This window comes from Leucobacter chromiireducens subsp. solipictus (assembly GCF_016758195.1).
Taxonomy (GTDB): domain Bacteria; phylum Actinomycetota; class Actinomycetes; order Actinomycetales; family Microbacteriaceae; genus Leucobacter; species Leucobacter solipictus.
In genome coordinates this window covers 173,015-230,685 of the sequence record NZ_QYAC01000005.1, presented here as the reverse complement: position 1 = coordinate 230,685, position 57,671 = coordinate 173,015, and the positions used below count along the sequence as shown (strand labels likewise).

At 69.1% G+C, this 57,671-nt stretch carries 45 protein-coding genes and 1 tRNA gene (2 of these 46 running past the window's edge); 15 read left to right on the top strand and 31 right to left on the bottom strand.

Annotation, left to right across the window (positions count from 1 at the left end):
• The 10 genes from D3230_RS16430 to D3230_RS10720 form a co-directional block, all read right to left on the bottom strand.
• Positions 1-624, bottom strand: partial view of a DUF58 domain-containing protein gene (locus tag D3230_RS16430; RefSeq protein ID WP_202345034.1) — the 5' portion only. 714 nt of this gene lie to the left of the window's left edge; the window shows 624 of its 1,338 coding nt (coding positions 1-624); its start codon is at positions 622-624; its stop codon lies beyond the left edge, outside the window.
• Positions 621-1,709 (bottom strand): AAA family ATPase, encoded by a 1,089-nt coding sequence (locus D3230_RS10760; RefSeq protein ID WP_202345033.1) that lies wholly within the window; start codon positions 1,707-1,709, stop codon positions 621-623. Before D3230_RS10760 ends, D3230_RS16430 begins: the two co-directional genes overlap by 4 nt.
• A gap of 46 nt (positions 1,710-1,755) precedes the next feature.
• The gene (locus tag D3230_RS10755) at positions 1,756-7,986 is read right to left on the bottom strand and encodes an Ig-like domain-containing protein (protein WP_202345032.1); all 6,231 of its coding nucleotides are present in this window, start codon (positions 7,984-7,986) and stop codon (positions 1,756-1,758) included.
• Between the two features lie 28 nt (positions 7,987-8,014).
• Complete coding sequence (locus D3230_RS10750) at positions 8,015-9,247, bottom strand: serine/threonine-protein kinase (RefSeq protein WP_337249157.1); 1,233 nt, start codon at positions 9,245-9,247, stop codon at positions 8,015-8,017.
• Positions 9,248-9,467: 220 nt separating this feature from the next.
• Complete coding sequence (rplA, locus tag D3230_RS10745) at positions 9,468-10,157, bottom strand: 50S ribosomal protein L1 (RefSeq protein ID WP_202345031.1); 690 nt, start codon at positions 10,155-10,157, stop codon at positions 9,468-9,470.
• Between the two features lie 10 nt (positions 10,158-10,167).
• The gene (gene rplK / locus D3230_RS10740) at positions 10,168-10,596 is read right to left on the bottom strand and encodes a 50S ribosomal protein L11 (RefSeq protein WP_087012629.1); all 429 of its coding nucleotides are present in this window, start codon (positions 10,594-10,596) and stop codon (positions 10,168-10,170) included.
• A 667-nt stretch (positions 10,597-11,263) separates the two neighbouring features.
• Positions 11,264-12,085: a transcription termination/antitermination protein NusG gene (gene nusG / locus D3230_RS10735; RefSeq protein ID WP_202345030.1), complete on the bottom strand. Its 822-nt coding sequence runs from the start codon at positions 12,083-12,085 to the stop codon at positions 11,264-11,266.
• A 54-nt stretch (positions 12,086-12,139) separates the two neighbouring features.
• Positions 12,140-12,412 carry a preprotein translocase subunit SecE gene (gene secE / locus D3230_RS10730; protein ID WP_202345029.1) on the bottom strand — a complete coding sequence of 91 codons (273 nt, stop codon included), beginning with the start codon at positions 12,410-12,412 and terminating at the stop codon, positions 12,140-12,142.
• A gap of 51 nt (positions 12,413-12,463) precedes the next feature.
• Positions 12,464-12,539: transfer RNA gene (locus tag D3230_RS10725), tRNA-Trp, on the bottom strand.
• A 172-nt stretch (positions 12,540-12,711) separates the two neighbouring features.
• A complete protein-coding gene (locus D3230_RS10720; protein ID WP_202345028.1) occupies positions 12,712-15,138 on the bottom strand; it encodes a chitobiase/beta-hexosaminidase C-terminal domain-containing protein in 2,427 nt (808 codons plus the stop codon).
• A 210-nt stretch (positions 15,139-15,348) separates the two neighbouring features.
• Between D3230_RS10720 and D3230_RS10715 the strand changes: the two genes are divergently transcribed.
• Positions 15,349-16,551 (top strand): aminotransferase class I/II-fold pyridoxal phosphate-dependent enzyme, encoded by a 1,203-nt coding sequence (locus tag D3230_RS10715; RefSeq protein ID WP_202345027.1) that lies wholly within the window; start codon positions 15,349-15,351, stop codon positions 16,549-16,551.
• Between the two features lie 70 nt (positions 16,552-16,621).
• Here D3230_RS10715 and D3230_RS10710 read toward each other — a convergent pair whose 3' ends face one another.
• Entirely contained in the window at positions 16,622-17,686 is a 1,065-nt protein-coding gene (locus D3230_RS10710) for an AsnC family transcriptional regulator (RefSeq protein WP_202345026.1), read from the bottom strand.
• 111 nt (positions 17,687-17,797) lie between these two features.
• Between D3230_RS10710 and D3230_RS10705 the strand changes: the two genes are divergently transcribed.
• The 5 genes from D3230_RS10705 (at position 17,798) to D3230_RS10685 (ending at position 23,191) form a co-directional block, all read left to right on the top strand.
• Positions 17,798-19,003, top strand: coding sequence for a M20 metallopeptidase family protein (locus D3230_RS10705; RefSeq protein ID WP_202345025.1), 1,206 nt, complete (start codon positions 17,798-17,800; stop codon positions 19,001-19,003).
• 61 nt (positions 19,004-19,064) lie between these two features.
• On the top strand, positions 19,065-20,357 hold the full coding sequence (locus D3230_RS10700; protein ID WP_202345024.1) for an MFS transporter: 1,293 nt from the start codon (positions 19,065-19,067) through the stop codon (positions 20,355-20,357).
• 312 nt (positions 20,358-20,669) lie between these two features.
• Positions 20,670-21,854, top strand: a complete 1,185-nt coding sequence (locus D3230_RS10695; protein WP_202345023.1) for a CE1758 family FMN-dependent luciferase-like monooxygenase — start codon at positions 20,670-20,672, stop codon at positions 21,852-21,854.
• Between the two features lie 76 nt (positions 21,855-21,930).
• Positions 21,931-22,464: a MarR family winged helix-turn-helix transcriptional regulator gene (locus D3230_RS10690; RefSeq protein ID WP_202345022.1), complete on the top strand. Its 534-nt coding sequence runs from the start codon at positions 21,931-21,933 to the stop codon at positions 22,462-22,464.
• 10 nt (positions 22,465-22,474) lie between these two features.
• Complete coding sequence (locus D3230_RS10685) at positions 22,475-23,191, top strand: CE1759 family FMN reductase (protein ID WP_202345021.1); 717 nt, start codon at positions 22,475-22,477, stop codon at positions 23,189-23,191.
• A gap of 124 nt (positions 23,192-23,315) precedes the next feature.
• Here D3230_RS10685 and D3230_RS10680 read toward each other — a convergent pair whose 3' ends face one another.
• From D3230_RS10680 to D3230_RS10665, 4 genes are all read right to left on the bottom strand, one after another.
• The gene (locus D3230_RS10680; protein ID WP_202345020.1) at positions 23,316-24,596 is read right to left on the bottom strand and encodes an MFS transporter; all 1,281 of its coding nucleotides are present in this window, start codon (positions 24,594-24,596) and stop codon (positions 23,316-23,318) included.
• Positions 24,597-24,640: 44 nt separating this feature from the next.
• Positions 24,641-25,099 carry a MarR family winged helix-turn-helix transcriptional regulator gene (locus D3230_RS10675; RefSeq protein WP_337249156.1) on the bottom strand — a complete coding sequence of 153 codons (459 nt, stop codon included), beginning with the start codon at positions 25,097-25,099 and terminating at the stop codon, positions 24,641-24,643.
• Between the two features lie 124 nt (positions 25,100-25,223).
• On the bottom strand, positions 25,224-26,612 hold the full coding sequence (locus D3230_RS10670; protein ID WP_202345019.1) for an aspartate aminotransferase family protein: 1,389 nt from the start codon (positions 26,610-26,612) through the stop codon (positions 25,224-25,226).
• A gap of 14 nt (positions 26,613-26,626) precedes the next feature.
• Positions 26,627-28,111, bottom strand: a complete 1,485-nt coding sequence (locus D3230_RS10665; RefSeq protein ID WP_202345018.1) for a CoA-acylating methylmalonate-semialdehyde dehydrogenase — start codon at positions 28,109-28,111, stop codon at positions 26,627-26,629.
• Positions 28,112-28,271: 160 nt separating this feature from the next.
• On the opposite strand from D3230_RS10665, the gene D3230_RS10660 reads away from it, so the two are divergent.
• Positions 28,272-29,933, top strand: coding sequence for a PucR family transcriptional regulator (locus D3230_RS10660; RefSeq protein ID WP_202345017.1), 1,662 nt, complete (start codon positions 28,272-28,274; stop codon positions 29,931-29,933).
• A 208-nt stretch (positions 29,934-30,141) separates the two neighbouring features.
• Here D3230_RS10660 and D3230_RS10655 read toward each other — a convergent pair whose 3' ends face one another.
• The 3 genes from D3230_RS10655 to D3230_RS10645 all read right to left on the bottom strand — a co-directional run bounded on the left by D3230_RS10655 (position 30,142) and on the right by D3230_RS10645 (position 32,505).
• Positions 30,142-30,789, bottom strand: coding sequence for a Maf family protein (locus D3230_RS10655; protein ID WP_202345016.1), 648 nt, complete (start codon positions 30,787-30,789; stop codon positions 30,142-30,144).
• A 245-nt stretch (positions 30,790-31,034) separates the two neighbouring features.
• Complete coding sequence (locus tag D3230_RS10650) at positions 31,035-31,769, bottom strand: ABC transporter permease (protein WP_202345015.1); 735 nt, start codon at positions 31,767-31,769, stop codon at positions 31,035-31,037.
• A 4-nt stretch (positions 31,770-31,773) separates the two neighbouring features.
• Positions 31,774-32,505: an ABC transporter ATP-binding protein gene (locus tag D3230_RS10645; RefSeq protein WP_202345014.1), complete on the bottom strand. Its 732-nt coding sequence runs from the start codon at positions 32,503-32,505 to the stop codon at positions 31,774-31,776.
• A gap of 46 nt (positions 32,506-32,551) precedes the next feature.
• On the opposite strand from D3230_RS10645, the gene D3230_RS10640 reads away from it, so the two are divergent.
• Complete coding sequence (locus D3230_RS10640; protein ID WP_202345013.1) at positions 32,552-33,880, top strand: class I SAM-dependent RNA methyltransferase; 1,329 nt, start codon at positions 32,552-32,554, stop codon at positions 33,878-33,880.
• Between the two features lie 85 nt (positions 33,881-33,965).
• Here D3230_RS10640 and D3230_RS10635 read toward each other — a convergent pair whose 3' ends face one another.
• The 3 genes from D3230_RS10635 to D3230_RS10625 are packed head-to-tail and all read right to left on the bottom strand — an operon-like array spanning position 33,966 to position 36,362.
• Positions 33,966-34,376 carry a cupredoxin domain-containing protein gene (locus D3230_RS10635; RefSeq protein ID WP_237467354.1) on the bottom strand — a complete coding sequence of 137 codons (411 nt, stop codon included), beginning with the start codon at positions 34,374-34,376 and terminating at the stop codon, positions 33,966-33,968.
• A gap of 30 nt (positions 34,377-34,406) precedes the next feature.
• Positions 34,407-35,846 (bottom strand): NAD(P)H-quinone dehydrogenase, encoded by a 1,440-nt coding sequence (locus D3230_RS10630; RefSeq protein ID WP_202345011.1) that lies wholly within the window; start codon positions 35,844-35,846, stop codon positions 34,407-34,409.
• 42 nt (positions 35,847-35,888) lie between these two features.
• Positions 35,889-36,362 carry an SIP domain-containing protein gene (locus tag D3230_RS10625; protein ID WP_202345010.1) on the bottom strand — a complete coding sequence of 158 codons (474 nt, stop codon included), beginning with the start codon at positions 36,360-36,362 and terminating at the stop codon, positions 35,889-35,891.
• 202 nt (positions 36,363-36,564) lie between these two features.
• Between D3230_RS10625 and D3230_RS10620 the strand changes: the two genes are divergently transcribed.
• Together D3230_RS10620 and D3230_RS10615 are read left to right on the top strand one after the other, a co-directional pair.
• Positions 36,565-39,402, top strand: coding sequence for an aminotransferase class I/II-fold pyridoxal phosphate-dependent enzyme (locus D3230_RS10620; RefSeq protein ID WP_420029032.1), 2,838 nt, complete (start codon positions 36,565-36,567; stop codon positions 39,400-39,402).
• Between the two features lie 167 nt (positions 39,403-39,569).
• The gene (locus D3230_RS10615) at positions 39,570-41,048 is read left to right on the top strand and encodes an amino acid permease (RefSeq protein ID WP_202345009.1); all 1,479 of its coding nucleotides are present in this window, start codon (positions 39,570-39,572) and stop codon (positions 41,046-41,048) included.
• Here the strand turns inward: D3230_RS10615 and D3230_RS10610 are convergent.
• A complete protein-coding gene (locus D3230_RS10610; RefSeq protein WP_202345008.1) occupies positions 40,968-41,834 on the bottom strand; it encodes a tryptophan 2,3-dioxygenase in 867 nt (288 codons plus the stop codon). The two genes, D3230_RS10615 and D3230_RS10610, sit on opposite strands and share 81 nt — an antisense overlap.
• A gap of 108 nt (positions 41,835-41,942) precedes the next feature.
• Here D3230_RS10610 and D3230_RS10605 point away from each other — a divergent pair, with 108 nt between their 5' ends.
• From D3230_RS10605 to D3230_RS10595, 3 genes are read left to right on the top strand one after another with little or no spacing between them, the layout of a single operon-like run.
• Positions 41,943-42,764, top strand: coding sequence for a purine-nucleoside phosphorylase (locus tag D3230_RS10605; protein WP_202345007.1), 822 nt, complete (start codon positions 41,943-41,945; stop codon positions 42,762-42,764).
• A gap of 1 nt (position 42,765) precedes the next feature.
• Positions 42,766-43,980, top strand: a complete 1,215-nt coding sequence (locus D3230_RS10600; RefSeq protein ID WP_202345006.1) for a hypothetical protein — start codon at positions 42,766-42,768, stop codon at positions 43,978-43,980.
• A gap of 41 nt (positions 43,981-44,021) precedes the next feature.
• Positions 44,022-45,323: a flavin monoamine oxidase family protein gene (locus tag D3230_RS10595; RefSeq protein ID WP_202345005.1), complete on the top strand. Its 1,302-nt coding sequence runs from the start codon at positions 44,022-44,024 to the stop codon at positions 45,321-45,323.
• Between the two features lie 80 nt (positions 45,324-45,403).
• Here the strand turns inward: D3230_RS10595 and D3230_RS10590 are convergent, their stop codons facing one another.
• From D3230_RS10590 to D3230_RS10555, 8 genes are read right to left on the bottom strand one after another with little or no spacing between them, the layout of a single operon-like run.
• On the bottom strand, positions 45,404-47,014 hold the full coding sequence (locus tag D3230_RS10590) for an amidohydrolase (RefSeq protein WP_202345004.1): 1,611 nt from the start codon (positions 47,012-47,014) through the stop codon (positions 45,404-45,406).
• Positions 47,015-47,024: 10 nt separating this feature from the next.
• Complete coding sequence (locus D3230_RS10585) at positions 47,025-47,387, bottom strand: cupin domain-containing protein (protein WP_202345003.1); 363 nt, start codon at positions 47,385-47,387, stop codon at positions 47,025-47,027.
• A gap of 46 nt (positions 47,388-47,433) precedes the next feature.
• Positions 47,434-48,804, bottom strand: a complete 1,371-nt coding sequence (locus D3230_RS10580; protein ID WP_202345002.1) for an NAD(P)/FAD-dependent oxidoreductase — start codon at positions 48,802-48,804, stop codon at positions 47,434-47,436.
• Between the two features lie 56 nt (positions 48,805-48,860).
• Positions 48,861-49,889, bottom strand: coding sequence for an ATP-binding cassette domain-containing protein (locus D3230_RS10575; RefSeq protein WP_202345001.1), 1,029 nt, complete (start codon positions 49,887-49,889; stop codon positions 48,861-48,863).
• Complete coding sequence (locus D3230_RS10570) at positions 49,873-50,679, bottom strand: ABC transporter permease (protein ID WP_202345000.1); 807 nt, start codon at positions 50,677-50,679, stop codon at positions 49,873-49,875. The genes D3230_RS10575 and D3230_RS10570 overlap by 17 nt, the downstream gene beginning before the upstream one ends.
• Entirely contained in the window at positions 50,679-51,560 is an 882-nt protein-coding gene (locus D3230_RS10565) for an ABC transporter permease (protein ID WP_202344999.1), read from the bottom strand. The genes D3230_RS10570 and D3230_RS10565 overlap by 1 nt, the downstream gene beginning before the upstream one ends.
• Positions 51,561-51,562: 2 nt before the next feature.
• Entirely contained in the window at positions 51,563-52,678 is a 1,116-nt protein-coding gene (locus D3230_RS10560; protein ID WP_202344998.1) for an ABC transporter substrate-binding protein, read from the bottom strand.
• A gap of 48 nt (positions 52,679-52,726) precedes the next feature.
• Complete coding sequence (locus tag D3230_RS10555) at positions 52,727-53,320, bottom strand: cupin domain-containing protein (RefSeq protein ID WP_202344997.1); 594 nt, start codon at positions 53,318-53,320, stop codon at positions 52,727-52,729.
• 299 nt (positions 53,321-53,619) lie between these two features.
• Here D3230_RS10555 and D3230_RS10550 point away from each other — a divergent pair, with 299 nt between their 5' ends.
• Positions 53,620-54,927: a leucine-rich repeat domain-containing protein gene (locus D3230_RS10550; protein ID WP_202344996.1), complete on the top strand. Its 1,308-nt coding sequence runs from the start codon at positions 53,620-53,622 to the stop codon at positions 54,925-54,927.
• 98 nt (positions 54,928-55,025) lie between these two features.
• Complete coding sequence (locus D3230_RS10545) at positions 55,026-56,432, top strand: MFS transporter (protein ID WP_202344995.1); 1,407 nt, start codon at positions 55,026-55,028, stop codon at positions 56,430-56,432.
• A 71-nt stretch (positions 56,433-56,503) separates the two neighbouring features.
• Here the strand turns inward: D3230_RS10545 and D3230_RS10540 are convergent, their stop codons facing one another.
• Positions 56,504-57,671: the 3' portion of an ABC transporter ATP-binding protein gene (locus D3230_RS10540; RefSeq protein ID WP_202344994.1), read on the bottom strand. It continues 14 nt past the right edge of the window; 1,168 of the gene's 1,182 nt are visible here — the last part of the coding sequence; its start codon lies beyond the right edge, outside the window; its stop codon occupies positions 56,504-56,506.

The following is a 57,671-nucleotide window of genomic DNA, read 5'->3' as shown; positions in this document are numbered from 1 at the left end:
GTGGACGTGCACGAGGTGGCGGTCGGGCCAGGTGAGTTCTCTGCGGAGCAGCCCCACGGGGTCGCGCCGGGCGACGGTGAGCGGCCCCACGGTGATCACCCCGCGGTGCGGTGCGGGCACCGCGAGCGGCAACTCCGTGCGGCCGCCCGCGCCCAGCGCGGGGATCGCAAGCTCGCGCAGCGCGGGCCCCACCGGCAGTTCTGCGCGCGCGGGGAGGCTGGGCCGTGCCGCGGTCTGGGTGATCTCCACCGCGAGTCGCACCTCGTCGCCGGCGACGACGCGCAGGCGGTCCGCGGCGATCCGGATCGCGTAGTTTCGGCCGCCCACCAGGAATGGCAGCGCCACGAGCAGCAGGAGCGCCGCCGCGACCGCGACCGCCCAGGCCTCGATCCAGCCGAGGCTCGCCCCGAGCACGGCCGCGAGCACCGCGGCGCTCGCGACGAAGCCCCCGGCCGGAGTGACGACGTGGGTGAGGCGGCCCCACGCCCGCCGCAGCCGCAGGGCGGTCCGCCGCCAGACGTGCCGCAGCCGGACCTTTCGCGGCACGCTGGGTGCACGCGTCTCGGTGCGGGCGACCGTCCGAGTCGTCTCGCTACCGCGTGTGGGAGGGGGGACCGCGGTCACGCCGTGCCGTTCTCCTGGGGAATGGGGGTGTCGAGGATCACCTGGCCCACGACCTGCTCGGCGGTCACCCCGTCGAATTCGGCCTCGGGCTCCAACACGAGCCGGTGGGCGAGCGCGGGCAGCGCGAGATCACGGACATCGTCCGGTGTGACGTAGTGCCGCCCCTGGCTCGCCGCCCACGCGGACGCGATGCGCACGAGCGCGAGCGCGCCTCGCACGCTCGCCCCGAGGCGCACCTCGCTCGCGCGCCGGGTTCCCTCGACGAGTTGCACCGCGTAGTCGGCGACCAACGGGCTCACATAGACCCGGTTCACGAAGGCCTGTGCCTGCGCCACCATCGCGGTCGACACCACGGCGGGCACCGGTTCCTGGGTGCCCCGATGCTGCTGCAGAATCTGCAGCATGGCGCTCGCGTCGGGGTAGCCGATCGCCGTCTTGATCATGAAACGGTCGAGCTGCGCTTCGGGGAGGCGATAGGTGCCCGCCTGCTCGACGGGGTTCTGGGTGGCGATCACGAGGAAGGGGCTGCCGACGTCGTGTGAGACCCCGTCAACGGTGACCCGGCCCTCCTCCATCACCTCGAGCAGCGCGGACTGCGTTTTGGGGCTGGCCCGGTTGATCTCGTCGGCGAGCACCACGTTCGCGAAGACCGGCCCGGCATGGAACTCGAACACCCCCGCACGCTGGTCGTACACGGAGATGCCGGTCACGTCGCCCGGGAGCAGATCGGGCGTGAACTGGATGCGAGCGGAGGTGCCCTGGATCACTGCGGCGAGCGCGCGCGCCAGCGCCGTCTTGCCCGTGCCGGGCACGTCTTCGAGGAGCACGTGGCCGCCGGCCAGGGCGCTCGCGAACACTAGATCGATGACCCTACGCTTGCCCTGGATCACCTCGGCGACCGCGTCACCGCAGGCCTGCACCAGCTGCTGCACCCAGCGCGCCTGCTCCGGGGTAATCACGTCCGGCGAGTTCGGCTCCGGGCGACGCGCCTCAGGCGTGCCCGCGTCGGGCGACGGCGCGTCCGGGGCGGCGGCGGCACGGCGTTCCTCGCTCGGAACGGGGAGGTCCTGGGGCGAAGTCGTCATGTGTCCTCGAATTCGTGTCGCGGTGGGCGGTGGGCGGTGGGCCGGATCAGGGCCCCGGCTCGGGCGGCGGCGTCGCGCACACCGTGACCGTGGCGGCCTGGAGCGCACTGTACTCCCCGCCCCAGCGTACGGTGATCTCGGCGGTCTCTCCGGTGACCGCGCCGAGGGAGAACTGTGCGGAGGATTGCGCCGCGCCCGAGATCTGCACCGCGGCGGCGAGCTCCGCGGGGTTCCCGCCGGCCGTCGCCGGGTCCACGCAGGTGCCATTGTTCGGTGCCACGATCACCGGGCGCGGGGCCCCGATCCAGCGCACCGGTGCGGTCTCTGAGCACTGCTCGGCGAAGCACTGCTGCACGGTGATGGGGCCGGGCACCTCGGGGTCGAGGAACAGCGTGTCGCCGCCCGAGCTATAGCGCAGCTGAGCCCCGGTGAGGTGTCCCGAGACCTGTGGCGCACCCGCCACGTACTCGACCCCGTCGCCCTGCGGTTTCGGAGCTGTCGCGACCGTGTAGCTCACGCTGGGTGCGGGGATTGCGCCGCCGATCTGCACGGCCGTGGTGGGTGCCGAGCTCACCCCGAAGGGGCTGCTCGCGCACGCGATCCCGCGGTACCACTTCCCCCGCTGGAGCCCCGACATCTCGGAGGAGGGGCCCGCGGCCGCGCAGCTCGGCTCGACTCCGTCGGTGGCGACGGCGTAACTCCAGGTCACGGCCTCGCCGTGGTGGGCTCCCGCCCCCGCGGCCGTGATCTTCCCGCTGCGGTCCCCCGTGCTCACGAGTGTCGCCCCCGTGAGGAGAGGGGCACCGATCACACGGCCCTCCGCCTGCGCGGCCGTCCCCGTGGCGGAGCCGCCGCTGACGGGCGGGAGGTCCAGCGCGGTCACCGGCGTCACCACGACGGCGACCGGCCCGGCGGGAAGCCCCGCGAAATCGCCGCGCCCCTCCGGTCCCGCGATCGTGCCCCGCTCGGCCCCCGCGATCGACACCCGGAACTCCCGGGTGTCCCGGGATCCGGAGGCGGTCACGCGGAGCGCGCCACGCCCCTGCTCGGTGTTCCCCGCGTCGGGGAACGCCGTCGCCGTAATCGTGGGGCGCTCCGGGGCGCGGTACGCCCAACCGGTCACCGGCGCGCTCGGGGCGGATTCCCCGACACCATTCACGGCCCGCGCGGTGAAGCTGTGCCGCTCCCCGCTGCGCAGTCCGCTCACGGTGCAGTCGAAGGCGTCGGGGCCGGCCGCGGCGCACTGCGCGCTTCCGGCACCGCTCAGCCGAACCTCCGTGACCGCGGGGTGTGCGAGCCGGCCGCCGAGGGCCACCCGGAACGACGCGGTGCTCTCGGTAAACCCGGTCTGCACGACGCTCGTCGGCGCGTCGGGAAGCCCCTGCGCGTCGAACTCGATCGCGCCGGTGCCGACGCGGCCCTGCGCGTCGCGCACGGTGAACCCGACGGTGCAGGTGCCGCCGGATTCCGCCGCGCCTGGCCAGCTCACCGCCACCCGACGGTTCTCCACCGCCGCGAACTGGGCGATCGGGCAGGCACTGCCGTCCACCGCAACGAGTTCGAGGCCGCCGCCCCGCTTCCCGGCAAACGGGTCGTACTCCCCGGGAATACCGACGAGATCGGTGCCGCAGCTCGCCCCGACCGTGCACTGCAGCGCCGCCGTGCCGCCGCGCGGCAGATCCCGCGGGCTTTCCCCGACGCGGAGCGTCAGCGGGGCGTGCGCGCGGCCCGCGCCGGTCATCGTGACCGTGAGGGCGTGCTGCCCGCCGGGGCGCGCGGTGGCAAGCGCCGTGGCGCGCAGCGTGCCCCCCTCGCTCACCACCTCGAAGTCCGCGGCCGTGCCGCTCACGCTGAACGACAGCTCGGCGGGGTCGCCGGCGCGGTCCCCCTGCCACTCCACCATGTCCGAGAGCTGGATCGTCTCGGTCGTGCCCGGCGCGATGGCGCGCGTGAGCGACCGCAGTTCGGCGACCGGCGCATCGGGAATCACCCGCACGGGCACCGGGAGCGCCGTCCAGTGATCCTGGCCACGCAGTCGCACCTCCATGCGGCACACGTCGCTCCAGGGCCCGCCGCTCCCCGCCGCGTAGCGGATCGCGACGTCGCCGGCCGCCTCGCAGCGCGCCGCCGCCCGAGCGGTGGGAAACACGCCGCTACGCAGCTCGATGCGATCATCGGGTCCCGCGTCCACGAGATCCGCCACCGCGGCCGTGACCGCATCGCCCTCCGCCACCTCGAGCGGTTCCAGATCCCGCTGCAGCGTGAGCTGCAGATCCTCGAGCGGGGGAATCACGAGGAAACCGTAGCTGGTGACGTCGGTCCCCGACGCGTCGGTACCGTCCACCTGGAATACGACCACGTCGCCCGCAGGATCGTAGCTCCCCACGATCCGGTTGCCGGACACCCGGTAGTCCCCGCCCTGCTCGCCCCAGAGCGTGAGCCGGAGCGCCGCCGGATCGCCCGCCGGCCACCGCACTTTGCCCTGGAGCACGTCGATCCCCCGGCCGGCAAGGTCCGCGCGGTCGCGCACGCTCACGAGTGTGTCACGCACCGCGGGTGCTTGGGCCCCCACACGCTCCGAGGTCTGGACCACGATCAGGCCGTCAGCCGTGCTCGACGTCACGCTCGAACGCACCGTGTAGCGGTACGAGGCCGTCCCCAGCTCCTCACCCGCGGTCACCACGATCCGGCCGCGGCGCAGCTCACGCGTGTCGAGCGCCTCGGCGAGGCGGCGATACTCGGCGCTGTCGCGGTCCCCCGGCACGTTGGGGGTCACCTCCACCAGTTCCAGCTCGCCCCCGGCCGGGTCGCTGTCGTTGTCGAGTGGCTGCACCACGGTTTCGCCGCCCGGCACCAGGCGCACCTGGTCGGTGAGGGTGACCGGCGGCGCCGCGGAGTCACCGGTGACGATCACGTGCAGCGTCCCCGTTCCGGTGCCGCCGTGATCGTCGGTGACCGTGTAGGGGATCGCCACCGTCCCCGGCTCGGCGGTGGCCGCGGCGGTGACGTCGATGCCCGTCCCTGAGCGGGCCAGGCTCGCCGTGACCCGCGCATCCGGCGACGCGTCCACGCTGCGGAGCCGCACGCGGTCCCCGTCGGGATCCACCCCAGAGGTGGGGACGCGCGCGGTCGTCGTTCCCCCCGGGGTGACGCGGGCGGTCAACGCTGCCGGCTGCGGGTCGCGGTTCGTGCTCTCCGGGAGCACAGTGACGACCACCTCGCCGGTGTCGCTCAGCTCCGGGGAGCTCGCCGCGAAGACCGTGTATCCGATGCGATAGGTGCCCGGCTCGCTCGGGGCGAGGTAGCGCAGGGTGCTCCCCGCGGCGAAGGCAAGCTCGCCCGGAGCGCCGGATCCGGCCACCTCGGGGTGCAGCAGGAGCCGCTCCCCTGGGGCCGCGACATCATTGTCGAGCACGCGAATATCGACGGTCGATCCGACACTGACGGTGGCCGAGTCCGCGACCGCGATGACCCCGGTACCCCCAGCATCCGGCACCTGGAACACCGTGAGCCGGCCATGCGCTGTGGTGTCCCCCTCCGACACCGTGATATCGGCCGCACCGATCCGGCCGGGCCCGCCGTCCGCGGTCCCGCCCGCAACGCGGACTTGCGCGTGGTCGATCACGTCCGCGTGCAGTTCCCCGTCCGTGACCGCCGCACCGACCACCGCGAGCGCGCGCGATTCGGAGCCCGGGATCGCGTCAAGCACCTCGACTGTGGCGTCCGTGAGCGGGCGAACATACGCCCGCAACGGAGGCAGCGCGAGCGCCGCACCCTCCTCCGTCGCGGTGACGCGGAGCTGGCCACTGGCCTCCGCCCCCGTGACGGCGTCGCGCACCGTCACCGCGAACGTTGAGATCCCCGCCTCGAGCGCCGTCACCTCGACGGTGCCGCCGACCGGGTGAGTCACCGCCGTCGCTTCCCCCGACTGCGGAGCAACGTCAACGAGCGCGAAGGATCCAGAGCCGCCGGCAACCCGGTCGAGCGGCGCGAACGTGGCGGGCACGCCCACCGTCATCGTGGCCGCTGTTCCCGTGACCTGCGGCATGGCTTCGGGCCGCACCGACAGCGTCAGTTCCCGGTCGCGTTCCTCGCCGCGGCTGTCACGCACCGTGACGCGCAACGCAACATCCTCGCCCGCGGCGCTCGGATCCGTGTGCCGCACGGCAAGCCGACCGTCGGCGGTGACCAGCGCGCGAATCGGGTCCGCGTCGCGCACGGGCACCGCGGCCGCAAGCGTCATCACATCCCCCTCAGGATCCACCCACCCCTCGAGCACCGGAGTCACCAGGGTCCCTCCGGGCGTGATCGCGGGCACCGCCCACTCGCGCTGGCAGCCCGACACGGCACACCACTCGGGGGCGGAGTTCTCCGTCTCCGCCGCGACACGGAGCGTGACCGTCGCCGTGCCGGACTCGAGCGCCCCGTCCGAGATGCGGTAGCTGAAACTCGCGGTCCCCGAGGCACCGGGGGCGGTGTGGACCACGAGCGATTGCCGATCCGCCAGCAGCTCCACCCGGCCAAACTCCTCGGGCAGCGGCGATTCGCTCAGGGATTCCGGCACAATCGTGAGCACGTCGCGGACGTTCGCATCGAAGTCGTTGAGCAACACCGGGAGCGGTGACGGCGCACCCGGACGCACGCCGAAGGCATCGTCCACCGCGGTCGGCGGGACCTGCTCCGGCACGTCCTCGACGACGACGGTGCCCTGAACCTCCTGCGGAGGATCCGCGAGACTCCATTGCGACAGGGGGATGAGCGTGCCGTCCGGAACCGTCCAGAGCATTCCCGTGCGTTCGTCGCTGAGCACCGCACGCGTCCCGTTGCTGCGGATCACGGGGGCCAGATCCGAATCGTCTTGCACGGCGTCATCGAACTGCAGCGGGATCGGCTCCCCGCCACCCCGCCACAGCGCCCCGGATCCTGCGCCGAGCCACGCCGCGACCCGGGTGCCGTCGACCTCCGTCGGTCGTGCGGGGGTTCCCGTGGCCTCCGTCCGAGTCACGGTTCCGTCCCGCGTCACCGCGATCAGGCCGTCCGAGTCGGCGATGAGCGCGGTGCTGGCCGCGGGCTGATCCGCCGACATCGGCTCGGCCGCCGCGGCGCGCGTGGGCGTCGCCGACCCGGGAGCCCCGGCGCGACTTGCCCCGCTGCTGGACTGCAGCAACGCCCCCGCGGCAAGATCGAGTTGCTGGGGTTCCGCTCCCGCCCGACTGAGCACCCCGGCGTCCGCGTCGAGCAGCACCCAGTCGGCCCCGAGCACCGCGAGCTGTGGCGCGTCGATCGGATCCCCTGGCACGGTGTCCGGCTGCCCGAGCTGCGGCACCGCGGCAGCCGCCGCCTCGGGCGTGCGCGCGAGGCCGCGGCCCAGGTCGTAGCGCGAGACGCTGTGCTCGCCGGCGGCATACACGGCGAGCACCCCGTCAGCCGAGAGCGCGATCGCTGAGGCGGCCGGGAGCGTCGCGGCCGGGGCGTCGCCGGTATCAACGGCCGCGTCTCCGGCGTCTTCGGTGTCTTCGGTGTCCCCCGCGTCCCCGGACGTGTCGGTCCCGGGCTCGGCTGCGTCGAGCGTGCGGAGCGCAGCGAGGCGGGGGCCCCACGCTGCCGGATCGGATTCGTCTCCGGAGGTGTCGGGGGTGTCCCCCGAGCCGGCACGCTGCCCGCCTGTGGGGTCCGCCGCGTGCGATCCGCTCTGGGGCGCGCGCAGCGTCCCCACGTGGACCTGTCCGGACTCGGTCCGCACCGCCAGGTATCGTCCGGCTACGAGCACATCCCGGCTTCCCTCCGGCATGGCAACACCGTGTGCTGTCACGTCGCCTGAGCTGTCACCCGATCCTGCGCCTCCGGCTCCGGTGCCCACCGCGTCGGTCCCGTCGTCGGCTCCATCGTCGGCTCCGCGGTCGCTCTGGGCGTCCGTGGCGCTCCCGCCGATGTCGAGCGGCTGCGCCGCCGCGATGGGCCACGCGCGTCCGTTCCCGTGAGTGAGCAGCACGCCCTGCGCACCCGTTTGGAGCACGCTGCTCGGCTCCGCGACGCGGCGCACCGTGTCCAGCTCCCCCGTGTCAGTGTTCACCCGGGCGTACTGGCCGGCATCGCGCGCCACCCACACCCCCGGTTCCACGCGCGGCGTATCCCGAGAATCGTAGCCGCCGGCAAACACCGCGATCGTCACGACCAGTGCGGCGGTCAGGCCACCGGCGATCCACCCGGCGGCCCGGCGCCGCGGTGCCGGGTTCGCGGGCCGCGCCGCGTTACTCCCCCAGCGCGTCGCGTTCACGACCGGGTCCTCAGCGGTGACCGTGGCATCAGTTGACGCCCCCCGTCACGGCCCAGACAACCCCCAGCGCAGCCGCGACGGTCGCGAGCGCAATCCCGGCACCGATCAATCCCGCGCGCAGCGGCGACATCGGGCGATCCCGCACCACTCCATCGGCGTCCGTGTCGATCCCGCGCGATGTTCGGCTGGGGTGCCGAGTCGACGCGGTGCGCGCAGCGTCGCGCTCGGCGCGTTCCTGCGCGCGCGTGCGCCGCCCGGGCACTTCCGAGACAACGGGGCCGCGCCGCGGCGGGGCCGCAGAATCGTCCGCGTCGCCCGCACCGTCGAGCTCGCCGGGCACCTCCCCGGCAGCCGCCTCGGGGCTCGTCCCCGGGCCGGGGACAGGCACCCACGCATCGGCCACGATCTCAAGCGGGGTGACGTCGAAGCCGTAGCCGCGCTGCAGTTCCTGGAGCGCCCGCCCAAACTCGGCCATCGTTGCGTAGCGCTCGGCCGGGGTACGGCGCATGGCACGCGCAAGCACCGCGTCGAACGGGCCGTACCCGCTCGCGCCGGGGATCGGGAGGATCGTCGCCTTTCCGATCCGGGCGATCAGTTTCGCCCGGGTATTCCGCTCGCGCGACGCCTCTTCGAACGGCGAGCGGCCCGCCGCGAAGGTGTACAGCGTTGCCGCGAGCGACCACACTTCGCTCGCGACCGTACCCGGGGTGACCAAGCGCACGACCTCGGGGGCGGACCACGGCACCGACATCGCGACCTCTTCCGCGGGGACCTCCGCGGCGTGGAGGGCGCGCGCGATCCCAAAGTCCGACAGCGCGGGTCGGCCCAGCGTCGTCAGGAGCACGTTGGAAGGCTTAATGTCACGGTGCAGCACGCCTGCGCGATGCGCGGTCTCCAACGCCCCAGCGAGTCGAACCCCGGCGTCCAGCACGTCGACGAGCCGTGCGGGCCGCCCCTTCGTGAGCGCGCCCATCGACGCCGGGCAATACTCCATCACGAGATACGGCCGCCCGGACAGGGCGATGCCGGCCTGATAGATCGACACGATCGAGGGGTGACCGCTCAGCGCCGCCATGGCGTCGGCCTCGCGCTCAAACGCTTCGCGGCCCTGCGGTGCCGTGTCGATCACCTTCACCGCCACCGAACGGCGCGGCAGATCCTGCTCGTACAGGTGCACCTGCGCGAACCCACCCGATCCCAGAGGCCGTACATAGCTCAGCCCGGGAATGCTCGGCTGATCCACGGCCCGCTGCGCAGCCACGATTACTCCGCGACCTCGCGTGCGGGTGAAGGCGGGAGTTCCGGGCGCATATCCCCATGATAGGAGGTCTCCCCCGAAAGTCGGCTCAGCGCGCACACGGTCGGTGCGCGGCACCGGCTCCGAGCGGTGTCCCCCGGAACGCACTGATCCCCCGGTTCCACGTGGAACCGGGGGATCAGTGACGGTCGGACCGCGAGCGGTCCTCCGACATTTCGGGTGCTTAGAGGCCCGAGACGTCGAGCGGGATGCCCGGGCCGAAGGTCGTCGAAACGGCGCCCTTCTGCACGTACTTGCCCTTGGCCGAGGACGGCTTCAGACGCGAGATCTCGTCGAGCACCGAGGTGATGTTGTCGGTGAGCTGGTCAGCCGTGAAGGAGGCCTTGCCGACGATGAAGTGCACGTTCGCGTGCTTGTCGACGCGGAACTCGATCTTGCCGCCCTTGATGTCGGTCACGGCCTTGGCCGGGTCCGGGGTGACGGTGCCGGTCTTCGGGTTCGGCATCAGACCGCGCGGGCCCAGCACCTTACCGAGACGGCCAACCTTGCCCATGAGCTCGGGGGTGGAGACGGCCGAATCGAAGTCGGTGTAGCCTGCGGCCACCTTCTCGATCAGCTCGTCGCCGCCGACCTCGTCAGCGCCAGCAGCGATCGCTGCCTCGGCTGCGGGGCCCACCGCGAACACGATGACGCGGGCGGTCTTGCCCGTGCCGTGGGGCAGGCTGACGGTGCCGCGCACCATCTGGTCAGCCTTGCGGGGGTCCACGCCCAGCTTGACGGCGACCTCAACGGTCGAGTCAGTCTTGGTGGAACCGGTCTCCTTCGCCAGGGCGACTGCCTCAGCGGGAGTGTAGAACTTGTCTGCCTGAATCTTCTCGGCAGCGGCGCGGTACGCCTTCGACTTCTGTGCCATGTTCGTACCCTTACTCGACCGTGATGCCCATGGAGCGAGCGGTGCCCGCGATGATCTTCGACGCAGCGTCGATGTCGTTCGCGTTCAGGTCGGCCTGCTTCTGCTCGGCGATCTGGCGAACCTGCTCTGCCGTCACCTTTGCCACCTTGACGGTGTGCGGGGTGCCGGAGCCCTTCTGGACGCCAGCAGCCTTCTTCAGGAGCTCGGCGGCCGGCGGGGTCTTCAGCACGAAGGTGAACGAGCGATCCTCGTACACGGTGATCTCAACGGGGACCACGTTGCCGCGCTGGGATTCCGTCGCAGCGTTGTACGCCTTGCAGAACTCCATGATGTTGACGCCGTGCTGACCCAGAGCGGGACCCACGGGGGGTGCCGGGTTGGCGGCGCCGGCAGCGATCTGAAGCTTGATCAGACCGGTAACCTTCTTGGCTTTAGCCATGATTGTTTCCTTTCCTTCGAGCGAGTCTCCCCGCTCTCCCGCAGTTCCGGCCGATCCGGACGCGGTCACGTTGCGCGCGAACGCACAACCACAGCAGCTTACCGCAGATCCGGCGATCCTGCACGCGCGCGGCACCCGAGGCCCCGGGCGCCGGGCCCCGGGCACGGGGTACGGGTCACGGGGTAGCGGTCACCGGGACCCGGTCACCGGCCCTCCCGGCACCACCCAACCCGAGGCAATTTATCTAGCGCGACCCATTTTCCCGCGAAAATGGCGGGGTTTAGATAAAAACCCTCGTGTTCGACGAGCGCGACACGACCCGGATCGCGTCCCGTCGCGCGGGCCCCACACCTGAGCCCCGCTCCCTACCGCAGCCCGTCGGCCCCCCACCTACTCACACACCAGACCGAGGCAATTTATCTGGCACGACCCGTTTTCCAGGAAGAATGGGTCGTGCCAGATAAATTGCCTCGTGTTCGACGGGCCGGGAAGCCGGGGGCGGAGGCTCGGGCCTGAGGCGGGAGCGGGGCCGGGCCGGGAAGCGGGGGCGGAGGCGCGGGCCTCGGACGCGGGAGCGGGGCCGGGGGGGGGGAAGCACGCGCCCGCACACAGCATGAGGGCCCCGCGCAGTGCGCGGGGCCCTCATGCGGTACTGCCGGATCGGCAGTTAGACCATCTTGGTGACCTGGTCGAAGCCCAGCTCGACCGGGGTCTCGCGCTCGAAGAGCGACACCAGCACGGTGAGCTTGCCGGCCGCCGGGTTGATCTCGCTGATCGTACCCGGGAGCCCCTCGAAGGAACCGGACTTGATCGTGATCGTCTCGCCGACCTCGAAGTCGATCTCGACGTTGCCCTGCGCGGCAGCCGTTGCGGCGGCCTTGCCCTTGGCGGTCGCGGCCGGCTCAAGCTCGACGGTGCTCTTCAGCATCTCGAATGCCTCGTTGATCCGCAGCGGCACCGGGTTGTGGGCGTTGCCGACGAAGCCGGTCACCCCGGGGGTGTGGCGCACGACGGACCACGTGGTCTCGGTCAGGTTCATGCGGACGAGCACGTAGCCGGGGATACGGACGCGCGTGACCATCTTGCGCTGACCGTTCTTGACCTCCATGACCTCTTCCATGGGGACCTGGATCTCGTAGATATCGTCAACTGCGCCCATCGTCTCGCGACGGTTCCACAGGTTCGACTTCACCTTGCGCTCGTACCCCGCGTAGGTGTGGATCACAAACCACTTGCCCGGGCGGCGGCGCAGGTCCTTCTTGAAGGCCTTGTAGGGGTCCTCGGTGGACTCACCCTCGACCGCCTCAGCGGCCTCTTCCTCGGTCTCCTCGTCAACGATGGCGGAAGCTGCTGCCTCGGCCTCGTCCGCGGAGTCGATGTCAAGCGCGTCTTCGACGGCGGCATCAGCGTCGGGGTCAACCGTGTGCGCCAGCGCGTCGAGTGCCGCGTCGAGGTCAGCCTCGGGGGTGTTGCTCGTCTCGCTCGTCATCTGCTCATGCTTTCTGTACTGGGGAATGCGGGGCCGGGGCAGTCGCGGCGGCGACTAGCTCAGCGGCGTCCCGAAGATAAAGACGGTAATGAACCCAAACACCTGATCGAGCGCCCACACGAGCGCCATCATGATCACGACGAAGGCGATGACCACGAGGGTGTAGTTGATGAGTTCCTTACGGGTCGGCGTGACGACCTTCTTCAGTTCGGCGATCACCTGCTGAATGAACAGGAAGATCCGGCTGAACCAGTTGCGCTTCGCAGCGCGATCCGCTTTGGCGCGATCGACGAGGTCGCCGCTCTCCTCAACTTCGCTGCTGCTCACTACGCCGTTCCTTTCAATAGACCTGTCCGGCGCCGAAGCGCCGGACAGGTGTGGCAGGGCGGACAGGACTCGAACCTGCAACCTGCGGTTTTGGAGACCGCTGCTCTACCAATTGAGCCACCGCCCTATGGAAATTCACTCTGCGTGTTCCTGCCTGAGAGGCGAACCTTCAGGCATAGGAAATTTTGGCAGAAGTCAACTACCTCACGCTACTGTACGGGATCCCGGGCGGGTTTGTCGAACTGAGCGCGAGGAGGACCGGGGTGTCGCGCGCCCCCGCGCGCGACACCCCGGGGGTACTACTGACGTCGCGGCGCCCGGCGCACGCTGAGCATCACGGCACCGGCGGCGGCCAGCACGACCGCACCCGCGAGCGCGAGGCCGGCGGTCTCCGGACCGCCCGTCTCGGCGAGCTGATCCGCGTGAGCACCGGGTGAACGATCCGAGTCCGTCCCGTTCCCGGGCGTCGTCCCCGGCTGCTCGGTCCCCGGCTGCTCCGTACCCGGCTGCTCGGTTCCCGGCTGCTCCGTACCCGGCTGTTCGGTCCCCGGCTGCTCGCCGGTCGCCTGCTGCCAGGCGGCCAGCGCGCCGGTGAGCGCGGTGGTCGCCGCGTCGAGCTCAGGCTGAGCCACGTTCAGCGTCTTCTGCAGCTCGATCCCGGCCGCGAGCTGCGTGCGGAGTTCGCGCTCCGCCGCTGCGGCGCCGCCCGCCGCACCACCGGCACGCTGCGTGTCGGCCGCGCCCAGCGCGTCTTCGGCCGCGGCCACCGCTGTTGCGAGCGGTGCCCGATCCACCGCCACGAGCAGCTCCTGCAACGCGACGGTCGCGTCGGTCACCTCGAAGGTCAGCGCATCCGCCGCGTCCTGCGTTGCGGGCGCGTCATCCCACACTGCGGTGAGCGCGGCGACCGCGTTCTCGGCCGCGGGAACATCCGCAATCACCCAGCCGTAATCCGCGTCCTGTGCCGGGGCGACCGTGCCCAGGATCCGCGACACCTGCCCGACCAGTTCCTCGGCCTGCGCGATCGCCGCATCGAGCGGCGTGCGATCGATCTCGCCCGCGACGAAGCGGAACACCCGCGGTTCGCTCTGGTTCTGATACGAGTCATACGCCACGAGGGTCGCCTCGTACTCGCGCCCGAGCGTCAGGGTCCGATCCACCGGCTGCCCCACCTTGTTGCCGGCGCGCACCGCCAGCGGAATGTCGAGCACCGCGGGCTTCGGCGCGACGACGTAGTCCGAGTAGATGCGGCCGTTGGCGGGCACCAGGTCGGTGACCTCACCCGTCGCGACGTCCGTGACGCTCAGCGTGTATTCGGAGGCGAACTGGTCGTCGGCGGCCTGCGGCAGCCGCAACACCGGTCCGGTTGCCGTCTGCCGCACCGTGGGCTGATCCTCGCCCCACGCCGGTGCCGACGCGTTCCGGTTGGCACTCGTGTAGGTGAACTTCGCCTGCACGTCCTCCGGGGTCGCGCCGCGCGCAACCACCCAACTGGGCCCGGCGAGCGAGCCCGTCGACGCGAACGGCGGATCGTTCTGGAACGTCCACGTGCCCGCGTCGTCGTAGGTGCGTCCGGGCTGCGCGGCGTAGTTGATCCGGTCGATCTCGACGCGATCCGCGTAGACGTCAACCACCACCGACTGTGCGGTGGGGATGGTGGCGTCACGCGCCAGCCCCTCGCCGAAGATCTGGAACTTGCCGTCGTTCTCGCCGTACGACATCGATCCCTCGTTGACCGAGGTGAAGTCCTCCTGGTGGATCGAGCGCTCATCCGTGATGTTGAGGTGCGAGTGCCCGGAGAAGTACACCACCTGCGGGAAGTCCGAGAGGTTCGACCGGAGGCCGCCGTTGGAGGCTTGCGCGCCGTCCCACACGGTCGCGGGGATCGGCCGGTGGCCGAACACGAAGATCGGGAGGTGCTGCGTCGCGGGATCCTCAGAGATCTCCGTGAGACGGCCGTACAGCCACGCGGCCTGGGTCGAGGTCCACGACTCCGTGTTCACGACAAACGCCGGGAACTCACCGATGGCGCTCTCGTAGTAGCCGGTCGTCCCGGGGAACCAGTCTTCGGGGTACTGCTCCGCCATTCGGGTGACGTAGTCATCGTGATTGCCGAACGTCATCATCACCTGCGTGTCGGTCATCCCGGTGCGCGCCAGGTTTCGTTCCAGCATCGCGCGCGGGTACTGATGATCCGCCGCGCTGTTGAAGTGGTTGTCGTTGATCTGGTCGCCGTTGGAGATCAGGGCGTCCGGGTTCGGCGCGATCCGCTGCAGCGTATCGAAGTATCCCTCCCACTTCCGTTGCTGCACCTCGTCCCCGGTCGACAGGTGAATGTCGCTCATCACCGCGAATTGCGCAAGCGGCTCTTCCGCCGTTTTGATCAGGATCCCGCTGATCGCGGGGACGCTCGCCGCCCGATCCGTGAACGCCACCGCGCTCAGGTTCGCGCTCGCGTCGAGCGTGATCGGGCCGGCGTAGCGCGGGCTCTGCCGGGTCGGGTGGGTCCCGTCCACCGTGTAGTGGATCTCGGTGCCGGCGGCGGCGGTCAGCGTCACCGTCTGCGGTCCCACGTAGCGCCCGCTGAGCAGGCTGATCACGGGAGCCTCGGGAGCTGCGGCCGCCGCCTCCACGGCGGCGGCCGGGGCCGCACTGGGGAATACAGCTTGCGCCCCAAAGAGCGCGACGCCGCTGAGCGCGATCGCGGCGATCCTTCGTTGTGACATGGTCTTTCCTCCTCGGCAACGGCCCGGGAATCTGGGCACCCGAACCAAGTTGTCAAGACAGCGTGACGGCGCGATAACGCGCACGTGACGGTCCCGTGAATCTTGCTTCACTCGGGCGTTACCTCCCGGGTTCTCGAGCGAGAATTCGTCGTCGCAATCGCCCCAACACGTATTCGCCGCGCGGCACGCTCACCGCCTAGACTTAGCTGCGTGACCAACATCTCTCGTCTGTCAAAAAAGATTGCCGCTATCGCGGAGTCCGCCACGCTCAAGGTTGATGCCAAGGCGAAGGCGCTCCAGGCGGAGGGCCGCCCCGTGATCAGTTTCGCCGCGGGCGAGCCTGACTTCGCGACCCCCGCGCACATCGTGGAGGCGGCACGCGTCGCGCTCGACGATCCCAAGAACTTCCGCTACACCGCGGCAGCCGGGCTTCCCGAGCTGAAGCGCGCGATCGCGGACAAGACCGCGCGCGATTCCGGCTGGGCAATCGACCCCTCGCAGGTCATCGTGACGAACGGCGGTAAGCAGGCCGTCTACCAGTCCTTCCAGGCGCTGCTGGATCCGGGCGACGAGGTCCTGCTCCCCGCGCCGTTCTGGACCACCTACCCGGAGGCCGTGCAGCTCGCCGGCGGTGTCCCCGTCGAGGTGTTTGCGGGATCCGACCAGGGCTACAAGGTCACCGTCGAGCAGCTTGAGGCGGCCCGCACCGAGCGCACCAAGGTGCTGCTCTTCGTGTCCCCCTCGAACCCCACCGGCGCGGTGTACACCCCGGAGGAGACGAAGGCGATCGGCGATTGGGCCGAGGCCAACGGCCTGTGGATCATCGCCGACGAGATCTACCAGAACCTCACCTACGACGGCGTCCGCGCGGTGTCGATCGTTGAGGCTACGCCGGCACTGCAGGATCGTGCGATCCTCGTCAACGGTGTCGCCAAGACCTACGCGATGACGGGCTGGCGTCTCGGCTGGATGATCGGCCCCGCCGACATCATCAAGGGTGCCTCGAACCTGCAGTCGCACCTCACCTCGAACATCAACAACATCGCGCAGCGCGCGGCGATCGCGGCGCTGACCGGCCCGCAGGAGCCGATCGAGGAGATGCGGCTCGCGTTCGACCGCCGGCGCAAGCTGATCGTCGAGGAACTCAACAAGGTTCCCGGCTTCACCTGCCCCACGCCTGAGGGCGCGTTCTACGCCTACGTCGACGTCTCCGAGGCGATCGGCAAGCCGGTGCGCGGGGTCACTCCGACGACGTCGCTCGAGCTTGCTGATCTGATCCTCGAGCACGCCGAGGTCGCTGCGGTGCCCGGGGAGGCCTTCGGCCCCTCCGGGTACCTCCGCTTCAGCTACGCGCTGGGCGACGAGGCGATCCTCGAGGGCGTGCGCCGCATCCAGGCGCTGCTCTCCGAGTAGTCACGGTCAGTCGCGTGTGGCGGCGGGCGCCCGGGTGGGGCCCGCCGCCACACGCGTGTGTGCAGGGTCCCTACGCGCCGTAGCGGGGCACCGTGTCACCCCACGGCGGCGGGACGATCTCGCCCGTCGCACGTCCGCCATTGCCGAGCTGCCAGCCGACGCGCTTCACGATGCGCAGCGCGATCGCGCTTTCGCGGAACACGACCGCGGGGACGGCTTCGGCGAGGAGCGCCTCGATCCGGGGCACCTCGGAGATCGACCGCAGCCAGAACGTCAACAGGATGTTCGTGCGGCCGGTCGTGGAAGCGCACAGCCGCACGCCGGGGATCGTGGCCACGCGCCGCGCGAGCGCCTCGTGCTCGCTCGCGGGGACCGTCGCGAACCACTGCGCGGTGATGGGGGTGCCGCTGACGTCTTGGGCGAGCTCGCACCGCAGATTCACCAGGCCGTGGTCGATCGCGGCGCGAATCTGACGCCGCACCGTCGGCTCGCTCAGCCCGAGCACCCGGGCGATGTCGGAGGCGGATCGGCGCCCGTCGGCGGCGAGGGCGTCGAGGACCGCGACGTGCACGCGGGGCGGCGGGCCATCCTGCCGGGCCCGTACGCGCGGCGCGAGCTGGGACACGAGACGCGCCTGTGCGGGCCCCAGCGACTGCGCCGACCAGTGGTCTCCGCCGACGTGCATGCGGGTGCAGATCGAGGTCTCGATGTGTTCCACTCCGGGCACCGCCGCGATGAGCCGCAGGGTGTGTTCGGAGAGATGCGCGATGGTGGGCACGGAGATCACGAGCAGCAGATCGCGGTGCCGCGCCGAGATGTCGAGGGAGACGACGTCCGGGATCGCGGTGAGCGCGCGGATGACCTCGTCCCGCCGGGTCAGTTCGCACATCACTTCAATAAACGCGGTGACCGGGCAGAGCCGGGTGTTGACGGAGTGGGCGGCGACCCATGCGATCCCCGCGTCCGAGAGCCGCTTCCAGCGGGCCGCGAGCGTCGTGCTGTGCACGCCGAGGATGGGGGCGAGGCTGGTCCATGAGGCCCGGGGGGCGAGCTGCAGCGCGTGTACGAGTTGCAGGTCTTCGTCGTCAAGAATCGAGGGCTCGTAGAGATGATCACTTTCAGCAATTGCGCGCACCCCATGATTGAATCCTGGATTCTGGAGGATTGCAAGACTCGTTATCGCAGACTGAGGGGCACGCAATTGCGTACCCGACCGTCGAATCGACGTGAAAGCAACGGAGCACACATGGCACTCGATGACGCCGCGCACGCCGCGCTGGTTCGCCTGCGGCGAGAACTGCACGCCGCACCGGAGGTCGGCCTCGACCTCCCCGACACCCAACGGAAACTCCTCGACGAACTTGACGGGTTGCCGCTCGAACTCACCCTGGGACGCGGATGCAGCTCGATCACCGCGGTGCTGCGCGGCACGCACCCCGACCGGCAAGCCGATGCCCCGGCGGTGCTCCTCCGGAGCGACATGGACGGCCTCCCGGTCACCGAAGCGGTGGACTCCGCGTACCGCTCGGAGCGCACGGGGGCCATGCACGCCTGCGGTCACGACCTCCACATGGCGATGCTCGTCGGCGCGGCCCGGGCACTCAGCGCGCGTCGCGCCGAGCTGCTCGGGGACGTGGTGTTCATGTTCCAGCCCGGCGAAGAGGGCTGGGGCGGGGCGATGATCATGATCGACGAGGGGGTGCTCGACGCGGCGGGGCCGCGCGTCAGCTCCGCGTTCGGCCTGCACGTGTTCACGGGCGATCGACGACCGGCGCGGATCGGGGTCCGATCCGGCACCGCAATGGCCTTCGCGGCCACCCTCAACGTCGAAATTCAGGGCCAGGGCGGCCACGGATCCGCGCCGCATTTGGCGAGCGATCCCGTCCCCACGGCGGCCGAAACGATCCTGGCCCTGCACGCGGCTACGACGCGGCGATTCAGCGCGCTCGATCCGGTCGTAGTGACCGTCGGCCAGATGTCCGCGGGCACCGCCAGCAATATCATCCCCGACAGCGCGCAGCTGTCGGCGACGGTGCGCGGCTTCTCGCACGCCAGCCACGCACTCGCCTCCGAGGCGCTCCCCGAGCTCGCCCGGGGCATCGCCGCAGCGCACGGGCAGCGTGCCGAGGTCGAGTTCCGCTCGGAGTTCCCGCCCGTGGTCAACGCCGCCGCCGAGGCCGCCATCGTGCTCGAGCTCGCGCAGTCCCTGTTTGGCGCGGACGCGGTGGAGGAGATGCAGGATCCCAAGACCGCGTCCGAAGACTTCGCGGAGATTCTCGAACGCGTGCCCGGGGTCTTCGCGTTCATCGACGCGACCCCCGCCGAGGGGAGCGAGTACAACCATTCCCCGAACGCCGCCTACGACGACGCCGTGCTGAGCGACGGCGCCCGGCTGCACACGGAGTTCGCCCTGACGCGGCTCGCACTCCTGCACGCCGCCCCCACACCGTAACGCGCCGTTCCACACCCCGGTCGTTCCACACCCACCACGCACCACTCCAATGAAGGAATGCATGAGCGCCACCACCGCCCCACCCACCCGACCAGCCCCGCCGAAGTCCCAGGCGCGCACCGTCTTCGCCACGAGCTTCGGCAACGCACTCGAGTGGTTTGACTGGCAGATCTACGCGACGTTCGCCCCGTTCATCGCGATGCAGCTGTTCAATGCGGACAATCCCGTGTCGTCGCTGTTGCAGACCTTCGCCATCTTCGCCGTCGGGTTCCTCGCCCGCCCGCTCGGCGGGCTCCTCTTCGGCCTGATCGCCGACCGGCGCGGACGCAAGGCCTCGCTGATTCTCGCTGTGACGGCGGCGTCAGCCGGAAGCCTCCTCATCGGCCTGACTCCCACGCACGCGGCAATCGGTGCCTGGGCCGCGGTGCTCTTGCTCATCGCGCGCCTCGTCCAGGGCCTCGCGCACGGCGGCGAGATGCCCGCCGCGCAGACCTATCTCTCGGAGATCGCAGCCCCCTCCAAGCGCGGGCTGTGGTCCTCGCTCATTTACGTCTCCGGCACGACCGGAATTCTCTGCGCCACCCTGTTTGGCGCGGTGCTCACAGGCGCGATGAGCGTGGAGGCGATGCAGGAATGGGGGTGGCGGATCCCGTTCTTCGTCGCCGCGGCGTTCGGCCTGTTTGTGCTGGTGATGCGCATCGGGATGCACGAGACCGAGGCGTTCGAGACCGGCAAACTCCAGACCATCTCCGATACGCGACCCACCCCGCTCATGTCGGCACCCCGCGCGGCCCTGCTGGTGATCCTGCTCACGCTCGGTGCCACGGTCTCCTTCTATGTCTGGGGCGTCACGGCTCCCGCGGTCGCGACCGCGACGCACGGCATGGACCCCGGTGGGGCGCTGTGGGCCGGCGCCGGCGGGATCATTGTGTTCATCGCGGTGCTGCCCCTGTGGGGGCGTTTGTCCGATCGGATCGGCCGGAAGCCGGTGCTCTCGATCAGCCTGATCGGGACCGCCGCGCTCTACTTCCCGATGCAGCGGCTCATGTCGGATCAGCCGTGGACCCTGTTCGTCGCGACGGCCAGCGTGCTCCTATTCCTCGCGGGCACCATGGCGATCCTGCCCGCCGTGTTCGCGGAGCTGTTCCCCACGCATATCCGCACCGTCGGGACGGCGGTGCCCTACAGCATCGCCGTGGCCCTGTTCGGCGGCACGGCACCGTACCTGCAGACCTGGTTCGGGGCGCAGCTCGAGCTGCCGTGGCTGTTCTCGCTGTACAGCGTGATCCTGCTGCTGATCTCCGCCGCGACCGCGATCTTCCTGCTGCCTGAGACGAAGGGCCGCGAGCTCTAGTCGCGCCACGCTCGATCCGCTGAACCCGTCGGGGTGAGGCGAACCTCCCCGGTTCGCCTCACCCCGACGTTCGTCCCGGCCCGGCCTCCACCTCCCCCCGGTTCACCTCACCCCGACGTTCGTCCGGGCCCGGCGTTCACCAACGCCAAGGAGATCCACGAAAAACACGGAGATCTTCGCGCCAGATCGCGAGATCCCGCAGGATCTCCGTGCCGTTGATCGGGCCCCACAACCGGCGGACAGCTGCCGGGAATAGATTCCGTCGGACCGTGTTACATTTATATGCAAGCGCATATATTTGGAGGCAGCACCATGGAATTCGGGATCTTCTCAGTCAGCGATGTCACCCGCGACCCCGTCGCGGACTACACCCCGAGCGAAGCAGAGCGTATCGACGGCCTCGCGAAGATCGCGGTGCACGCCGAGGAGGTCGGCTTCGACGTCTTCGCGATCGGCGAGCACCACAACCCGCCCTTCTTCTCCTCGAGCCCCACGACATTCCTCGCCTACATCGCGGCGCAGACCTCGAAACTGAAGCTCAGTACGTCGACCACGCTCATCACCACGAACGACCCGGTGCGCATCGCCGAGGAATACGCGATGCTGCAGCACCTGGCGAAGGGGCGCATGGACCTCATGCTCGGCCGCGGCAACACCGCGCCCGTGTACCCGTGGTTCGGCAAGGACATTCGCTCCGCGCTGCCCCTCGCGCTGGAGAACTACAACCTGCTGCACCGGCTGTGGCGGGAGGACGTTGTGGACTACGAGGGCAACTTCCGCACGCCGCTGCAGGGCTTCACGTCCACGCCCCGCCCGCTCGACGACGTGCCGCCCTTCGTGTGGCACGGCTCGATCCGGACCCCGGAGATCGCCGAGCAGGCCGCGTACTACGGCGACGGCTTCTTCGCGAACCACCTCTTTGCTCCGTCCGAGCACTTCCTGCGCCTCGTCCGCTTCTACCGCGAACGCTTCGAGCACCACGGACACGGCACGCAGAAGCAGGCGATCGTCGGCCTCGGCGGTCAGGCGTTCGTCGCGAAGAAGTCGCAGGACGCGATCGACCAGTTCCGACCCTACTTCGCCGAGGCGCCCGTCTACGGGCACGGCCCCCGGCTCGAGGACTTCACGCAGCAGACCCCCCTCACGGTGGGCAGCCCGCAGGAGATCATCGACAAGACCCTGACCTTCCGCGACACCTTCGGCGACTACCAGCGCCAGATGTTCCTCGTGGACCACGCGGGGCTCCCCCTGAAGATGGTGCTGGAACAGCTCGATATGCTGGGCTCCGAGGTCATCCCGGTACTTCGCCGCGAAATGGCGGCGGGCCGCGACCCCGAGGTCCCCGAGTCGCCCAGTCACGAGAGCCTGGTGCGCGCCAAGTACGGCGACGCCGAGCCCCGTCAGCCCCGGCCGAACGCGAACCGCGGCGACAACGTGACCGGCGGCTCGCCGTACCAGGACAGCGCCGCGAAGCCGGGAAGCGCGTTCGGCCTCTAGGTCGAACCGCAGCCCGCACCGCACCACTCCTCACACCCACCCCCTGCACTCCCCCGCGATCCGGAAGGAACCCGCCATGACTCCCGCAGTCCGCACCGACATCCGTCTGACCAACGACGCGTGGGAAGCACTCATGACCGCGCACGCCACGCTCATGGGGACGTTCGGGGCAGAAAGCATCTGGGACGAGGCGAGCGTGCGTGAATACGACGTGCTCTATACGGTCGCGAAACACGATGCCCCCATGCGGATCTGCGAGATCCAGGACAGCGTCCTGCTGAGCCAGCCGGCGCTGTCCCGCATGGTGGATCGGCTCGCCACCCGCGGCCTCCTCACTCGCGCGGCCGACGCGAAGGACGGTCGCGCGGTGCGCGTCTCCCTCACCCCCGAGGGCGCGCGCGTGCAGCGCGAGATCGGTCGGGCGCACGCGAAGAGCGTGGCCCGCGAGCTGGGGGCCAACCTCGACGCGGACGAGCTCCGCGAACTTGAGCGGCTCTGCCGCAAGCTCGTCGGCGTGACCGATCCCGCGCCGACTCCCGCCGATACTCCGGCACCCGCGCCGCGCTCGGCCGCGTCGCACCCCACCACAGACATCACCCACCACGCGTGAGGACACACACATGACCACTCCGTTTGACGGCGCGCTGGACGCGACCGAACTCCCCCAGCCCGAGACTCGCACCGTCTCGCTCGCAATCGTGAGCGCCGGGACGAGCGATCCCTCGACGACCACGATGCTGGCCCGCCGCGTCGCGGAAAAGGCCGCCGCCCTGGGCGCGGCGCAGGGCCTCACCGTGCAGGCGCGCCTCGTGGACCTGCGCGCCCTCGCGGCGGATGTGACGACCGCGCTCGTGTCCCAGCACATCTCCCCGGCGTTGCAGGAGGCGAGCGACATCATGCGCGACGCCGACGGCATCATCGCCTCGACGCCGGTCTACAAGGCGGGGGCCTCAGGCCTCTTCACCGCGTTCTTCCAGGTACTCGACAACGACCTCCTCATCGGCACCCCCGTGGTGCTCGCGGCAACGGCGGGCAGTGCCCGGCACGCCCTCGTCGTGGATGATCAGATGCGCGGCTTGTTCGCCTACCTCCGCACCATCACCGTGCCCACCGCCCTCTTCGCGGATCCCGATGACTGGAACCGGAGCGACTTCGGTACCCGGATCGAGCGCGCGGCCTCGGAGCTCATGGCCCTCGTCGCCAGCGACTTCCGCGGCTCCGTGCGCGGCGAAAGCTGGGGGGCGTACCAGCACTCCTACGGCAGCGCGGGCGGTACCGAGCTCGGCATCGACCTCAACTCGGATTTGATGCGGCTCGCGACCGGCGGGCGCGCGTAACACTCCTCGACACCCGGGGGCGCGCGTCCCTCACGCGGGCCGGCCGTGATCCGCCCAGGTGCGGGTCACGGCCGGCCGAGGATCGCGGCCGGCGGCCCCGATCCTCCCCGCGCAGCAGCACCGTCTATGCGTCACCCGCGGTGATCGTGGCGGCCTCCTGCTGCGCGGACTCGTGCGGACGGCCGATGTGCGCAAAGTGCCGGCCCGCGACGGCAAGCACCCCGATCGCGACGAGCACGGATCCGGCCCCGAGCCAGTACGGTGCGCCGGATCCGAGGGCCTCGGCCAGCGGCCCGGCCACCGCCGGAGCCACCGCCCCGCCCATGAATCGCACTCCCGAATAGGTGGAAGAGGCGACGTTCCGCGGCAAGTCCGTGGCTTCCATGACCGCCTCGGTCAACGCGGTGTTCATCACGCCGAGGAGCAGACCGCTGACGATCACCACGGCCACGAGGCCCGGCAGCGAGTGCACGAAGACGCCGAGCAGCGCGAGACACACCGTGAGGCCACCCAGCATGCTGAACAGCACTGGCCGCAGCCCGAACCGGCGGGTCAGGACCGGCGCCACGAGCACCGAGGTGATCGCGAGCGCAAGCCCCCAGCCGAAGAACACGAGCCCCAGCTCGTGCGCCCCAAAGTCGATGCCCGCCGCGTGGGCGGCCGCCTCCATCGGGTACGGACTGTAGGCGAGCAGCACAAAGAAACCGAAGTTGTAGAACAGGGCGACGATCGCGAGCGACCGCAGCGCCGGATTCCGCAGCGCCCGGAAGCTCGCGAGGAGCGACACTTTCTCCGCGACGGGTGCGCCGCCGCCTTCGGTGTCGGCCGCGGGCACCGGTCGGCGCAGCAGAATCAGGATCGCGATCAGCGCGATCCCCATCAGCGCCGCGGTCCCGAAGAACGGCCCCCGCCAGGACACCTCCCCCAACGCACCGCCGATGAGCGGTCCCGCCGCGAGCCCGATGCCCAATGCCGCCTCGTAGAGCACGATCGCCTGCCGAGCCCCGCCCGATGCGGCACCGACAATCGCCGCGAGTGCGGTGGAGATGAACAGCGCGTTCCCGAGGCCCCAGCCGGCGCGGAAGCCGATGATCGCGTCCACGGACCCTGAGGTCCCCGCGAGCGCCGCGAACACGACCACCAGGACGAGCCCGGCGAGCAGCGTACGTTTCACGCCGATACGGCTGGAGACCCAGCTCGTGAAGAACATCGCGATCCCGGTGATGAACAGGTAACTCGTGAACAGCAGCATCGTCTCACTCGGGCTCGCCCCGAGTTCCCGGCTGATGGCGGGGAGGATCGGGTCGACAAGTCCGATGCCCATGAAGGACACGGCACACGCGAACGCGATCGCCCAGACGGCGGTCGGCTGGCGGAGGAGCGAGGGGCGGGCGGGGGAAGTCATTTCAGGGGTCTCCTAGGGTCGAGGCGGCGGCGGACGGTCGCCGGTCAGCCGGAGGGTGCCTCGATCCGCTCGGTGAGCTGCTGCAGGAGTTCCGCAGCCCGCGCGAGCGTGGCCCGGTCGAAGTCGCTGAGCTCCGCGAGGTGCGGGTCGACAGCGGCAGCGGCGGTGCGGCGATACTCCGCGAGGGCGGCGCGGCCCTCCGGGGTCACTGACACCAGGGTGGCGCGGCCGTCTTCGGGATCCGGCGCGCGGCGGAGCCAGTTCTCACTTTCGAGGCGCTGCACGAGCGCGGTCATGGTGGGCTGTGCGACGCGTTGCTGTTGCGCAAGCTCGCTGATCCGAGCGGGATGACGCTCGAGCTCGGCGAGGACGCGCCAGGCAACCGTGGAGTATTGGACTCCCGGGATGCGTCCCAGCGTTCGCGTGAAGCGCGCGGACGCAATCAGCAACTCCAGAGCCAGGCGATCCTTATGTTCAGAATCTGTGCCGGAATGTCTATTCACATCCGAGATCGTAGCACGATATACATAGTGCCCCTATGCACTTATCGTCGGAGAAACGCCACAGGGCCGGATCCCTCCCGGGATCCGGCCCTGTGAACGTGCGCGCGGTGCGCGGCCTGCGCCGCTACGCGGCGACGTACCCGTCGGCCACATCGAGCGCGGCATCAATGATGTCGAGCCCGGCGATCAGGTCCGCTTCCGAAATGATCAGCGGGGGCGCCACCTGCAGGCGGTTGCCCGCGGCGAACGGCCACAGGCCCGCCGACTTGCACGCGGCAACCACGGCGTTGAACGGGGCCGCAGCCTCGCCCGCCGCGTTGAACGGGATCAGCGGCTCGCGCGTCTCCGGGTTCTTCACGAGCTCGATCGCCCAGAAGAGTCCGGTGCCGCGCACCTCGCCCACCGAGGCGTGCTTCGCGGCCATCGCCTCAAGACGGGGGCGCACCACGCGCTCACCCAGATCGCGCACGCGCTCCAGGATCTGCTCTTCCTCGAAGATGTCGAACGTCGCGACCCCCGCGGCGCACGCGAGCGGGTGGCCCGAGTACGTGAGCCCACCGGGGAACGACCGCTCCTCGAAGGAGGCGTGGATCGCCTCGCTGATGACGACGCCGCCGAGCGGGACGTAGCCCGAGTTCACGCCCTTCGCGAAGGTCACGAGATCCGGCGCAACATCGAACGCCTGGAAGGCGAACCAGTGCCCGGTGCGCCCGAAGCCAGCCATGACCTCGTCGCAGATCATCATGATCCCGAACTCGTCACACAGCGCACGCACGCCGGCGAGGTAGCCGGGCGGCGGCACCAGGATGCCGTTGGTGCCGGTGACCGACTCGAGGATGATCGCCGCGATGGTGCCGGGGCCCTCAAGCTCGATCGTCTGGCGCAGGTGCGCGAGCGCGCGCTCCGTCTCCTGCTCCGGGGTCTCCGCGTAGAACGCCGAGCGGTACGGGTACGGACCGGTGAAGTGGACCACGCCCGCGTCGAGCGTGCCGTTGGCCCAGCGACGCGGCTCACCCGTCAGCGTGATCGCCGTACCGGTCGAGCCGTGGTACGAGCGGTAGCGTGCCAGCACCTTCTGACGGCCCGTGTGGTGACGCGCCATGCGCACCGCGTACTCGACCGCGTCCGCGCCGCCGTTCGTGAAGAACACCGAACGGGCCCCCTCGAAGGAGTGCTCCACGATGCGCTTCGCGAGCTCGCCGCGCACGTCGTTCGCCATCGCGGGCTGGATGGTCGCGAGACGACCGGCCTGCTCCTGGATCGCGGCGACCAGGCCCGGGTGCTGGTGCCCCAGGTTCAGGTTCACGAGCTGCGAGGAGAAGTCGAGGTACTCCGTCCCGTCGTAGTCCCAGAAGCGCACGCCCTCGCCCTTGGCGATGGGGAGCGGATTGATCGCTCCCTGCGCCGACCACGAGTGGAACACGTACTGGCGGTCGTTCGCGCGAACCTCGCGCTGCGCGTCGGTGTCGCCGAAGCTCTGCGCCGCGCCGTTCAGATCGATGTAATCAGCCATGACCGATTCCTCGCTTAGCTGTTGCTCGGGAAGCCGAGGTCGACCTTCGACTGGTCCGGGTTCGGCCAGCGGGTGGTGACGACCTTGGAGCGGGTGTAGAAGCCAATCGACTCGGGGCCGTAGATGTGAGCGTCGCCGAACAGCGAGTCCTTCCAGCCACCGAAGGAGAAGGAACCGACCGGCACGGGGATCGGCACGTTGATGCCGACCATGCCGGCCTCGACCTCAAACTCGAACTGACGGGCGAGGCCGCCATCGCGCGTGAAGATCGCGGTGCCGTTGCCGAACTGGTGCTCGTTGATGAGGCGGACGCCCTCCTCGTAGGTGTCGACGCGGACCACCGCGAGGACCGGGCCGAAGATCTCGTCGCGGTACATCTTGCTGTCGGTCTTGACGTGATCAACGAGCGAAACGCCGGTGAAGAAGCCGTTACCCGCGAACTCGGTCTCGCGGCCGTCCACGACCACGGTCGCACCCTCCGCCGCGGCACCCGCGACGTAGGACTCCACGCGCTCCTTGGCTTCCTTCGTGATGAGCGGGCCCATCTCGGAGGCGGGATCGGTGCCGTCGCCGATCTTCAGATCCTTGATCCGGTCGGCGATCTTGCCGACGAGCTCGTCGGCAATGTCGCCCACGGCCACGACCACGGAGACGGCCATGCAGCGCTCGCCGGCCGAGCCGTACGCCGCGGAGACCGCCGCGTCTGCCGACATGTTGAGATCGGCGTCGGGCATCACGATCATGTGGTTCTTTGCGCCGCCGAGCGCCTGGACGCGCTTGCCGTTCGCAGCGGCACGCTCGTAGATGTACTTCGCGATGGGGGTGGACCCCACGAAGCTGATGGCCTTGACGTCGCGGCTGTCGAGCAGCGTGTCGACGGCGACCTTGTCGCCGTGCACGACGTTGAGCACGCCGTCGGGCAGGCCGGCCTCGCGGAAGAGGTCGGCGATGAACACCGAGGCGGAGGGGTCGCGCTCGGAGGGCTTCAGGACCACGGTGTTGCCGCAGGCGATTGCCGAGGCGATCATCCACAGCGGCACCATGACGGGGAAGTTGAAGGGCGTGATCGCCGCGACAACGCCGACGGGCTGCTTGATGGAGTGCACGTCGACGCCGGTCGACACCTGCTCGTCGCGCTCACCCTTGAGCAGGTGCAGCAGGCCGGAGGCGAACTCGACGTTCTCGAGGCCGCGAGCAATCTCGCCGGCAGCGTCCGAGAGGACCTTGCCGTGCTCGCTCGTCACGATGGCGGCGAGCTCGGGGGTGCGCTGCTTCAGCAGCTGGCGCAGGTTGAAGAACACGTCCGCACGCTTGGTGAGGCTCGTCTTGCGCCACGCGGGAAGCGCAGCCTGCGCAGCCGCGATGGCCTGCTCGACGGTCTCCACCGACGCGATACCCAGCTCGTGCTGCGCTTCGCCGGTTGCCGGGTTGAAGACGGCCTGGTACCGCTCGCCTGCCTCAACCTTTTCGCCACCAATTACGTGGGGGATGCGTGCCATTGATTCGCCCGCTTTCTGTTTCTGCGTGGATTCCCCGGATGCTTCCGGGCAATATGTTCGAGGCCTGACGCCCCGCTGCTGCCAGTCTGGCAGGGAGAGTGCGCGAGAACGACCGACAAACCATCGCAGATTCGGCGCAGTTCCGTACACTGTGTATGACATGGAAAATTCAGCGCCGGATCTCACCCCGATCACCGTGGCCGACGTGCTCACGCTTCCCGAACTCGCGGCCGGTGCCCCGGAAGTGGTGGCGGGTCGATCCGGCATCGACCGCCACCTCCGCTGGGCGCACGTCGTGGCGGGCACCGGGGCGATCGCCCTCCTCGACGGCGGCGAGTTGGTCCTCACCACCGGCGCGGGCTGGCCCACCGACCCCGACGGGCTCGCCGCCCTCTCTGGGGCGCTCGTGGCCGCCGGTCCCGCGGCCGTGATCCTCGAACTGGGCGCCCACTTCACGAGCGCCCCGAGCCCGCTGGTGCGGGCCTGCGGCGAGCGCGGCATCCCCCTGATCGTGCTGCATCGCGAGGTGCGGTTCATGCAGCTGACCCAGCGGATCCATCAGCGAGTCCTCGCGACCCAGCACGAGGCGCTGGCCGCACGCGCCGAGGTGCACACGATGCTCACCGAGCTCGGGTTGAACCGCAGCCCCGTTGACTACGTGGTCGAACGGCTCTCGGACACCCTGGCCGCGCCGGTCGTGCTCGAGGACTCGACCGGGCGGGTGGTGGCGTGGGCGGCGCGGGATCGCGACCCGGAGCACGTGCTTGCCGCGTGGGCCCGCCCGGGTGACGCCGCGCTTCCGGTGGAGGCCGAGCAGGTGTTTGTCGAGGCGCAGGGCCGCCGATTCGGTCGCCTCGTGGCGCTGCCCGGGCCGGAGCACCCGGCCGGCCGGCGGACCGTGCTGGAGCTCGGGGCGTTCGCGCTCGCACTCGGCACCCTCGCCGACACGAGCGGAGAGGCCTGGCTCCGGCTCAGCTCGAAGCAGCTGTTCGACACCCTGCTCAGCGGGCGATACCGGCGCGACACGGAACTGACGACCCAGCTCACCGCGGCGGGGCTCCCCATCGCGGATCGCGTGGTGCTCGGGGCGACCCTGCGCGGCACCTCGGATTTCGGGGCCCACGACTCCCTGGAGCGCGCCGTCCTGGAGACCGCGTTGCGGCGGGCCGTGGCCCCCGAGGGCCGGGTGATCCTCGTGCCCGAGGACGCCGCAAGCGACGGGGGATCCCGCGTCACGCTGCTCGCACTCCTCTCGTTTCCGATCAACGATCCGCGGGTCGCGGTGAGTGTGGGAGAGGTGCCGCCCCCGCTCGCAGTACGGCTCGCACGCGAACTCGACATGCTGCTGCCGTCGACGACGCCGGGTGCGTGGCGGGCGCACCTCGGGCTCGGCGCGGCCGGCCACGGAGTGCGCTCCCTCATCACCTCCCTAGAGCGCGTGCGCGCGGCCGGACGGCTCCGCCCCGCCGCCGGGACCGGCCGGGTCACCGTGCAGATCGCCGAACGCCAGGCGCTGGCCTACCTCGTGCGGGGCCTGTCCGCGACGCCCGAGGTGCAGGAGTACGTGGCCCACACGCTCGGCCCCGTGATCGCTCACGATGCGGCCGCGGGGCCCGGTCACAGTGGAGATTTGCTCGACGTGCTCCGCGCGTACCTCGATCACCCCACGAACCGCTCACTCGCCGCCCAGCGTGCGCGGCTCTCCCGCTCAGTGTTCTACCAGCGGCTCGCACTCATCGAGGAGCTCCTCGACGTCGACCTCGCCGACGGCACGACGATCGCCACCCTGGCGGTCGCCCTCCTCGCGCGCACCGACGCCTAGCTCCGGCACCCGCGCGGTGCCCAGCGCCCGCCCCTGCACCCGCCACCTGCCGCCCGCCGCCCGAACGTAGGCAAATTATCTCCAACGAGCGCAATACGGTCTCATTCGGCTCGTTCCAGATAAATTCCCTCGGTGTGGAGGAGAAAATCGGCGGCGGGTCGCAGGGAGCAAGGGCAGATGCCCCCTACGGCCCGGGAGGTCCGGCGGGCTACGGGCCGGTGGGCGCGTTCCACAGGGACGGGTAGGAGTGCCCCAGGCGCACCACGAGGCGCCGGAGCTCCGGGAGGGAGAGCCCAATCACACAGCTCGGCGCCCCCTCGATCCGCTCGATGAACGCGCCGGCCAGCCCGTCGATCGCGAAGCCCCCGGCGAGTTCGAGCGGTTCTCCGGTGGCCACGTAGGCCTCGAGCTCGGCGTCGCTCAGGTCCGCGGCGAGCGTCACCGAAGCGGTATCGACGCCGCCCACTGCGCCCCGCACGGCCCCTCCGGTATGGTCGATCACCCAGTGCCCGGAGTGCAGCACGCCGGTGCGTCCGCGGTGCTGCCGCGACCGCTCAAGCGCAACCTCGGGCAGGTGCGGCTTCCCCAGGATCTCATCGTCGAGCAGGAACATCGAGTCGCCCCCAAGCACCAGGCCGTCGATCTCGTGCCCGTGCCGGGCCACCACGTCCTCGGCCTTGAGCCGCCCCAGGTACTCGGTGAGTTCCGGGGCGCTCAGGGCCCGGCCGAGCTCGGCCTCGCGCGCAGCGACCGCCGCGTCCTCGTCAACCTCGGGCGAGAAGCAGATCGGTTCGATCCCCGCACCGCGCAGCACGGAGAGGCGGGCGGGCGAGGTCGAGGCGAGGTAGAGGCGCATGCATCGATCCTACGCACCCCGCCCTGCCCCGCAGGACCCCCGCAGCGCCTCCCCCTCTACCCCGCAGCGCATCCCGCTCTACCCCGCAGCGCATCCCGCTCTACCCCGGCAATTTCTCGAAACCGAGGGATTTTCCGCCAAGAATGCCTCGCGCTAGATAATTTGACTCAGTTTGGGCGGGCTCGCAGAACCGGAACGGGGACGGGGACGGGGACCGGAACGGAACGCGCGGATCCGCGCACGCCCTACGGCGTGCGGCGGCGCAGCGTCAGCGCGGCGAGTCCGAGGGCAAGCACGGTCACGGCACCGATCACGATCAGCGGGAACCCCAGTGTCCAGCCCTCCTCGCCAGCGGTCACCGCGTTCACGGCGTCGATCGCGTAGCTGAGCGGCAGCCAGTCCGAGATGCGGGTCAGTACCTCCGGCATGTCCTCGCGCGGCATCAGGAGCCCGCCAAGCAGGATCTGCGGGAACACGAGCACGGGCATGAACTGCACCGCCTGGAACTCGGTGCGCGCAAACGCGCTCGCGAGCAGCCCAAGCCCAGTACCGAGCAGCGCGTCACACACCGCGACGGCCCCGAGCTGCCACACCGGGCCGCTCGTGGTGAGTCCGCACACGAGCACCGCGAAACCCACCGTCACGACCGCCTGGATCGCGGCCACCAGCCCAAAGGCGATCGCGTAGCCGAGGATGAAATCCCCCTTGCCCATCGGGGTGGCCATCAACCGTTCCAGCGTGCCCGAGCGGCGCTCCCGCAGCGTCGTCACGGACGTGATGATAAACATCAGGATGAACGGGAACAGGGCCAGGATGGGCCCTCCGAAACGGTCGAAGGCACCCTCCTGGTCGCTGAGCAGCCAGGCGAAGAGCCCCACCAAGAGGCTCGGCGCGAGCAGAAGCAGCGCGATTGATCGTGGGTCGTGCGCCAGCTGCCGCAGCACGCGGCCGGCGGTCGCCAGGGTCCTCGTGAGGCGCATCGGGCTACCCCGCTCCCGGGGCGGCCGCGGCGATGACCGCGAGGAACGCCTGCTCGGGGTCCGACGCTCCGGTGGATCGCAGCAACTCGGCGGGCGTGGTGTCCGCGACGATCCGCCCCTCCCGCATGAGGAGCAACCGGTCGCACCGCAGGGCCTCGTCCATGACGTGGCTGCTCACGATCAGCGTGGTGCCGCCCTCGGCCAGCGACTTGAACAGTTCCCAGAGCTCCGCGCGCAACACCGGGTCGAGCCCGACCGTGGGTTCGTCAAGCACGATGAGCTGGGGATCGCCGAGCAGGGCCACCGCGAGCGACACGCGATTGCGCTGGCCGCCGCTGAGCCGTTCCACCCGCGTTTCCGCCTCCGCCTGCAGCCCGACGAGCGCGATCACGCGTTCGGCATCATCCTTCGGAGTGCCCAGGATCCGCGCAAAGTAGCGAAGGTTCTGGCGCACGGTGAGGTCGTCGTAGACGGATGCGGCCTGCGTCGCGTAGGCCACGCTGCGGCGGAGGGCGGGCGCACCTGCGGCGTGCCCCAGGACTCGCACCTCGCCGTCGGCGTGGTCCTGCACCCCGACGATCGCGCGCAGCAACGTGCTCTTGCCGCAGCCGGAGGGGCCGAGCACCCCGGTGATCTGTCCCTCGGGGATGTCGAGCCCGAGCTCGCTCAGCACGACGCGACCGCCGCGTCGCACGGTGAGGCGTCGCACCGCCACCGCCGTTCGTCGGCTGTCCATGTGCCGATGATACGCCGGTTCCCGCGGAGATGGGAGAATAGGACGCATGGCTTTCCCTGACACCCCCGCCGGCAGCCCTCTTGAGGTCGGCGCAGAAATCGAACTCGACGTCACCGGCATCGCGCACGGCGGCATCAGCGTCGCCCGGCACGACGGCCGCGTCGTCTTCGTCTCCGACGCGATCCCGGGCGAGCGCGTGCGCGCCCGCGTCACCGATGCGAAGAAGAAGTCGTTTGCCCGCGCCACGACCACCGAGGTGATTGAGGCGTCGGCTGACCGGCGCGATCACGTCTGGGACGCCGCGAGCGTTGCGCTGGATCCCGAGGATCGCGCGGGCGGGGCCGAGTTTGGCCACATTGCGCTGGATCGGCAGCGGCTGCTGAAGGCCGAGGTCCTGACGGACGCGATGCGTCGCTTCGGCGGTGTTGAGCTCGCCGCTGAGGAGGGCGAGGACCTCCGTGAGGCGCTCGCCGACCTCATCGAGGCCGCGCCCGGCGACGACGAGACGAACGGCCTCGGCTACCGCAGCCGGGTCCGCCTGCACGTGGACCCCGAGACCGGCGCGGTCGGCCCGTATGCGGCTCGCAGCCGCCGGATCATCTCGGTCGATTCGCTGCCGCTCGCGAACGCGGGCATCGCGCAGATTGCCCCGCTCGGGGACCTCATGCCCGGCGTCGCCACCGTCGATCTCGTCGCCCCCTCCGCCGACGACCCGCGGATGCTGCTCGGCATGGCGGGTGAGCGCACCCGCGCGGGTGCGAACGACGCCGTGCAGGAGCTCGTGGAGGATCGCGGCTTCCTCGTGCGCGCGGGCGGCTTCTGGCAGGTGCACCGTGAGGCCCCGGCGCTGCTGTTCACCGCCGTGCGCGATGCGGTGAGCGATCTCATCGAGGATGGCCGCTTCGATCCGGCCGCCGGGAACCTTGATCTGTACGGCGGTGCGGGACTCCTGGCCGCGGCGGTCGCCGAGGCGGCGGGCCCCGGTCTCAAGATCACCTCAATCGAGGCGGAGGGGGCTGCGACCGACGACGCGGCAGAGAACCTGTCCGAACTCGTGGGCGCCCGCGCCCTGACCGCGCGCGTGGATCGCCATCTTGCGGAGCTGCTGCAGTCCGCCGCGCCGGTGCGGGATCGCCTGAGCCGTGGCACGGTGGTGTTGGATCCGCCGCGCTCGGGCGCGGGCGGCGAGGTCACGGCGCAGCTGATCCAGCTCGCCCCCGCGAACATCGTGTACGTCGCGTGCGACCCGGTTGCGCTGGCGCGCGACACGAAGACGCTGCGGGAGGCGGGCTACGAGCTGACGAGCCTGCGCGGCTTCGACATCTTCCCGCACACGCACCACTTCGAGACGCTCGCGGTGTTCGAGCGCGCGTAGGCCGCGGCGGCGCAGCCGCCGGAAACGCCGAAGGGGCGGGACGCGAAGAATCGCGTCCCGCCCCTTTGGCGTGGGTAGCCGCTCGCTACGGCTGCGCCGAGGTCACCCGCACCACGCCCGTCATCTCGGGGTGGACCGAGCAATCGTAGGGGTACTCCCCCGGCTCGGTAAACACGTGCGTGTAGCTGCCCTCGGTCTGCAGGGGGCTCACGAAGCTCCCGTCGTCCGCGACCACGTCGTGCTCCGCGGGACCCGCGAAGTCCCATCGCACCGCCTGATTCACCGTGATCTCCACCTCGGGCGGATCGTACGCGTTGTCGAAGGCGCGCACGGTTGCCGCAGCCTGCACCTCATCGTCGGAGGGCACGAGCTCCGGCTTGCCCGCGGGGGCACAGCCCACCAGCGCCGCGGTGGCTCCGACCCCAACGAGTCCCGCAACACCGCCGAGCAACCGCCGGCGGGACAGGGTCACCGTGCGGATGGTTTCTGAGTTCATGTCCATGCCCTCACTCCGGAATCGTCAGGCTTAGTGCCGGTGCAGTGCGCGCGCGGCGTCGGTGATCGCGCCCGTCATCGACGGGTACACGGCGAACGCGGAGGCCACCTGATCGACGGTGAGCCGGTGTTCGACCGCGAGTGCCACCGGGAAGATCAGCTCGCTCGCGCGGTGGGAGACGATCACGCCGCCGATCACGGTGCCGGACGCCTCCCACGCGAACAACTTCACGAAGCCGTCGGTGAAGCCGATCATCTTCGCGCGCGGGTTCACGCTCAGCGGGATCGTGTGCGAGATCGCCTTGGCGACGTCCGCGGCGTCTTCGAGCGAGCGCTCGTTCCAGCCGACGGTCGCGATCTCCGGGTAGGTGAACACGTTTGCGGCGACGTTGCGCAGGTCAATCGGGCGCACGAAGTCGCCGAGCGCGTGCATGATCGCCGTGCGTCCCTGCATCGAGGCGACCGAGGCGAGCGGGTAGAAGTCGGTGCAGTCGCCCGCGGCGTAGATCGACGGGACCCCGGTGCGCGCCACCTTGTTCACCCGGATGTGGCCGCTGTCGGTCAGGCTCACGCCCGCCTCTTCGAGGCCGAGGCCGGCGGTGTTCGGAATCGACCCGACGGCCATCAGGCAGTGGGACGCCTCGATCGTGCGGCCGTCTTCGAGTTCCACGAGGACGCCGTCTGCGGTGCGGGTCACGGTGGAGGCCCGCGACTTCGACATCACGTTCATGCCGAGGCGCGTGAACTCGCGTTCGATCACGGCGGCCGCGTCGGGATCCTCGCCCGGGAGCACCTGTTCCCGGCTGGACACGAGGGTCACCTCAGCACCCAGGGTGCGGTACGCGTTCGCGAACTCGGCACCGGTGACCCCGGAGCCCACGACGACCAGGTGCTCGGGGATCGCCGGGAGATCGTAGAGCTGCTTCCAGGTGAGGATGCGTTCGCCGTCCGGCTTCGCGGAGTCGAGTTCCCGCGGGCTTGCCCCTACGGCGACGACAATGGTGTCCGCTTCGACGCGGTCGAAGTCGGTCCCCTCGCCCGCGGCGGCGGTCGAGACGAGCACCGCGTTCGGCCCGTCGAGGCGTCCCTCCCCCTGGACGACGCGGACGCCCGCGTCTTCAAGCGTGCGGAGCATGTCCACCGACTGTGCCCCCGCCATCGCGAGGAGCCGCTTGTTCACGGCGGCGAGGTTGACCGCGATTTCGGGGCGGACGGGCTTCCCGTCGCCGCCGGGCACAAACGCTTGCACGCCGAGCTTGCCCGAGTCTCGCACCGCCTGGACGGCACCCGCGGTGCCGATCAGGCTCTTCGAGGGCACCACGTCGGTGAGCACCGCTGCTCCGCCGACCCCGGCGCTTTCAATCAGCGTCACCTCGGCCCCGAGCTGCGCGCCCGCGAGCGCCGCTTCGTAGCCACCGGGACCGCCACCGAGCACCGCGATGCGATGCTTCCGTTCATACGCTTTCGCCATACGGATAGTCTACGGCTCCACGCGGCGCTTCCGGGCCGCGGACTACGGGTGCGAACGCTCGCGCTGCTGCACGCCACCGGGCCAGCGCTTCTCCAGTCGCCGGTCGAGCGCGGACCAGTAGTTCTGCATGACGGTGCTCGTGCGAGCCCCGGTCCACAGCTCGATACTGCGCACGCTGTCGCTATCCGCCCAGAGCCACTCGTCAAACCAGGCGTCCACGGCGGCGGCGAGCGCTTCCCCGCGGGCACGACCGATCCCGGGCCGGGGGCTCGCCTCGCGCTGCTCGCGGCAGAGCCAGGTGACGCTCATGTGCTCGGGGAGCGGAAGCGGCACGATCTGGATCGGGGCGAACACCTCGACGAAGACCTGCCCGTAGGAGGACTCGGGGAGCGATTGGAGCCAGTCGCGCAGGGCCGGCAGATCCGCGGCGTCTCCCGCCGCGAGAACGCACGCGATACCTGCGGGATCGACGACCGTCACCGCGTCAGGCTGCTCACCAGGTTCGAAAGTGTTCACGCGCCCAGCTTAGGGCATCCTTACCAACATCGGGTGATTTTTCTGCAAACCATCAGGATCGCTCGGGGATATCGCGATTATTCTCACCCCGTGGCCACGTACCTGAGCGGGCATCGTGCAGCGCCTATGATCGACGAGCAAGGGTGCCCGGGGTCGCGGCACCCGCAAGTGCGAACGAAGCTGTCGGAAGGACACCCCACCTATGACGAGGATCGAATCCGACTACGACATGTCCGCCGATGCGTTCCGGCGCGGACTCGGCACGATCGACATGGCCACCACCGGATCGATCCCGATCCCGGGGCACACGGACACGAAGGTGCCACAGGCAAACCTCAGCCCGAACTCCGGTCACGCCCTCGAGCGCGATCCCGGCATGCCGTCGAGCACCTGGCGGATGCGCAGTGACGCCTGGGAGTATCTTCGCTTCGCGGTGAAGCGACTCGCCTACGGCAGCGACAACATCGAGACGCTCGCCGCCGACGGTGAGATTCAACGTTCGCTGCGCTCCCTCGAGACCGTGGAAATGTACTGGGCCGGTTTCGGCCAGCGCTACGTCGCCGCCATCGGGGATCTGCTGGCTGCCGGCGACTACCGCACCGCGCTTGACCGCATCGGCCGGGTGGTGAACCGCCTCCGCGGCGACACGGTCCCGGAGGAGCCGCGCGATGAGTTCATCGAGGAGCAGGAGCGCGCCGAACTCGCCACGGACGCGGATCCGCGGCCTCGCTTCGAAGTGCTGATCGTCGACGAGACGACCCCGGCCGAGCGCGACGCGACGCGCGCCGAGGGGCTGCGCCTGCGCGCCCCCGCCGACGACTTCATTTACGAGTTCGTGTTCGTTCCCTCCGCCGACGACGCGGTGGCCGCGATCCTCACGAACCCGAACATCCTGGCCTGCGTGGTGCGCCCCGGGTTCAGCGAGCGTACGCGCCAACGCCTCAGCCGCGACCTCCGCGAGACGATCGAGCTCGCGCGCGCCGAGGTGGCGCCGGGCCAGGCCCCGTCGCGCAGCTCGCTCGCATCGGTGCAGCGGGTGCTCGGCCTCGCTGACACGCTCGCCGCGATCCGACCCGAGCTCGACCTCTACCTGATGGCCGGCGCGCACATCGAAGACCTCGCGGGAGCGCTGACCCGCCGCTTCCGCCGCGTCTTCCGCCGCGAGGATCAGCTCGAATTACACCTGAGCCTGCTCCGTCGCGTCTCGCACCTGTACGACACCCCGTTCTTCTCCGCGATCCAGCACCACGCACGCCGCCCCGTCGGCGTCTTCCACGCGCTGCCCGTGGCGCGCGGCGGCTCCGTGGTCTCCTCGAAGTGGATTCGGGATCTCGCCGACTTCTACGGCCTCAACCTGCTGCTCGCCGAGACCAGCGCGACCTCGGGCGGCCTCGATTCGCTGCTCGCCCCGGTTCGGACCCTGAAGAAGGCCCAGGAACTCGCGGCCCGCGCCTACGGTGCGAAGCACACGTTCTTCGTCACCAACGGCACCTCCACCGCAAACAAGATCGTGCACCAGGCGCTCGTCGCCCCGAACGACGTCGTGATGGTGGATCGCAACTGCCACAAGTCACACCATCACGCCGTAATGCTCACCGGCGCGCGTCCCGCGTACCTCGAGGCGTACCCGCTCAACGACTTCGCGTTCTACGGCGCGGTCCCGATCGATCAGATCAAGCAGCTGCTGCTCGACTACCGCGCCGCCGGACGGCTCGAGGAGGTGCGCATGGTGACGCTCACCAACTGCACCTTCGACGGCATCGTCTACGACCCGGAGCGGGTCATGGCGGAGTGCCTCGCGATCAAGCCGGATCTGGTGTTCCTGTGGGACGAGGCCTGGTTCGCGTTCGCCGCATTCCACCCGGTCACGCGACGCCGCACCGCCATGGCCGCCGCGAAGCGCCTCGAGGAGCGGCTCGGTTCCGCCGCCCACGCGGCCGCGTACCGCGAACAGCAGGCCCGCCTGTTCGACGCCGAGGGCACCCCGGCCGCCGACGAGGTGTGGCTCGCCGAACGGTTGATCCCCTCCCCCGAGGCGCGCATCCGCGTGTACGCGAGCCAGTCCACGCACAAGACGCTCACCGCGCTGCGGCAGGGCTCCATGATCCACGTCTACGACCAGGACTGGGTCCGCGACGCGGAGGAGCCCTTCACCGAGGCGTACATGACGCACACCTCGACCTCCCCGAACTACCAGATCCTCACGTCGCTCGATATTGGGCGCCGGCAGGTGGAGCTCGAGGGCTTCGAGCTTGTGCAGCGCCAGCTCGATCTCGCGACGAGCCTGGCGCAGGCGATCGCCCGGCACCCGCTGCTGCGCCGCACGTTCCGCGTGCTCACCGCGCACGATCTGATTCCCGCAGAGCACCGCGAGACCGGCCGCCCCATGCCGCTGCGTGACGGGCTGGCGACGATGTGGCAGACCTGGACCACGGACGAGTTTGTCATCGATCCGAGCCGGATCACGATCGAGATCAGTCGCACCGGCGTCGACGGGGACACGTTCAAGCACGAACACCTCATGGACCGCTACGGCATTCAGGTCAACAAGACGAGCCGCAACACCGTGCTGTTCATGACGAACATTGGGACGTCCCGGAGCGCGATCGCCTACCTCATCGAGGTGCTCGTGAAACTCGCAGAGCGTTTCGAGGAGGCCCAGGCGCAACGCGATCCCGCGATCCCGCTGCCCGCGGAGATCCCGATGCCGCCGCTGCCGAACTTCAGCGCGTTCGCCCCGGGGTATGCGACCGACTCGGTCCGCCCCGACGGGGATCTCCGCGCCGCGTTCTTCCGCGGCCAGCAGCGCGGGGCGGTGGAGCACGTGCGTCACGACGAACTCCGGGAGCGGGTTGCGGCGGGCGAGGCCCCCGTGTCCGCGGGCTTCGTGACCCCGTACCCGCCCGGCTTCCCCGTGCTCGTCCCCGGCCAGGTCATCACCGCCGAGGTGCTCGATTTCATGGCGGTGCTCGACACTCGCGAGATCCACGGCTATGACGCGCTCCGCGGCTACCGGATCCTGCGCGGCACCGCGGAGTAGTCCGGCCCGGCGGCCCTGACGCCGCCCGCGACCGGGGCGGGGAAGTGCGAGAATGTTCTCCGCACTTCCCCGCCCTTGTTGTTTCACTCAGCCCCTCTCGATCACGGCATGGCCCTTCTGCATGAAAGCTGCCATACTCCAGATGGGGGCTGAACACTGGAGTTCTCATGCCCAATACCTCGCCCACGGCCGGCAAGGCCGTCACCCAACCCACCCACACCCTGCGGCGCAACCTCAAGGCCCGGCACATTCAGATGATCGCCCTCGGCGGCGCGATCGGCACCGGATTGTTCTACGGCTCCTCGGAGTCCATCGGGCTCGCGGGGCCGTCGGTCCTCCTCACCTACGCCATCGGTGGGTTCATGATCTTCCTGGTGGTCCGGGCGCTCGGCGAAATGTCCGTCGATCAGCCGGTGTCCGGCGCCTTCAGTCACTACGCCAACCAGAATTGGAGCGCCCGCGCCGGTTTCGTGTCCGGCTGGAACTACTGGTTCAACTACATCGCCGTCTCGATGGTCGAGCTCGCGGTGGTCGGCTCCTTCGTGAACTACTGGCTGCCGGGGATCCCGACCTGGGTGTCCGCGGCGTTCTTCCTCGTGCTCATCACCCTCATGAACCTGGCGGGCGTGCGCGTCTTCGGCGAGTTCGAGTTCTGGCTCGCACTGATCAAGGTCGCCGCCGTCATCGGCATGATCGTGCTGGGCGCGATCGTGGTGATCGCCGGCATCAATAACAGCTCGGACCTGCCGGATCCCAGCTTCGCCCATCTGTGGGATCAGGGCGGGTTCTTTCCGCTCGGCGTCAGCGGCATGCTCTTCGCGCTGGTCGTCGTGATGTTCTCCTTCGGGGGAACGGAGCTCGTCGGCATCACCGCGGGCGAGGCGGAGCACCCGGAGCGCACCATCCCCCGAGCGATCAACCAGATCATCCTGCGCATCTTGATCTTCTACATCGGCGCGCTCGCAGTCATCATGGCCGTGGTCCCCTGGGACAGTCTCGACGGGGAAACCAGCCCGTTCGTGCAGATCTTCGACCGGATCGGGATCCCCGGGGCCGCCCACATCCTGAATCTCGTCGTCCTGACCGCGGTGATCTCGGTGTACAACTCGGGCCTCTACGCGAACGGCCGAATGCTGCGTTCCCTCGCCGAGCAGGGCAACGCGCCCCGGTATCTCCGGGCCGTGTCCCGCAACGGCGTGCCCGTCGCCGGGATCCTTACCTCATCGGCGGTGACGGTCATCGCCGTGTTCGTGGTGTTCCTGTGGCCCGAGTTCGCCTTCCAGTACCTGATGTCGGTGGCGACGATCGCGGCGATCATCAACTGGTCGATGATCATGATCACGCAGCTGAAATTCCGGCAGCGGATCGGACCGGAGGGCGTCGCGGCGCTGAAGTACCGCTTGCCGTGGGCCCGCGTCTCCCCGTGGATCGTGCTCGTCTTCTTCGCGGTGCTCGTGGTGCTGATGGCGTTCCATCCGGGCTACCGAACCGCGGTCATCGTGGGACCGATCTGGCTCGCGATCCTGCTCATCGCGTTCCAGGTGAAGCGGGGACGCGACGGCAGCTCAGCCAACCGCCAGGTCGCGGATCTCGGTGCGCGCAGCGATCAGCTCAGGGAAGAAGGTGAGGTCGAGGGCCTTGCGTAAGAATCCCACTCCAGAGGAGCCCCCGGTGCCGCGCTTGAACCCGATGATGCGTTGCACCGTGCTCAGGTGCCGAAAGCGCCACAGCTGAAACGCGTCCTCGATATCGATCAGCGATTCACACAGTTCGTACACGTCCCAGTGCTCGGCAACGTGCTCGTAGATCCGCGTGAACATCGGCACGAGCCCATCCTCCAACGCCCAGGCCTTCGATACGTCGCGATCGAGCACGCGACGGGGAACGGTGTGCCCGCGGCGCGCGAGCAGCCGCAGGAACGCGTCGTAGACGCTCGGCTCCCGGAGCACCGTCTCCAGCTCCGCGTGCTGTGCCGGTCGCTCCGTGAACATCCGCAGCATCCGCGCGTTCTTGTTGCCCAGGATGAACTCCACGGCGCGATACCCCGCAGATTGAAACCCGCTCGAGGATCCCAACACCGCGCGAAACTCGGCGTACTCCGAGGGGGTCAGCGTGGCCAGCACTGACCACTGTTCGGTGAGTGAGCGGAGGATCTGTTTCACGCGGGCGAGCGTTTTCAAGGCGTGTTCGGGCCGCCCCGTATCGAGGAATGCCCGCGCTGCCCGGAGCTCGTGCAGCATCAATTTGAGCCACAGCTCCGAGGTCTGGTGCTGGATGATGAACAACAGTTCATCGTGGTGCGGGGGCGAGCTCAGCGGGTGCTGCGCGGTGAGGACCTGATCCAACGCCAAATAGTCGGCGTAGCTCATGGCGTCGTGGAAATCGACGCGAACGCCAGCCTCAAGGGGCCGTTCGCCGGGGGTGCCAGTCATGTGAACTCCAGAGATCATCGCTGCGGCGGTCGGAAACGCGACGGTCGTCTCAGATCGGGTTCAGCGCCCAGTGTACGCCCGTTCACTCGCGCCCCGTAGGCTGATGCCATGCGCACGGAAGCCACTTCTCCCTCCTCCGACCCCACTGCACTCGCCGCGGACGCCGCTGCCGCTCTGGCCCGCCTGACGGGCGTTGCTCGGCACGACATCGCACTGACCCTGGGCAGCGGCTGGGGGGACGCGGTCACGACGCTCGGCGAGACCGTTGCGGAGGTCCCTGCCGACCAGGTTCCCGGCTTCCACGCGTCGGGTGTTGCCGGGCACTCGGGCACGCTGCGCTCGATCCGGCTCCCGAACGGGTCCCACGCGCTCGTGATCGGTGCGCGCACGCACGTCTACGAGGGGCGTGGCGTCCGTGCCGTCGTGCACGGGGTCCGGACGGCCGCCGCCGCCGGGGCGCGGATCATGGTCCTCACCAACGGAGCCGGCGGCGTCGATCCGGCATTCGCCGCGGGCGAGGCCGTGCTCATCAGCGACCACCTGAATCTCACCGCCCAGTCCCCCATCGAGGGCGCGCACTTCGTGGATCTCACGGACCTGTACGCCCCGCGGCTGCGCGACATCGCGCGCGGCATCGCGCCGGATCTGCAGGAGGGCGTGTACGTGCAGCTCCCGGGCCCGCACTACGAAACCCCGGCAGAGATTCGGTATCTCCGCACTATCGGCGGGCAGATCGTGGGCATGTCCACCGCGCTCGAGGCGATCGCCGCCCGTGAGGCCGGGATGGAGGTGCTCGGCCTCTCCCTCATCACGAACCCGGCCGCGGGCATGGGCGACGATCCCCTCAGCCACGCCGAGGTGCTCGATGCCGGCCGCGCCGCGGCACCGCGCCTGGCGAGGTTGCTGGCCGACATCGTCGGGGCGCTGTAGCTTGGCCGACCAAGGAGCCAAAGGCCACACGGGCGCAATCACCACACCGGAAGACGCTGCCAGCGCGAAGGCGATACCCCCAGCGACGTTCTTCTCGGTCTACGGCGGGCTCGGCGTCTTCGTCATGCTGATGACGGTGATCGTGCTCGCCGGGAGCGGTCCCCACGAGGATTTCGTTGCGGACCTCCGAAGCAGCGTCAGCAATGGCCTGGGGTTCACGGCGGAGGATGTCTGGGCCGTCGTCGGCGTGATCGCCACGATTTGCGTTGCCGTAGTGGTGATTCTGGCCGCGGCGGGATCCCGGTTGTCTCACGTGTACCAAGTTTGGGAGGCGTCCCCCGCCACCGCTGCACAGGTGCGCATCGAACAACAACGCGCATACGGACTCTTTGGGATTCAGCTCCTCTTGTACATCGTCACATTGATCGCCGTGACAGGCGCGGCCGTGCACGGTTCGTGGCTTGCGGCCGCGATTCTCGTGTTGCTCGCGGCGCTTGTCCTGATCGAATCATTTCGGTTTCTGCAGGATGTGTGGAGGGACCCGGGTGTGTTCGATCGCGACAAGCTTCGCGAGGTGGACAGGCGCTTGAGCCGCTACTCGGATGAGAGCACCGAGGCTCCGACCGCGTTCTTCTCGTGGGCCGCAACGATTGGGTGTCTTGCGCTTGTTCTCGTTCCCGCGTTCTCCGGCAGTTCGCTGACCATGGCAGATACGACCCTTGCCGCTGGCGGGTACGCGCTCATTGCGGGGGCGCTCCTGTGGCTCCCGGCCGCAGGAATGCAGGGTGCCGAATCCTCCCTGGGTGCTGGGCGTCTGTGGATGGCCGCGTTCGCCTATGCCCTGTTCGCCTCGTGCGCAGCTGCACTGATTGTCTGGGGTGTCCTGAGCTGGGGACTGAACGAGCTCCCGAGATTCGGCGCAGTGGAGTTCTGCGCCACCGTGGCGCTGGTGCTTCTCGAATTGCTGAGGCTCCGCGGCGTCCAGAATTGGGGGCTGCTGCGTGCCTTCTCGGAGCCCTCGCGACTGGCGTTGACGCGACTCCGCGACGACCTCGCAAAGAACCTTCCCGAATGTCCGGCTCCTGACCTTCCGACCGCGGAGGCCTCGAGTCTCCGGGAAGACTCGGACCTCACGGCTGAGGCTCGTATGTTCGTACGATCAGAGTCGGCAACGCGCCCAGATCGTCTGCTGCCGGGCGCTCCACCCCCGCAATAGGCTGGACCCTGGGGGCAAGGGAGCCCAACGAAGGAGTAGATATGCAGTCGGTCGACGTCGTGGTCATCGGAGCCGGATTCGCGGGGCTGACCGCCGCGCGGGAACTCGGCAACGCGGGGCTCAACGTACTCACCCTCGAAGCCCGCGATCGCGTGGGCGGCAGAACCTGGACCGAGCACCGACTCGGCCAGGACCTCGAGCTCGGCGCGAACTGGGTGCACTGGGTGCAGCCGCACGTCTGGGCCGAGATGACCCGCTACGGGCGGGAGATGATCCGGAGCCCCCGCGCTGACGAGGCGTACTGGCGTGGACCCGACGGCTCGGCCCGGCAGGGCAGCCTCGACGAGTTCATGTCGCTCATCGACGCGGGGCAGCAGCTGGTCATCGACGATGTGCGGACGGCGATGCCGCGCGGTGACGAGCCCACCGTGGGCGCGATCCAGGAGCTGGACCACCTCAGCATCCAGGACCGCTTCGACGCGATCGGCTTGGATCCCGAGGCGCGCGCGGCAAACGAGTCGGTGTGGGTGGGACACGTCAACGCTCCGCTGGATCAGGTCGGGCTTTCGAGCGCACTGCGCTGGGTGGCGGCGACCGGTGGGCACTGGCAGCTCATGCACGAGGCGTCGTCGACGTACCGGGTGGTGGGCGGGATGCGCGGGTTCACGGACCTCATGGCCGCCGATGTGCCCGGCGAGATCCGACTGAATAGCACCGTGGTCGCCGTCACGGCGGAGGCCGACGGTGCGATCGTCGAGACCGCGGACGGTGCCCGGATCCGGGCCCGTCGCGTCGTCAGCACCTTGCCCGTCAACGCGATCGCCGGAATCCGCTTCGAGCCCGCGCTCCCTGCGGCCTGGCAGCGGCAGGGTGCCGAGACCGTCGCCTCGCAGGGCACCAAGGTATGGCTGCGCGCCCGCGGCCACGTGACCCGGTTCTTCGCCTACGGCAGCCAGCACGACGCGCTCTCGGTGCTGAAGGCGGAGTTCTATCTCTCCGACGAGCAGGGCGACTACACCCTGCTCGTGGGTTTCGGGCCGGAGCACGCGCGGATCGATCCGGCGGATCTGCCGGGTGTGCAGGCCGCGGTGGACGCGCTGCGTCCGGGTCTCGAAATCACCGATGCGACCGCGCACGATTGGATGACCGACCCCCTGGCCCGCAACACCTGGATGACACACCGGCCCGGTCAGCTCACGCGCGACCTCGCCGAACTGCGAGAACCGGCGGGCGTGGTCCACCTCGCGACCACCGACAACGCGAATCTGTGGGGCGGATTCATCGACGGGGCGATCGAGAGCGGGCTGCGCGAGGCCCGCCGGATCGTGGACGCGCTGGCGTAGCGACCCCCTGAAACACGACGTGCCGGATCGTGGCGTCCCCGTGGACGCCACGATCCGGCACGGGCTGCGTGGGCGCGGGCCTACGACTCGTGGATGATCCGGCCCTCGACCACGGTCAGGCGCACCGGGAGCTCGGGGAGCTCATCCGGGGTTGCCGTCACCGGGTCGCCGCCCCACACGGTGAGGTCGCCCACCGCCCCGACGGCGAGCACGCCGCGATCTGCGTGGCCGCGGGCCTGCGCGGGCCACAGGGTGTAGGCGAGCACCGCTTCCTCCCCCGAGAGCTGCTGCGACGGCTCGAACACGTGCGCCGAAGGCTCGCCCGGCGTGTGCCGACCGCGAGCCCACGCCATGCCGAGCCGCGGATCGTACTGCGCCACCGGCCAGTCCGAACCGAGCGTCACGCGCACCCCGGCGTCGAGCACGTCGCGCACCCGATACCCGGTCGCGTCACGCTCCCCCAGGCGCACGGCCCAGTTATCGCTGTGATCCGCCGCTCGCCACTGCATGTGCAGCGGCTGCATCGACGCCGTGATGCCGGACCCGCGCAGCTGCGCGACATCCGCGTCGGAGAGCACTTCGAGGTGCTCGATCGAGTGGAAGGGCAGGCCGGGGTGTTCGGGCAGGGTCGCGTACACGTCGAGCACGCGGCTCACGGCGTAGTCGCCGACGGCGTGCGTCGCGATCAGCATCCCCGCGTCGTGGTAGGCGCGGACCACCTCGCCGTAGCGCTCCCAGGACGGCCAGAACGGCACGCGGCCATCGCCGCAGGTGTCCACCGTGTGCAGCCACGCGGTGCCCGTGTCGATCACCCCGTCGCTGAAGAGTTTGATGGCCCCCGTCTGCCACAGCCGCCCGGACCGGTCCTTCGCACCGATCACGCGTGCGACGTCCTCGTCGGTGTCGGCGACCGCGTGCCAGTGGTGCACCGTGACCCGGTGATCCAGCTCGCCCCGCTCCTCGAGCTCACCGAGCAGCTCGACCGTGCGATCCTTGCCGTCCATGATCGCGCCGCCCGTGAGGCCCACTGCCGCAAGCCTGCGGAACATGTCGCGCAGGGCATCCCGCTCGGCCTCATGCGAGGGCGACGGGGCCGCGTCGAAGAGGATCTGGTAGGCGGTGGGTTCGCGCAGCTCCCCTGTGGGGGTGCCGTCCGGATCCACCACGATCTCGCTCGCGTCCTCGAACTCGCGGGCACCGGTGATGCCCGCGGCCGCGAGGGCCGCGGGGGTGCCGAGGCCGGTGTGCAGGTCGTAACAGATCAGCGCGACCGGCCGGCCCGGGGCCGCGTCAGCGAGCACGTCGCCGCGCAGCCCGGTCTCCTCGAAGGGCTCGTATTCCAGGTTCCAGCCGCGCAGCCATGCGCCCTCGGGGAGTCGCGCGTGCTCGGTGGCGAGCGCCGCCCGGATCTCCTCAAGTGTGCTGAGCCCGCCGAGATCTACCCCGGCGGTCACGTCCGCCGCCCAGTGCGGGTGGGTGTGCGAGTCGAAGAAGCCCGGGGTGATCGTCGCCCCACCGAGATCGCGCACCGGGATCCCGGCCGCCTCGGCCGCGGCGCTGATCTCGGCGTCCGTGCCGAGCTGCACGATCCGCCCGTCGCGGATCACCAGGGCCGTGGCGCCCCCGTCGGCATCCGTGTTCGTGCGCAGATGCGCCCCGATCAGGGCGAGATCGCCCCCGAGCTGCGTCATTGGTGCTCCTTTAGTCCTGGATCGTCGTGTAGTGCTTGCGGAGCGGCTCGTGCACCCGCCAGGTGCCCGCCCACCCGGACGGCATCACCATGACGTCGCCGGGACCGAATTCCTCCGGGTCCGCGCCCGCCACCTCAATGGTGACACGGCCGGAGAGGATCGTGCAGATCTCCGTGTAGCCCTCGCGTACCGCGGTGAAGTCGCCGGGGGTGCATTCCCACAGGCCGGTCGAGATGCGGTCATTCGTTCCCCCCTCCCACACGGTCAATGATCCTTCGGTCAGTGCGGGGGTGAGCGCGGTCGGCTTCGGTGCGTGCGGGCCCAGATCGGCCGCTGCGGTGTCGTGGGCACCGTGCGTGAGGATCGTCGTCATCAGGTTCTCCTACGTCGTATTCGGGTGTGTTGAGGTGGGCCGCGGCTTAGCCGCGCCCGGTGATCACATCGGCGATGTGCGCGATCGGGGAGGTCTTCTGGCGACCCGCGAGCTCGGTACGGTCGGCGACGCCGTAGGCTGCATAGAGCCCCTTCGTCGCGACCCAGCGCAGCGGCTCCGGCTCCCACTTGCGCACCCGGTGATTGACCCAGGGCAGGGCCGCGATCTCGGAATCGTTGCCGAGAATCAGGTCAGTGATCGTGCGCCCCGCCAGGTTCGTGGAGGTGACGCCGGTGCCGACGTAGCCGCCGCCCCAGGCGATCCCGGTCTCGCGATCGAGCCCCACGGTTGCGGCCCAGTCGCGCGGCACGCCCAGCACTCCCGACCACACGTGGTCGACCGCCGCGCCTCGCGTGGCGGGGAAGAAGCGGTGCAGGATCTCGCTGAGCGTGTCCACCGTGGACAGCGCGGTTTCCCCGTCGGTGTCCGTCTTCGAGCCGTACTTGTAGGGCACGCCCCGGCCGCCAATCGCGATCCGGTCGTCGGCGGTGCGCTGCGCGTACATGTACACGTGAGCGAAGTCGCCGAGCACCTCGCCCTGATTCCAGTTCAGCTCGTCCCACACCGCGGCCGACAATGGCTCTGTGGCGATCAGCGAGGAGTTCATGGGAAGCCAGAGGCGGTGCAGGCCCTTGAGGTTCGCGGTGAAGCCCTCCGTCGCACGCACCACGTACTCGGCGGAGACGGTGCCGTGGGTGGTGCGGACGCTTCGCGGGGCGATCTCGACCGCGCGGGTGCGCTCGTAGATCTCGACCCCCATGCGCTCGACCGCTGCGGCAAGGCCTGCGGCAAGCTTCGCGGGCTGGATCCGGGCGGCGTGCGGGTGCCACACGGCGGCCCGGGTGTTCGCGACGTTGATCTTCGCCATCGCATCGGGGGCCTCGAGCAGGCTGAGGTCCGCGTACTTCCACTGCTGTTCCGCCGCCGCGAACGCGCGGATCCGTGTCTCCTGTGCGGGGGTGTAGGCGACATTGAACTCGCCGCCCTTCTTGATGTCGGCGTCGATCCCCTCCGCCTCGGCGACCCGGATGACCTCGTCGACGGTCTCGTTCATGGCGCGCTGGAACCGCTCGGCCGCGTCGCGCCCGTGGCTCTTCACGTACTGCTCCCGACCGCCCGTGATCGCGGAGGTGAGCCAGCCGCCGTTACGGCCGGATGCCCCGTAGCCCACGTGCCGTTCCTCGATGATGACGACCCGCAGCTCCGGCTTGGCCTGCTTCAGGTAGAAGGCCGTCCACAGCCCGGTGTAGCCGGCCCCCACGATCGCCACGTCGGCGGTGAGGTTGCCCGGGAGCTCCGGTCGCGGCTGGGGGGCACCAATCTGCTCCCACCAGTGCGACACATTGCCATTGATCATGAGAAGGGGTCCTTTGCTTTCTGTCTCTGGTTCGACCGCGGGGTGCGACCGTGGGGTTATGCGTGCAGCACGGCCACGCGGCCGGGGTGCCATGCCAGTTGGGCCGGGGTGTTGGAGCCGGCGAGCCAGTCCAGCTGTTCCGCGCCGCGAATGACACCGGCGACGGGCTCAGCCTGACCCGGAAGATCGAGCACGATCTCGTGTTTCCACCCCGCACCGAGGTATACGGACTGGCGCACGGTGACCGGCGCGCCCTGCATCCCCGTGGGGAGCGCGGCTTCCGCGGGGAAGAGCTCCCCGTGCTCAGGGCGCACCACGGTGACAGTGCCCGCCGAGGCATCAGGAACCATCGTGGATTCACCGATGAACCCTGCCACGAAGGCAGAGGCGGGGCGCTCGTAGAGTTCCTTTGCGGTACCGACCTGCTCGATCCGGCCGTTGTTGAAGACGGCGATGCGGTCGGAGAGCGTCAGCGCCTCTTCCTGATCGTGAGTGACAAACACAAAGGTCCGCCCTACGTCACGATGGATGCGGCGCAGCTCGAGCTGGAGCTTCTCGCGCAGGTTCTTGTCGAGGGCGCCCAGCGGCTCGTCGAGCAGCAGAACTTTGGGCTGGAACACGAGCGCGCGGGCGAGCGCAACCCGTTGCTGCTGTCCACCCGAGAGCTCCGCCGGGTAGCGCTCGGAGAAGCCCGCCAGACCAGCGGTTTCGAGGGCCGCGTGCACAAGCTGCACCGTCTCAGCTTTCGACACCTTGCGCCGCGCCAGCGGGAACGCGACGTTGTCGAACACGCTCATGTGCGGGAACAGTGCGTAGTGCTGGAAGACGATGCCGAGATCGCGCTTGTGCACGGGTACGTCATCCATCTGTCGACCGTCAATGCGTACGCTACCGGTGGTGAGGTCGGTGAAGCCCGCGATGAGGTTCAGCGTGGTCGTTTTCCCGGAACCTGACGGTCCGAGAAATGTCATGAACTCGCCAGGCTCTACCGTCAGTGAGACGTTGTCCAGCGCGATCGACTTCGGGTAGTGCTTGGATACGCCGTCGAGGCGAATCTCTGCGCCCCGGTTACTTTGCTCGGGCACGAGTTTTCCTTCCGGAGAGGGTCAGTCCCAGAACGACGATGACCGTCGTAATGAGGAGGATCACGGTGGCCGCAGCGGCGAGCGTGGGGTCCGTGTCGCGGGTGACGCTGGAGTACATCAGCACCGGCAGCGTATTCAGGTAGGGGCTCTTAATGAAGAGGGAGAGCATGACCTCGTCGAAGGAGGTCACAAAGGCGAACAGCGCACCGGAAATCATCCCGGGAACGATATTGGGCAGTGTCACACGCATGAACGTCGTGAACCGGTTCGCCCCCAGGCTCATTGCGGCCTGCTCCAGGCGAGAGTCGAACCCAGCAAAGCCAGCGGTGATGGCGACGACCGTGAATGGCAAGGCGAGCACCGTGTGAGCGAGCACGAATCCGAGGAGTGTGCCCACCAGGCCGGCCTTCAGGAACACGGCGTACAGGCCGATGGCGACCACGATGCCGGGGACAACCATCGGTGCCAGTAGGCCGAACGTGAGCCCGGCGATGATCTTCTTGTTCGCCATACGTCGCAGACCGAGAGCGGCCAGAAGCCCCAGGAGCGTCGCCAGCGCGGCCACGAGCAGACCGATCAGCAGGGAGTTCCCCAGAGCCCGGGTCCACTCCGGATTCGTAAAGAACGACTCATACCAGCGCGTCGACCAGCCGGTCGGCGGGAACACGAGGGATGCCTTGTCCGTGAAGCTGAGGGGGATCACGATCAGGCTCGGTGCGACCAACCAGATCGCGACGAGGCCTGCCACCACCCACAGGATTGCTTTGGTCACGGGATGTGTTTTCAGCATTACAGCACCTTCACTTTGATGCCCTTGCGGCTACTGAGTCGGGCCACCAGGCCGATGATCCCGAGCAACAGCACAGTGATGACCAGCAGTATGACGCCGAGCGCACCACCGCGGCCCCATTCGAGCAGGCCCGACACCTGGGCGTAGATGGACTGCGCCAGCATGCTGTCGGATGGAGAACCGAGCAGTGCCGGGGTGACGTAGAAGCCCAACGCCTGGATGAACACGAGCAGGGACCCCGCCGCGACGCCCGGCAAGCTCAGCGGAACAAACACTTTGGCGAATGCCACTGCAGGCCGCGCTCCGAGGGAACGCGCCGCGGTCACGAGGCGGAGGTCAATGCCGCTCATCACGGCGTAGAGCGGCAGCACCATAAACGGCATCAGCACGTGACTCAGACCGATGATGACGCCGGTGTTGGTACGGAGGAGTTCGAGCGGCCCGATGCCGAAGAGGCCGAGGAGGGTATTTACTACGCCACCGTCCTGCAGCAATACGATCCAGGCGAAAGTGCGGATCATGAGCGAAGTCCAAAACGGAATGAGGGCAATCACGACGAGCGCCGCACGGGCTTTGGCCCCGACGATGGTCATGAGGTAGGCGTACGGATACGCGAGCGCCAGACAGATCACGGTCGCCAGCAGCGCGTTCCCGAAGGTGCGAGTAATCACCCCGACGTTGTTCGGATTGCTCAGCGCCCAGGTGTAGTTGTCAAAGCCGAGCGTGGGATCGCTGAAGCTTCGCCACACGCTTTCCAGGAGGGGGTAAGCGAACACCCCGATCAGGAGTGCGTAGGCGGGAAGCAGCAGCAACCACGCCCGACCGGAGGCGCGAGGAGCCTTGGGGGCCCTCCCGCCTCCGATCAGTGCGGTCTCAGTCATCGCTAGCCCTGAATCCAGTCCAGCCAGCGCGACAGCTCGGCGTCGTAGTTCTCCGCCCACCAGCCAGCGTCGGTCTTCACCATCTGGGACGCGATCTCAGGGTTCGTCGTCAGGTACTCATAGCCCAGTTCGGAAAGCTCCGGCTTCGCGTCCTGGTGCACGGGCGAGTAGGAGGTCAGCTCGGTGAGCTTCGCCTGCTGTTCGGCGCCCAGGTAGTAGTTGATGTACGCGAACGCCGCGTCCGGGTTCTTCGCATTCTTCGGCACGCCCAGAGCCTCGGCGATGGCGAGCGACTGGTTCCAGATCGGCTGGTAGTTCGCTCCGTTCTCGACCGCGGCATAGCCACGACCGGACCAGACGAGCGCCATGTCGGCTTCGCCCGACTCGATCATCTGCTGAGACTCGGCACCGGTCTTCCAATAGATGAAGCTCTCGCGCACCTCATCGAGCTTGGTGTACACGCGGTCCATGTCGAGCGGGTACAGCTCGTCAGGTGCCACCCCGTCAGCGAGCAGCGCACCCTCGTAGACTCCCGGGCCGATATCCTCAAAGCCCGCGATGCCGCGCTTGCCCGGGAACTTTTCGGTGTCAAAGAAGTCGGCCCAGCCGGTCGGTGCGGTCGGGTACTTGTCAGCGTTGTACATGATCACGTAGCCGTACTGCATGGCCGGCACGTAGCAGTCGCCAACCAATCCTTCGGGAACGTTAGAGATATCCACGATCTCGGTGTCGAGGTCCATCAGGAGCCCGTCTTCACCGCACTGCATATCTGCCCAGATGATGTCGCTGTCGACGATGTCCCAGGTCACCTGTTTGCTTTCGACCTGCGCCTTGACCTTGGCGTACTCAGTGGGGCCGTCGTCGAGCATTGTCGCGCCGGAGGCCTTCGCGAAGGGCACGGATGCCGCCTCGACCTGCCCCTCCTGGAAGACACCGCCCCAGGAGGCGAGCGTGAGGGTGACGCCGTCGAGAGCATTTTCTTTCACTGTGCCGGCAACAGCGGGGCCGTCGCCCAGGTCAACCTCGACCGGGGCACCGCCGCCGGAGCAGCCGACAAGAGTGGCAGCTAGCGCGAGCCCACCAAGTGTGGCGAGTGCGGATCGCTTGCGGTTGATCATCGTGATCTCCTTGCGTGTGGGGATGGGGGTAGAGCAAAAAGGGTCTGTTTAGTCGGCGACAGTACGCGGCTGAGCGGGATGTACTTCCTCGGCCCCCGTCGGCGGGCTGTTGATCCACAGCACCTCTGCGGTGACCTCAGAATCGTTTACGATGCGGTGCGGAACCGAGCTCAGAAACTCGATCGAGTCATCTTTCTGCATCGTGTAGCGCTCACCGGCGAGTTCGAGCGTTACCGCGCCCGCAACCACGATCAGGAACTCTTGCGCGTTGCCGTGACTGTAAAGGTCGGGACCCGTACTCCCGCCCGGAGCAAAGGTGCCGGAATAGATCTCCAGGTTCCGCAGGGGTTCCTGCGAGATCACGTACTTTTGTGCGCCATCGAGCGGCAGAGTAGGCCGGTCCGTGCCGCGGAGCACACCACGGGTGTGACCATTTGAGGCGTCGAGCAGGTGCGCGGGCGTGACGCCCAGCGCGGCAGCAATCTTACGGAGAGAGGCGACCGATGCGTTCGTGCGCCCGTTCTCGAGCTGACTCAAGAAGCTTGAACTCACGCCTGCGGCGGCGGCAAGTGCGCGCAGACTCAGGCCTCGTAGCTCTCGGGACTCGGCAACGCGCCGACCCAGCTCCTGTTCTTCAGTCACTCCGGAACCCTCATCGCTTCCTCGCGGGGCTCCGCTGCGCTAGTTGCGAGCAAATGCTGAACACCGCTGTCCGTATCACTGAACACTTCGTTCAGTGACACCACCCAACCTACCGCCCAACTACCGCAACCGCAATCCACCCACGGCCCTCAGAAGAAAAGGCCAGATCACAGTGGCGAGCCCACCACACACCACCCCTTGACGTCGCCTGAAGGCGACATAACTTCAACCCCAGGGACGGGTGGGAATCGAGTGTCCCGACAGCGCGTGCGACGACGCACCGACCGAGGGGAATGCACATGGGAGCAGCTCGTACGGCACGGCGGACAACACTCCGCACACATCGCAAGCATCTCGCCGCGAGTGGCGCGCTCGCGCTGAGTGCCGACGGGCTCATTGCGGGGTCAAGCGTCGCGTCGGCCGCTGCGCTCGGCGAAAGCGAAGACGCAGGCCTCGCCGCGTGCATTAACGCACAGTTGGGTGCTGGCCGACCGTCGGACCAGGCCATCACCGCGCAGGAGCTCGGCTCGATCACGCCGGAACTCTCGTGCGACCGGCGCGAGATTACTTCGCTCACCGGTCTCGAGCACGCGACCCAGCTCACGCGGCTCTTCGTGCAGCACAACGCGATCACCGATCTCGGTCCCCTGAACGGGCTCACGCTTCTCACACATCTGGGAGTCACCGGGAACGCCGTCTCAAGCCTCAGCCCGCTGCGCGACATGCGAAATCTCGGGTATCTCGCGGCATCCAGCAATCAGCTGACCTCCCTCGAAGGCCTCGACGACCTCGCCGCTCTGACTGACATCGGGGTCGACGAAAACCCGACTCTGGAAGGCCGAATCGGGCCACTCGCGAACAAGCCGGCGCTCCGCTCGCTCCGGATTATCAACACGGGCACGACCGACCTCACGCCGCTGGCGGCCTCGACCGGGCTCCGCACGTTCCAAGCGAATCGCAACATGATCCGCAGCCTCGAAGGCATCACCCCAGACGCGGACGCCAGCCACGTGGTGAACTTTCAGTCGGTCGCGGGGCCAACCTTGTTTGTTCCGGTCGGTGCCACCCGCATCATCTTCGACGTCACCGGACACACCGCGCTCCACGACGGCACCACGCCCGCCACGCTCGGCGGAACGATCGTGCCGCCGGGTGCCCCGGAAGCGCCGATCGTCAGCCTGAACCTCGCTGAGTCGACCACGGAGCTCCGATACACGTTTGAAGAAGCGGTCAGCTCGTTCAATGTGTTCAGCGGAACCGTGACGTTGCCGGTCGTTCGCGCCGAGGTCACCAGCGCCGATGCCGCGACGGGGACGGCACTGACCCCGTTCACCCATGAAATCACGGTCACCGACGGCTTCCCTGCAGCGCAGTACGCGCTGAGCGAAGACGCACCGGAATGGCTCTCGATTGATCCCGAAACCGGAGTGCTCTCCGGCGTCCCGCCGACGCCGGGCACCACGGTTGTCTCGTTCAGCGTTATCGTCCCGGCCCCGCCCACGCATTCCGGTGCGGGGCCGGGACCTCTCGGCGCGGCCGCCGGCACCCGGCCGATGACGCCGTGTGTCACCGGAACACCACGACGTGCCCGTCGAGGCGTACCCTAGAGCACAGGCTCCCACGAAGAGCCCGAGTTCACTGGCGCGAGCCATCTCACCACATCGGCGTTGCGGGGTCCGCGCTTCACCCCACACGAAAGCCGATCTTGAGCACCACAGCAGCACCGCACACCACCCCCTCCGCTCCGAGAAACTCCCGCTCGCGGGTTATTCTTGCGAGCCTCATCGGCACCACGATCGAGTTCTACGACTTCTACGTCTACGCCACGGCGGCGGTTCTCGTCTTCCCGCACCTGTTCTTCCCGACCGGGAATGAGACGACCGCGCTCCTCGCGTCATTTGCGACGTTCGGCGCCGCGATGCTCGCGCGCCCCATCGGCGCCGTGTTCTTCGGCCATCTGGGCGACCGGCTGGGCCGGAAGACGACGCTCGTGGCTTCCCTGCTCACCATGGGCATCGCGACGTTCCTGATCGGCGTGCTGCCCACCCACGCGCAGGTCGGCGCGTGGGCCGCCGTGCTCCTGCTCCTCATGCGCCTGGTGCAGGGCTTCGCGATCGGCGGAGAGTGGTCCGGTGCCGCGCTCGTCGCCACAGAGAACGCACCCGAGGGCAAGCGCGCCTGGTACGGCACATTCCCGCAGCTCGGAGCGCCGCTCGGCTTCATCATCGCGAACATGCTGTTCTTCGTGATCAACAACGCGCTCGCCGATCCGGCACGGCCGGGGATCGCGTCGGAGGCGTTTCTGAGCTGGGGCTGGCGCATTCCGTTCCTGTTCTCCGCGGTCATGGTGATCGTGGGCCTCTGGGTTCGCCTGAAACTCGTCGAGTCCAACGCCTTCGAACGCACGAAAGAGGCTGGCCAGGTCACGCGCCTCCCCGTGGCCGTTGCCTTCCGCGATCACTGGAAGGCGCTGGTCCTCGGCACCTTCGCGATGCTCGCCACGTATGTGCTCTTCTACCTGATGACCTCGTTTACCCTGACCTTCGGCACTCGGCCCGGCCTCACCGCAGCCGAGCAGGCCGCGGCGGCGGCGGGCACCGACTTCGATGCCAGCGCGTACGTTCCCGGCCTCGGCTACGCGTACAACGACTTCATCCTGATGCTCGTGTTCGGCGTCGTCTTCTTCGGCATCTTCACGCTCGTGTCCGGCCCGCTGGCGGATCGCTTCGGACGTCGCCGCACGCTCATCTGGGTCACCGCCGCGATCGCGGCGTTCGGCTTCACCTTTGTGCCGCTGCTCGGCGGCGGAACCGCGCTCGTGATGTTCTTCCTCGCGCTCGGCTTTACCCTGATGGGCCTCACCTTTGGGCCGATGGGTGCGTTCCTGCCAGAGATGTTCCCCACCAACGTGCGCTACACGGGTTCGGCGATCGCCTACAACGTGTCCTCGATCCTCGGTGCCGCCCTCGCACCCATCATCGCGGTGTGGCTGTGGGGGCTGGCCGAGGGCAGCCCCGTCTATGTGGGGCTCTACCTCACGGGGGCGGCCGTACTCACCCTCGTCGCGCTGATCCTCACGCCCGAAACGAAACACGTCGACATCGACGCGTAGCCGCACCACCAAACGCCAGGGGCGGTGCCGGATCGCGTGATCCGGCACCGCCCCTGGCGTGTGTGCGCGTGTTACGTTGCGGACTCCCCGGCCTCGCCGGTGTCCACGAGCAGCACGCCCGATGCGATGTCCCACATCATCGCGACCTCGTCGCCCCGATTGTGGATGCGCGCTTCCTGGCCCAGGCGCACGGCGCCCTCGCTGCCGTCCGGCAGGCGCACGGTGTAGCGGCGGGAGGCCCCCAGGTAGGTGACGTCCAGGATCGTGACCGGGATCGCGTTCTGCGACTCGGACGGCGCGGTGCCAGCGGGCTCGAGACGCAGGTTCTCTGGCCGGATCAGGATCGCGAGATCCTCGTGGCTACTCAGGCCATCGGCCACCACGCGGTGCCCGGCCACATCGATCGCGGTGCGGCGGTCGCCGTCGGTCGTGCCCTTTCCGAGCAGCACGGTGGACTCCCCGAGGAAGCGGCCCACGAACAGGGTCTGCGGTGCCTCGTAGAGGTCCTCCGCCGTGCCGACCTGCTCGATGCGCCCGTTGTTGAAGACCGCGATGCGGTCCGACATCGACAGCGCTTCTTCCTGATCGTGCGTGACGTACACGAACGTCGAGCCGACCTCGCGGTGGATCCGCTTGATCTCGGTCTGCAGCCACTCGCGCAGCTTCTTGTCGAGCGCGCCCAGCGGCTCGTCCATGAGCAGCACGCGGGGCTCGTAGACGAGCGCCCGGGCGAGGGCGACGCGCTGCTGCTGGCCGCCCGAGAGCTCCGACGGGAAGCGATCGCCGTACTCGCCCATCCGCACCATCTCGAGCGCGGTGGCAACCTTCTGCTGCTGCTCCGCCTTGCTGAGCTTGCGGCGCTGCAGCGGGTAGGCGATGTTCTCCGCGACCGTCTTGTGCGGGAACAGCGCATAGTTCTGGAACACCATGCCGATGTCGCGCTTGTGCGGCGGCAGCTTCGCCACGGGCTTGCCGTAGATGTGCAGCATGCCCTCGGTGACCGAGGTGAAGCCAGCGATCATGTTGAGCGTCGTGGTCTTCCCCGAGCCCGAAGGGCCGAGGAAGGTCATGAACTCGCCCGGTTCGATCACCAGGTCGATCTCGTCAACCACGGCTTTGTCGCCGTAGCGCTTCGTGACCTGATTCAGGCTGATGCCCGCGTCGCCGATCGCGTGGATCGCCTGCGTGTTCAGGCCCTCAGAGCGCAGCTCCTGCTCGTGCCCGGCGGGCACGGGGATG

Bases quoted from the DNA above. Each gene is read 5' to 3' on its own strand.
- D3230_RS10680 (WP_202345020.1), bottom strand. From the start codon at position 24,596: ATGACTTCCCCCGCCCGCCCCTCGCTCCTCCGCCAGCCGACCGCCGTC.
- D3230_RS10650 (WP_202345015.1), bottom strand. From the start codon at position 31,769: ATGCGCCTCACGAGGACCCTGGCGACCGCCGGCCGCGTGCTGCGGCAG.
- D3230_RS10665 (WP_202345018.1), bottom strand. From the start codon at position 28,111: ATGGCACGCATCCCCCACGTAATTGGTGGCGAAAAGGTTGAGGCAGGC.
- D3230_RS10670 (WP_202345019.1), bottom strand. From the start codon at position 26,612: ATGGCTGATTACATCGATCTGAACGGCGCGGCGCAGAGCTTCGGCGAC.
- D3230_RS10595 (WP_202345005.1), top strand. From the start codon at position 44,022: ATGCAGTCGGTCGACGTCGTGGTCATCGGAGCCGGATTCGCGGGGCTG.
- D3230_RS10605 (WP_202345007.1), top strand. From the start codon at position 41,943: ATGCGCACGGAAGCCACTTCTCCCTCCTCCGACCCCACTGCACTCGCC.
- D3230_RS10640 (WP_202345013.1), top strand. From the start codon at position 32,552: ATGGCTTTCCCTGACACCCCCGCCGGCAGCCCTCTTGAGGTCGGCGCA.
- D3230_RS10570 (WP_202345000.1), bottom strand. From the start codon at position 50,679: ATGCTGAAAACACATCCCGTGACCAAAGCAATCCTGTGGGTGGTGGCA.
- D3230_RS10645 (WP_202345014.1), bottom strand. From the start codon at position 32,505: ATGGACAGCCGACGAACGGCGGTGGCGGTGCGACGCCTCACCGTGCGA.
- D3230_RS10685 (WP_202345021.1), top strand. From the start codon at position 22,475: ATGACCACTCCGTTTGACGGCGCGCTGGACGCGACCGAACTCCCCCAG.
- D3230_RS10655 (WP_202345016.1), bottom strand. From the start codon at position 30,789: ATGCGCCTCTACCTCGCCTCGACCTCGCCCGCCCGCCTCTCCGTGCTG.
- D3230_RS10560 (WP_202344998.1), bottom strand. From the start codon at position 52,678: ATGATCAACCGCAAGCGATCCGCACTCGCCACACTTGGTGGGCTCGCG.
- rplA (WP_202345031.1), bottom strand. From the start codon at position 10,157: ATGGCACAGAAGTCGAAGGCGTACCGCGCCGCTGCCGAGAAGATTCAG.
- D3230_RS10565 (WP_202344999.1), bottom strand. From the start codon at position 51,560: ATGACTGAGACCGCACTGATCGGAGGCGGGAGGGCCCCCAAGGCTCCT.
- D3230_RS10620 (WP_420029032.1), top strand. From the start codon at position 36,565: ATGACGAGGATCGAATCCGACTACGACATGTCCGCCGATGCGTTCCGG.
- D3230_RS10615 (WP_202345009.1), top strand. From the start codon at position 39,570: ATGCCCAATACCTCGCCCACGGCCGGCAAGGCCGTCACCCAACCCACC.
- rplK (WP_087012629.1), bottom strand. From the start codon at position 10,596: ATGGCTAAAGCCAAGAAGGTTACCGGTCTGATCAAGCTTCAGATCGCT.
- D3230_RS10720 (WP_202345028.1), bottom strand. From the start codon at position 15,138: ATGTCACAACGAAGGATCGCCGCGATCGCGCTCAGCGGCGTCGCGCTC.
- D3230_RS10610 (WP_202345008.1), bottom strand. From the start codon at position 41,834: ATGACTGGCACCCCCGGCGAACGGCCCCTTGAGGCTGGCGTTCGCGTC.
- D3230_RS10705 (WP_202345025.1), top strand. From the start codon at position 17,798: ATGGCACTCGATGACGCCGCGCACGCCGCGCTGGTTCGCCTGCGGCGA.
- D3230_RS10630 (WP_202345011.1), bottom strand. From the start codon at position 35,846: ATGGCGAAAGCGTATGAACGGAAGCATCGCATCGCGGTGCTCGGTGGC.
- D3230_RS10700 (WP_202345024.1), top strand. From the start codon at position 19,065: ATGAGCGCCACCACCGCCCCACCCACCCGACCAGCCCCGCCGAAGTCC.
- D3230_RS10550 (WP_202344996.1), top strand. From the start codon at position 53,620: ATGGGAGCAGCTCGTACGGCACGGCGGACAACACTCCGCACACATCGC.
- D3230_RS10580 (WP_202345002.1), bottom strand. From the start codon at position 48,804: ATGATCAATGGCAATGTGTCGCACTGGTGGGAGCAGATTGGTGCCCCC.
- D3230_RS10590 (WP_202345004.1), bottom strand. From the start codon at position 47,014: ATGACGCAGCTCGGGGGCGATCTCGCCCTGATCGGGGCGCATCTGCGC.
- D3230_RS10690 (WP_202345022.1), top strand. From the start codon at position 21,931: ATGACTCCCGCAGTCCGCACCGACATCCGTCTGACCAACGACGCGTGG.
- D3230_RS10760 (WP_202345033.1), bottom strand. From the start codon at position 1,709: ATGACGACTTCGCCCCAGGACCTCCCCGTTCCGAGCGAGGAACGCCGT.
- D3230_RS10695 (WP_202345023.1), top strand. From the start codon at position 20,670: ATGGAATTCGGGATCTTCTCAGTCAGCGATGTCACCCGCGACCCCGTC.
- nusG (WP_202345030.1), bottom strand. From the start codon at position 12,085: ATGACGAGCGAGACGAGCAACACCCCCGAGGCTGACCTCGACGCGGCA.
- D3230_RS10635 (WP_237467354.1), bottom strand. From the start codon at position 34,376: ATGAACTCAGAAACCATCCGCACGGTGACCCTGTCCCGCCGGCGGTTG.
- D3230_RS10660 (WP_202345017.1), top strand. From the start codon at position 28,272: ATGGAAAATTCAGCGCCGGATCTCACCCCGATCACCGTGGCCGACGTG.
- D3230_RS10585 (WP_202345003.1), bottom strand. From the start codon at position 47,387: ATGACGACGATCCTCACGCACGGTGCCCACGACACCGCAGCGGCCGAT.